Origin of the sequence: Longilinea arvoryzae, assembly GCF_001050235.1 — a bacterium.
In the GTDB taxonomy this organism is placed as follows: domain Bacteria; phylum Chloroflexota; class Anaerolineae; order Anaerolineales; family Anaerolineaceae; genus Longilinea; species Longilinea arvoryzae.
Map to the genome: position 1 here is coordinate 1,860,107 of NZ_DF967972.1, position 56,236 is coordinate 1,916,342.

Annotated in this window: 58 protein-coding genes (1 of these 58 only partly in view); 35 read left to right on the forward strand and 23 right to left on the reverse strand. The window is 57.8% G+C overall.

Translation table 11 applies throughout. The features are described 5' to 3' along the window. Position 1 precedes the first annotated feature (1 nt). Positions 2 to 220 (reverse strand): hypothetical protein, encoded by a 219-nt coding sequence (locus tag LARV_RS08245; RefSeq protein ID WP_075073188.1) that lies wholly within the window; start codon positions 218 to 220, stop codon positions 2 to 4. A 125-nt stretch (positions 221 to 345) separates the two neighbouring features. Between LARV_RS08245 and LARV_RS08250 the strand changes: the two genes are divergently transcribed. The 4 genes from LARV_RS08250 (at position 346) to xylB (ending at position 5,024) form a co-directional block, all read left to right on the forward strand. Then, complete coding sequence (locus LARV_RS08250; RefSeq protein ID WP_075073189.1) at positions 346 to 645, forward strand: hypothetical protein; 300 nt, start codon at positions 346 to 348, stop codon at positions 643 to 645. A gap of 127 nt (positions 646 to 772) precedes the next feature. Further along, entirely contained in the window at positions 773 to 2,917 is a 2,145-nt protein-coding gene (gene glgP / locus LARV_RS08255) for an alpha-glucan family phosphorylase (protein WP_236709943.1), read from the forward strand. Between the two features lie 22 nt (positions 2,918 to 2,939). Beyond that, a complete protein-coding gene (locus LARV_RS08260; RefSeq protein ID WP_075073191.1) occupies positions 2,940 to 3,467 on the forward strand; it encodes a DUF2179 domain-containing protein in 528 nt (175 codons plus the stop codon). Positions 3,468 to 3,545: 78 nt separating this feature from the next. Further along, entirely contained in the window at positions 3,546 to 5,024 is a 1,479-nt protein-coding gene (gene xylB, locus LARV_RS08265) for a xylulokinase (RefSeq protein WP_075073192.1), read from the forward strand. A 35-nt stretch (positions 5,025 to 5,059) separates the two neighbouring features. On the opposite strand, the gene LARV_RS08270 is transcribed toward xylB, so the two are convergent. Then, positions 5,060 to 6,421, reverse strand: coding sequence for an NfeD family protein (locus LARV_RS08270; RefSeq protein ID WP_083522426.1), 1,362 nt, complete (start codon positions 6,419 to 6,421; stop codon positions 5,060 to 5,062). Between the two features lie 141 nt (positions 6,422 to 6,562). Here LARV_RS08270 and dnaK point away from each other — a divergent pair, with 141 nt between their 5' ends. Further along, entirely contained in the window at positions 6,563 to 8,455 is a 1,893-nt protein-coding gene (gene dnaK / locus LARV_RS08275) for a molecular chaperone DnaK (protein WP_075073193.1), read from the forward strand. Positions 8,456 to 8,527: 72 nt separating this feature from the next. On the opposite strand, the gene pyrH is transcribed toward dnaK, so the two are convergent. The 3 genes from pyrH to rpsB form a co-directional block, all read right to left on the reverse strand. Further along, positions 8,528 to 9,244: a UMP kinase gene (gene pyrH / locus LARV_RS08280; RefSeq protein WP_075073194.1), complete on the reverse strand. Its 717-nt coding sequence runs from the start codon at positions 9,242 to 9,244 to the stop codon at positions 8,528 to 8,530. Positions 9,245 to 9,333: 89 nt separating this feature from the next. Next, positions 9,334 to 9,939, reverse strand: coding sequence for a translation elongation factor Ts (gene tsf, locus LARV_RS08285; protein WP_075073195.1), 606 nt, complete (start codon positions 9,937 to 9,939; stop codon positions 9,334 to 9,336). Between the two features lie 57 nt (positions 9,940 to 9,996). Then, positions 9,997 to 10,845 (reverse strand): 30S ribosomal protein S2, encoded by an 849-nt coding sequence (gene rpsB, locus LARV_RS08290; RefSeq protein ID WP_075073196.1) that lies wholly within the window; start codon positions 10,843 to 10,845, stop codon positions 9,997 to 9,999. A 312-nt stretch (positions 10,846 to 11,157) separates the two neighbouring features. Between rpsB and LARV_RS08295 the strand changes: the two genes are divergently transcribed. Continuing rightward, on the forward strand, positions 11,158 to 11,346 hold the full coding sequence (locus LARV_RS08295; RefSeq protein ID WP_075073197.1) for a DUF5320 domain-containing protein: 189 nt from the start codon (positions 11,158 to 11,160) through the stop codon (positions 11,344 to 11,346). Between the two features lie 100 nt (positions 11,347 to 11,446). Here LARV_RS08295 and LARV_RS08300 read toward each other — a convergent pair whose 3' ends face one another. Continuing rightward, a complete protein-coding gene (locus LARV_RS08300) occupies positions 11,447 to 11,884 on the reverse strand; it encodes a CBS domain-containing protein (protein WP_075073198.1) in 438 nt (145 codons plus the stop codon). A gap of 246 nt (positions 11,885 to 12,130) precedes the next feature. Between LARV_RS08300 and add the strand changes: the two genes are divergently transcribed. From add to LARV_RS08315, 3 genes are all read left to right on the forward strand, one after another. Next, on the forward strand, positions 12,131 to 13,189 hold the full coding sequence (gene add / locus LARV_RS08305) for an adenosine deaminase (RefSeq protein ID WP_075073199.1): 1,059 nt from the start codon (positions 12,131 to 12,133) through the stop codon (positions 13,187 to 13,189). A gap of 194 nt (positions 13,190 to 13,383) precedes the next feature. After that, positions 13,384 to 13,803, forward strand: coding sequence for a CBS domain-containing protein (locus tag LARV_RS08310; protein ID WP_075073200.1), 420 nt, complete (start codon positions 13,384 to 13,386; stop codon positions 13,801 to 13,803). 52 nt (positions 13,804 to 13,855) lie between these two features. Further along, a complete protein-coding gene (locus LARV_RS08315) occupies positions 13,856 to 14,410 on the forward strand; it encodes a LysM peptidoglycan-binding domain-containing protein (RefSeq protein ID WP_083522427.1) in 555 nt (184 codons plus the stop codon). Between the two features lie 211 nt (positions 14,411 to 14,621). On the opposite strand, the gene cysE is transcribed toward LARV_RS08315, so the two are convergent. The 4 genes from cysE to LARV_RS08335 form a co-directional block, all read right to left on the reverse strand. Then, complete coding sequence (gene cysE / locus LARV_RS20940; protein ID WP_075073202.1) at positions 14,622 to 15,404, reverse strand: serine O-acetyltransferase; 783 nt, start codon at positions 15,402 to 15,404, stop codon at positions 14,622 to 14,624. Between the two features lie 50 nt (positions 15,405 to 15,454). Continuing rightward, positions 15,455 to 16,387 carry a cysteine synthase A gene (gene cysK / locus LARV_RS08325; RefSeq protein WP_075073203.1) on the reverse strand — a complete coding sequence of 311 codons (933 nt, stop codon included), beginning with the start codon at positions 16,385 to 16,387 and terminating at the stop codon, positions 15,455 to 15,457. Positions 16,388 to 16,782: 395 nt separating this feature from the next. Further along, positions 16,783 to 16,986 carry a hypothetical protein gene (locus tag LARV_RS08330; protein WP_075073204.1) on the reverse strand — a complete coding sequence of 68 codons (204 nt, stop codon included), beginning with the start codon at positions 16,984 to 16,986 and terminating at the stop codon, positions 16,783 to 16,785. 86 nt (positions 16,987 to 17,072) lie between these two features. Then, entirely contained in the window at positions 17,073 to 17,984 is a 912-nt protein-coding gene (locus tag LARV_RS08335) for a sortase (RefSeq protein WP_075073205.1), read from the reverse strand. Between the two features lie 182 nt (positions 17,985 to 18,166). Here LARV_RS08335 and LARV_RS08340 point away from each other — a divergent pair, with 182 nt between their 5' ends. Then, complete coding sequence (locus LARV_RS08340) at positions 18,167 to 19,099, forward strand: cation diffusion facilitator family transporter (protein ID WP_075073206.1); 933 nt, start codon at positions 18,167 to 18,169, stop codon at positions 19,097 to 19,099. Positions 19,100 to 19,204: 105 nt separating this feature from the next. Beyond that, positions 19,205 to 20,107 (forward strand): zinc ribbon domain-containing protein, encoded by a 903-nt coding sequence (locus tag LARV_RS08345; protein WP_075073207.1) that lies wholly within the window; start codon positions 19,205 to 19,207, stop codon positions 20,105 to 20,107. Positions 20,108 to 20,173: 66 nt separating this feature from the next. Here the strand turns inward: LARV_RS08345 and LARV_RS08350 are convergent, their stop codons facing one another. The 3 genes from LARV_RS08350 to LARV_RS08360 form a co-directional block, all read right to left on the reverse strand. Continuing rightward, positions 20,174 to 21,334 carry a cytochrome b/b6 domain-containing protein gene (locus LARV_RS08350; RefSeq protein WP_075073208.1) on the reverse strand — a complete coding sequence of 387 codons (1,161 nt, stop codon included), beginning with the start codon at positions 21,332 to 21,334 and terminating at the stop codon, positions 20,174 to 20,176. Beyond that, positions 21,331 to 22,491: a cytochrome c3 family protein gene (locus tag LARV_RS08355; RefSeq protein ID WP_075073209.1), complete on the reverse strand. Its 1,161-nt coding sequence runs from the start codon at positions 22,489 to 22,491 to the stop codon at positions 21,331 to 21,333. Before LARV_RS08355 ends, LARV_RS08350 begins: the two co-directional genes overlap by 4 nt. Positions 22,492 to 22,725: 234 nt before the next feature. Then, positions 22,726 to 24,441: a NapC/NirT family cytochrome c gene (locus LARV_RS08360; RefSeq protein WP_075073210.1), complete on the reverse strand. Its 1,716-nt coding sequence runs from the start codon at positions 24,439 to 24,441 to the stop codon at positions 22,726 to 22,728. Between the two features lie 309 nt (positions 24,442 to 24,750). On the opposite strand from LARV_RS08360, the gene gnd reads away from it, so the two are divergent. From gnd to pgl, 3 genes are read left to right on the forward strand one after another with little or no spacing between them, the layout of a single operon-like run. Next, a complete protein-coding gene (gene gnd / locus LARV_RS08365) occupies positions 24,751 to 25,662 on the forward strand; it encodes a phosphogluconate dehydrogenase (NAD(+)-dependent, decarboxylating) (protein ID WP_075073211.1) in 912 nt (303 codons plus the stop codon). Between the two features lie 2 nt (positions 25,663 to 25,664). Beyond that, positions 25,665 to 27,131, forward strand: coding sequence for a glucose-6-phosphate dehydrogenase (gene zwf, locus LARV_RS08370; RefSeq protein WP_075073212.1), 1,467 nt, complete (start codon positions 25,665 to 25,667; stop codon positions 27,129 to 27,131). Continuing rightward, positions 27,124 to 27,891 carry a 6-phosphogluconolactonase gene (gene pgl / locus LARV_RS08375; RefSeq protein WP_075073213.1) on the forward strand — a complete coding sequence of 256 codons (768 nt, stop codon included), beginning with the start codon at positions 27,124 to 27,126 and terminating at the stop codon, positions 27,889 to 27,891. The genes zwf and pgl overlap by 8 nt, the downstream gene beginning before the upstream one ends. 218 nt (positions 27,892 to 28,109) lie before the next feature. On the opposite strand, the gene LARV_RS19875 is transcribed toward pgl, so the two are convergent. Further along, complete coding sequence (locus LARV_RS19875) at positions 28,110 to 30,287, reverse strand: cytochrome c3 family protein (protein WP_172797819.1); 2,178 nt, start codon at positions 30,285 to 30,287, stop codon at positions 28,110 to 28,112. Between the two features lie 292 nt (positions 30,288 to 30,579). Here LARV_RS19875 and lepB point away from each other — a divergent pair, with 292 nt between their 5' ends. The 4 genes from lepB (at position 30,580) to LARV_RS08405 (ending at position 33,314) form a co-directional block, all read left to right on the forward strand. Beyond that, positions 30,580 to 31,167, forward strand: coding sequence for a signal peptidase I (lepB, locus tag LARV_RS08390; protein WP_083522430.1), 588 nt, complete (start codon positions 30,580 to 30,582; stop codon positions 31,165 to 31,167). 8 nt (positions 31,168 to 31,175) lie between these two features. Beyond that, positions 31,176 to 31,931 (forward strand): deoxyribose-phosphate aldolase, encoded by a 756-nt coding sequence (gene deoC / locus LARV_RS08395; protein WP_083522431.1) that lies wholly within the window; start codon positions 31,176 to 31,178, stop codon positions 31,929 to 31,931. Next, complete coding sequence (locus LARV_RS08400; RefSeq protein ID WP_075073214.1) at positions 31,931 to 32,224, forward strand: YgiT-type zinc finger protein; 294 nt, start codon at positions 31,931 to 31,933, stop codon at positions 32,222 to 32,224. Before deoC ends, LARV_RS08400 begins: the two co-directional genes overlap by 1 nt. A gap of 163 nt (positions 32,225 to 32,387) precedes the next feature. After that, positions 32,388 to 33,314, forward strand: coding sequence for a YitT family protein (locus LARV_RS08405; RefSeq protein ID WP_083522432.1), 927 nt, complete (start codon positions 32,388 to 32,390; stop codon positions 33,312 to 33,314). 77 nt (positions 33,315 to 33,391) lie between these two features. On the opposite strand, the gene LARV_RS08410 is transcribed toward LARV_RS08405, so the two are convergent. The 6 genes from LARV_RS08410 to LARV_RS08435 form a co-directional block, all read right to left on the reverse strand. Continuing rightward, positions 33,392 to 33,760 carry a YrdB family protein gene (locus LARV_RS08410; RefSeq protein ID WP_075073215.1) on the reverse strand — a complete coding sequence of 123 codons (369 nt, stop codon included), beginning with the start codon at positions 33,758 to 33,760 and terminating at the stop codon, positions 33,392 to 33,394. A gap of 11 nt (positions 33,761 to 33,771) precedes the next feature. Beyond that, positions 33,772 to 34,374 (reverse strand): TetR/AcrR family transcriptional regulator, encoded by a 603-nt coding sequence (locus LARV_RS08415; RefSeq protein ID WP_075073216.1) that lies wholly within the window; start codon positions 34,372 to 34,374, stop codon positions 33,772 to 33,774. Position 34,375: 1 nt separating this feature from the next. Continuing rightward, positions 34,376 to 35,170: an alpha/beta fold hydrolase gene (locus LARV_RS08420; protein ID WP_075075167.1), complete on the reverse strand. Its 795-nt coding sequence runs from the start codon at positions 35,168 to 35,170 to the stop codon at positions 34,376 to 34,378. A gap of 126 nt (positions 35,171 to 35,296) precedes the next feature. After that, a complete protein-coding gene (locus LARV_RS08425; protein WP_075073217.1) occupies positions 35,297 to 35,968 on the reverse strand; it encodes a lysoplasmalogenase in 672 nt (223 codons plus the stop codon). A gap of 60 nt (positions 35,969 to 36,028) precedes the next feature. Next, a complete protein-coding gene (era, locus tag LARV_RS08430) occupies positions 36,029 to 36,943 on the reverse strand; it encodes a GTPase Era (protein ID WP_075073218.1) in 915 nt (304 codons plus the stop codon). Positions 36,944 to 36,959: 16 nt separating this feature from the next. After that, complete coding sequence (locus LARV_RS08435; RefSeq protein WP_075073219.1) at positions 36,960 to 37,505, reverse strand: methylated-DNA--[protein]-cysteine S-methyltransferase; 546 nt, start codon at positions 37,503 to 37,505, stop codon at positions 36,960 to 36,962. Positions 37,506 to 37,851: 346 nt separating this feature from the next. Between LARV_RS08435 and LARV_RS08440 the strand changes: the two genes are divergently transcribed. After that, complete coding sequence (locus LARV_RS08440) at positions 37,852 to 38,406, forward strand: phosphoribosyltransferase family protein (protein ID WP_075073220.1); 555 nt, start codon at positions 37,852 to 37,854, stop codon at positions 38,404 to 38,406. Between the two features lie 87 nt (positions 38,407 to 38,493). On the opposite strand, the gene LARV_RS08445 is transcribed toward LARV_RS08440, so the two are convergent. The 3 genes from LARV_RS08445 to LARV_RS08455 are packed head-to-tail and all read right to left on the reverse strand — an operon-like array spanning position 38,494 to position 40,410. Further along, the gene (locus LARV_RS08445; RefSeq protein WP_075073221.1) at positions 38,494 to 38,772 is read right to left on the reverse strand and encodes a GIY-YIG nuclease family protein; all 279 of its coding nucleotides are present in this window, start codon (positions 38,770 to 38,772) and stop codon (positions 38,494 to 38,496) included. A 13-nt stretch (positions 38,773 to 38,785) separates the two neighbouring features. Then, positions 38,786 to 39,760: a prephenate dehydrogenase gene (locus LARV_RS08450; RefSeq protein ID WP_075073222.1), complete on the reverse strand. Its 975-nt coding sequence runs from the start codon at positions 39,758 to 39,760 to the stop codon at positions 38,786 to 38,788. Continuing rightward, a complete protein-coding gene (locus tag LARV_RS08455) occupies positions 39,757 to 40,410 on the reverse strand; it encodes a site-2 protease family protein (protein ID WP_075073223.1) in 654 nt (217 codons plus the stop codon). Before LARV_RS08455 ends, LARV_RS08450 begins: the two co-directional genes overlap by 4 nt. Before the next feature lie 110 nt (positions 40,411 to 40,520). Between LARV_RS08455 and LARV_RS08460 the strand changes: the two genes are divergently transcribed. The 16 genes in view from LARV_RS08460 to LARV_RS08535 are tightly spaced (at most 55 nt apart) and all read left to right on the forward strand, a layout consistent with a single transcriptional unit that may run on beyond the window. Then, positions 40,521 to 40,733: a DUF951 domain-containing protein gene (locus LARV_RS08460; protein ID WP_075073224.1), complete on the forward strand. Its 213-nt coding sequence runs from the start codon at positions 40,521 to 40,523 to the stop codon at positions 40,731 to 40,733. After that, entirely contained in the window at positions 40,711 to 41,850 is a 1,140-nt protein-coding gene (locus LARV_RS08465) for an MGDG synthase family glycosyltransferase (RefSeq protein WP_075073225.1), read from the forward strand. The genes LARV_RS08460 and LARV_RS08465 overlap by 23 nt, the downstream gene beginning before the upstream one ends. Positions 41,851 to 41,880: 30 nt before the next feature. Next, a complete protein-coding gene (gene tsaE, locus LARV_RS08470; protein WP_075073226.1) occupies positions 41,881 to 42,375 on the forward strand; it encodes a tRNA (adenosine(37)-N6)-threonylcarbamoyltransferase complex ATPase subunit type 1 TsaE in 495 nt (164 codons plus the stop codon). A 1-nt stretch (position 42,376) separates the two neighbouring features. Beyond that, the gene (tsaB, locus tag LARV_RS08475) at positions 42,377 to 43,045 is read left to right on the forward strand and encodes a tRNA (adenosine(37)-N6)-threonylcarbamoyltransferase complex dimerization subunit type 1 TsaB (RefSeq protein WP_075073227.1); all 669 of its coding nucleotides are present in this window, start codon (positions 42,377 to 42,379) and stop codon (positions 43,043 to 43,045) included. Then, on the forward strand, positions 43,042 to 43,557 hold the full coding sequence (rimI, locus tag LARV_RS08480) for a ribosomal protein S18-alanine N-acetyltransferase (RefSeq protein WP_083522438.1): 516 nt from the start codon (positions 43,042 to 43,044) through the stop codon (positions 43,555 to 43,557). Before tsaB ends, rimI begins: the two co-directional genes overlap by 4 nt. A gap of 16 nt (positions 43,558 to 43,573) precedes the next feature. Next, on the forward strand, positions 43,574 to 44,329 hold the full coding sequence (locus LARV_RS08485) for a uracil-DNA glycosylase (protein WP_075073228.1): 756 nt from the start codon (positions 43,574 to 43,576) through the stop codon (positions 44,327 to 44,329). A 51-nt stretch (positions 44,330 to 44,380) separates the two neighbouring features. Beyond that, a complete protein-coding gene (locus LARV_RS08490) occupies positions 44,381 to 45,703 on the forward strand; it encodes a nucleotide sugar dehydrogenase (protein WP_075073229.1) in 1,323 nt (440 codons plus the stop codon). Further along, entirely contained in the window at positions 45,703 to 46,680 is a 978-nt protein-coding gene (locus tag LARV_RS08495; protein WP_075073230.1) for an NAD-dependent epimerase/dehydratase family protein, read from the forward strand. Before LARV_RS08490 ends, LARV_RS08495 begins: the two co-directional genes overlap by 1 nt. After that, positions 46,677 to 48,053 (forward strand): lipopolysaccharide biosynthesis protein, encoded by a 1,377-nt coding sequence (locus tag LARV_RS08500; protein WP_075073231.1) that lies wholly within the window; start codon positions 46,677 to 46,679, stop codon positions 48,051 to 48,053. The genes LARV_RS08495 and LARV_RS08500 overlap by 4 nt, the downstream gene beginning before the upstream one ends. After that, positions 48,050 to 49,177, forward strand: a complete 1,128-nt coding sequence (locus LARV_RS08505) for a glycosyltransferase family 4 protein (RefSeq protein WP_075073232.1) — start codon at positions 48,050 to 48,052, stop codon at positions 49,175 to 49,177. The genes LARV_RS08500 and LARV_RS08505 overlap by 4 nt, the downstream gene beginning before the upstream one ends. Positions 49,178 to 49,193: 16 nt before the next feature. After that, positions 49,194 to 50,540, forward strand: coding sequence for a hypothetical protein (locus LARV_RS08510; RefSeq protein ID WP_075073233.1), 1,347 nt, complete (start codon positions 49,194 to 49,196; stop codon positions 50,538 to 50,540). Then, the gene (locus LARV_RS08515; RefSeq protein ID WP_075073234.1) at positions 50,537 to 52,063 is read left to right on the forward strand and encodes a hypothetical protein; all 1,527 of its coding nucleotides are present in this window, start codon (positions 50,537 to 50,539) and stop codon (positions 52,061 to 52,063) included. Before LARV_RS08510 ends, LARV_RS08515 begins: the two co-directional genes overlap by 4 nt. Positions 52,064 to 52,118: 55 nt before the next feature. Next, the gene (locus tag LARV_RS08520; RefSeq protein ID WP_075073235.1) at positions 52,119 to 53,084 is read left to right on the forward strand and encodes a glycosyltransferase family 2 protein; all 966 of its coding nucleotides are present in this window, start codon (positions 52,119 to 52,121) and stop codon (positions 53,082 to 53,084) included. Positions 53,085 to 53,087: 3 nt separating this feature from the next. Continuing rightward, complete coding sequence (locus LARV_RS08525) at positions 53,088 to 54,074, forward strand: lysylphosphatidylglycerol synthase transmembrane domain-containing protein (protein ID WP_075073236.1); 987 nt, start codon at positions 53,088 to 53,090, stop codon at positions 54,072 to 54,074. Beyond that, positions 54,071 to 56,035, forward strand: coding sequence for a hypothetical protein (locus LARV_RS08530; protein WP_075073237.1), 1,965 nt, complete (start codon positions 54,071 to 54,073; stop codon positions 56,033 to 56,035). The genes LARV_RS08525 and LARV_RS08530 overlap by 4 nt, the downstream gene beginning before the upstream one ends. Positions 56,036 to 56,046: 11 nt before the next feature. Continuing rightward, positions 56,047 to 56,236, forward strand: the beginning of a protein-coding gene (locus tag LARV_RS08535) for a hypothetical protein (protein WP_075073238.1). The gene runs 1,835 nt beyond the window's last position; only the first 190 of its 2,025 coding nucleotides appear in the window; its start codon is at positions 56,047 to 56,049; its stop codon lies off the right edge, out of view.

The following is a 56,236-nucleotide window of genomic DNA, read 5'->3' on the forward strand; positions in this document are numbered from 1 at the left end:
ATTACGTGAAAGTCGGTAAGACCGGGGTAAGCGGCGCCGAGGTGGAGGAAAGTGAAAAATCGACCTTTTCAGGCGGGTTCAGGACCGAGCGCAGCCAGATCAGCGCGCTGTCGATATGCCAGGTGACGCGTTCGCGAACCGGGGGAAGACTCATGGCCAGGCCGGCCAGCAGCACCAGCGCCACCAGAACGGCCAGGATCTTTTTAATCGTCGAATTCATAGACGGATTATAACATTTTCTAAACGGTCACTTATTTGACGGAGTTGGTCGAATACAGGTATAATGGGCCTTCCCTTGCGGTTCCATCCGTTCGAGGGAGAGAAGATCCGGCTTGTGAGGAAAATGTGACGAAGAAAAACAACGGCCGTCCAATCGAATATGAAGGCGAAGATACCATCTGGGTGGCTGTGTTGCTGCACGGTGATTCGGAAGGCATCAACACGGGTGAACTGGTTTCCACATTTGCAGGCAGTGAAGATCAGGCGCGCACCCAGATGCAAAGATTCTTTCAGGATGATGAAGAAACCGGCGATTATACATTGCTGGCCACCATCAAGCCGCTCGAAGAAATCATTCAGTTTGCCGTGGTCGGCGATCAGAGTACCACCTGGTTGCCGGTCGAAAAGCGCAACCTGATTCATTAATGCTATGATATAATCCAAAATTAAGCACAATTTGTGTTCAAAACTTTAACATAAAGACCTGGTAGACTGTGTTTGCCTGGCTTTTATCTTCATTTTGTGAAAGTGTGAATCATCCATGGAACAATTCATGCGGGACCTACCCAATCAGTTTAGTTTGCCGCGCCGCATCAGCCGGTTGGGCCAGTTAGCCTATAACCTGTGGTGGGTGTGGAATCCTGAAGCCCAGATGCTCTTTACGAACATCAATAAATCGCTGTGGGATGCGGTGAACCATAATCCGGTGGCCTTCTTGCATAAGGTGGAGCGCCGGCTGTTGAACGCGGTCACCAACGATCGTTACTACCTGGAATTCTACGACCGGGTGATGAAGAATTTCGACAGCTACCTCAACGCGCAGGATACCTGGTACGCGACCACCTATCCGAACCTGAGCGACAAACAGGTGGCTTATTTTTCCTTCGAATTCGGTCTGCACGAGTCGCTTCCAGTGTACGCCGGCGGCCTGGGCATTTTGGCCGGCGACCACTTGAAGGAAGCCAGCGACCTGGGCATTCCGTTGGTGGCCATTGGTTTCATCTATAACAAGGGCTATTTCGTCCAACACATCACCGAAGACGGCTGGCAGGAAACCCGGGATTTGATCCTCGATTTCGATGAAATGCCGGTCGTGCCCGTGCTGGATAAAGAGGGCAAACCTTTGATGATCTCTGTGGAACTGCCCGGCCGCAGCGTATTCGCTCGTATCTGGGAAGTCCGCGTTGGCCGGGTGATGCTTTATCTGCTGGACACCAACCTGGACGAGAACAACAACGGCGACCGCCAGCTTACGGCGCGCCTGTACAGCAACGATCTCGATATCCGCATCTCGCAGGAAATCCTGCTGGGCATGGGCGGCGTGCGCGCTCTGCGTCTGCTGGGTTACCACCCGGATGTCTGGCACATGAACGAAGGCCATTCGGCGTTCCTGGCGTTGGAACGCGCGCTGGAATTGGTGCGCACGGGGAAAACATTCGATGAAGCGACCGCGATCATCGAGAAAACCAATGTTTTCACCACCCACACCCCCGTACCGGCCGGCAACGATCAATTCCCGATCTGGCTGGTGGATAAATACTTCGCCCAGGTGTGGCCCGAGCTCGGACTCACCCGCGATCAATTCGTCAATCTCGGCCATCAGGTTCAGCCCTGGGGCGAGACGTTCTGCATGCCGGTGCTGGCCTTGAAGCTTTCCGACTACCGCAACGCGGTATCCGAGTTGCACGGGCAGGTTTCGCGGCGCATGTGGAACTGGATCTGGCCCGAGAAACGTCCGGAGGAAGTGCCCATCACACACATCACCAACGGCGTTCATACCGGCACGTTCCTGGCCCGCCGGTTGCGTTTGCTTTTCGACCGCTATCTGGGTACGGATTGGATGAAGCGCATCGATGATCCGGAACTCTGGGCTCAGATTGCCAATATCCCGGACGGCGAGCTGTGGCAGGTGCGCCGCCACCTCAAGCGCAAACTGGTGGTGTTTGCCAACACGCGCACGCGCGCCTTATGGCAGAGCGGAAGCATCACCCCGGCGCAGGTGGTCGCGGGCGGCCTGTTCCTGGAGCCCTACTCGCTGACCATCGGTTTCGCGCGCCGGTTTGCCACTTACAAGCGCGCGAACCTGATCTTCCGGGATTACGACCGGCTGCTGCGGCTCATCACCAATTACGAACGCCCGGTTCAGATCGTCTTTGCGGGCAAAGCGCACCCGGCCGATGAACCCGGCAAACTGCTCATCCAGCAGGTCTACCGCGCCGTCAAGGATTCCAAGTCCGGCGGCCGCCTGGTGTTCCTGGAAGATTATGACATGAACGTCGCCCGCTACCTGGTGCAGGGCGTGGATGTGTGGTTGAACACACCCCGCCGCCCGAATGAAGCGTCCGGTACGTCCGGGATGAAAGCCGCCCTCAACGGTGTATTGAACTTCTCGGTGCTGGACGGCTGGTGGCGCGAAGGCTACAACGGCAAGAACGGCTGGGCCATCGGCGAGGATCTTCCCGCCCAGGACGCGCAGCAGCAGGATGACGCGGACGCGGAAAGCCTGTACAATACACTGGAGAATGAGATCATTCCCCTGTATTACGAAAATCGGACGGCCGATAATCTGCCCAGCGAATGGGTGGGCCGCATCAAAGAATCGATGCGCACCCTGGCGCCGATGTTCAGCACGCGCCGTATGGTCAAAGAATATATGACCGAAATGTACGAATCAGCCATGCAGGCCGATGACGATTAATCGGCCGTAGGAGGGAGCAAGCATGGAAGCAATTTTCAATCAGAGCCCGTTGGTCATCGCGCTGTTTATCTTTGTGCTGCGCATCTGCGATATGAGCCTGGATACCATCCGGGTATTGTTCGTGGTGCGCGGGCGGAAGCTGCTGGCCTGGATTTTGGGTTTCTTTCAATCGATCATTTTCATCGTGGCCATCAGCTCGGTGTTGGCCAATGTAAACAGCATTTACAACATTCTGGCTTACGCCGGCGGTTTTGCAACGGGAAATGTGATCGGCATGTTGATCGAAGAACGCATGGCGTTGGGTCACATCCACCTGACCATTTACAGTTCCACCCGCGGCACGGCGGTGGCCGATGCGCTGCGCAAGGACGGTTACGCGGTCACGGAAGTGTCCGGACGTGGTAAGGACGGTATGGTCACCATGTTGCATTGCAGCGTGCTGCGCAAGCAGATCGATGCCGTGGAAACCATAATCCTGGAAGAAGATCCCGCTGCTTTCATCACGACTTCGGACGTGCGCAAGGTGCGCCGCGGTTTCTGGCGGGCATAAATCACCAACCGGTAGGATCGACGGGGTTTTCTGCACTGGCGTAGAAAACCCCGTTTTGATTCGGCTATAATCTACCCCATGAACCGTTATCTACTTGGATTGGATTTGGGAACATCCGGTTTGAAGGCGGCAGTGCTGGATGGCAGCGGCCGCATGTTGGCATCGGCAGGCCGGGAATATGCGATCGACTCACCCCGGCCCGGTTGGGCGGAACAGGATCCGCAGGTCTGGTACACGGCAGCCTGCGCGGCCGTAAGCCAGGTTTTGGCTGAGAGTGGCGTTCGCGGAGACGAAGTGCAAGGGGTCGGGCTGGCCGGCCAGATGCACAGTCTGGTGTGTGTGGATGAGAACGGCGCCGCCGTGCGCCCGGCGATTCTATGGGCTGACCAGCGCAGTGCGCCTCAGGTGAAGCGCCTGAATGAACAAATCGGGCGTGAAAAGCTGGCGGCCAGCGCGGGCAATCCCGTGGCGGCCGGTTTTGCGATTTCGAGCTGGCTGTGGCTGCGGGAAAACGAACCTGAAACCGTGCGGCGAACGCGCTTTCTCCTGCAGCCCAAGGATATGCTGCGTTTTATGTTGACCGGCGTCATCGGCGGCGAGCCGAGCGACGCTTCGGCCACGCTGCTGTTCGACCCGCATACCTGGACCTGGAGCCCGGTGTTGTTGGAGGCGGCCGGTCTGAGCCCGGACCGCCTGCCCCCTTTGCACCCCTCGGCGGAAGTCTGCGCCGGGCTGACCTCAGCGGCAGCCAGGGACTTGAACCTGAAAGCCGGTACACCGGTGGTATACGGCGGCAGCGATCAGGCCGTGCAGGCGTTGGGGCAGGGAATCATCGATGTAGGTCAGGTCTCCGGCACCATTGGCACCGGCGGACAGTGGTTTGCGCCGCTGGCGCAGCCGGTGCATGACCCGCAACTGCGCCTGCACCTGTTCTGTCACGTGCTTCCGGCGCGCTGGCATCTGGAGGCCGCCATCCTAACGGCCGGGCTGGCGCTGCGCTGGCTGCGCGATCAGGTGTTGACCGGCGGCGGCTATACCGAACTGGCGGATGCGGCGGCGGGCGTCGCGGCTGCCACAGACGGCCTGTTCTTTTTACCGTATCTGGCCGGTGAACGGACGCCGCACATGGATCCGCTGGCAACCGCGGCTTTTACCGGATTGACCCTGCGCCACGGGCGCGCTCATCTGACCCGGGCTGTGATGGAAGGGGTGGTGTTCGCGATGCGCGAGGGGCTGGACCTGCTGGAGGGGTTGGGCGTTCACCCGGAGGCCGTTTTGGCCTGCGGCGGCTCGAACCGCCACCCGTTGTGGCTGAAATTGCAGGCGAATATCTACAACCGCCCCATCCAGCCGGCCGCCAGCCCGGAAGCGACCGCGCGCGGCGCGGCCCTGCTGGCCGGGGTGGGCATCGGGCAATTTGACAGTTTCTCGGCGGCGGTTCAGGCCGTGCCAGCGCCGCACCCGGCGGTCCTGCCCGACCCGGCCGAAGTGGAAAAATACGACCGCGCTTACCCGCGTTTCAAGCAGATTTATCCGGCTTTGAAAAAAGCGGAGTAGCTGCGGACCGCCTGTCCCCGAAAGGGGAGTGTGTTTTATCCGGCCCGGCGGACTTTCAGCCGTACGCCGTCGATTTCGACGACTTCGACGGCGGTGTTGCGCGGAAGCGGGGCCTGGGTCGGGTCGACCAGTTCGGCGCTCCACAGTTCGCCGGCTACCTGCACCGTACCGCCTGGATTGAGCGGCGAGCGCACCTGGCCGCGTTTACCGATCAGCGTGGTTTTACCGGTCTTTACCGGCAGGTGCATGGCGCGCACTGCAAAGGAAATGATGACCGAGAAGCTGGCCGCCATGAAGAGGCCGGTGCCGATCACCAGCGGGACAGACAGGCGCGGCAAACCCGGAACGCGCACCGAATTGAACAGGATCAGCGCGCCGGCGATGAACGAGCCCAGGCCTGCGGCGGTCAGCGCGCCGTGGGTTGGCGCCTTGATGTCCACGATGAAGAGCACGAAAGCCATGAGCATGAAAAGCAGGCCGAACCAGTTGACCGGCAGCACGCCCAGGCCATAAATGGCCAACAGGAGACAGACTGCGCCGATGAACCCGGCTACCCAACCGCCCGGGCTGGAAAGTTCGATGAGAATAGCCTGCACGCCGATGCTCAACAGCAGGAAGACCACGTTTGGATTGATGAGGAAGCTGAGCAATTGCTCGATCAGGGTGCTTGGCACGGTGTAGGTGGTGGCGCCGGCGGTATGCAGGGTGACGGTCTGGTCGAGGACCAGCACGCTTTTCCCGTCCGCAAGCTGCAGGAGGGTTTCCAGGTTGGGCGCGATCCAATCGATCAATCCGGCGTCCAGGGCTTCCTGCGCGGAGAAGGCGCGGGCGTCCTCGACAGCCGATTCGGCCATCTGGGTCGCGCTGTCGGGCCGCCGGCCGGTGGTCAGCGAGCGCACCGTGGCTTTCAGGGCTTCCTTTTCCTTGGTGGCCAGGGTTTCGCCCAGATCTTCGCCCTGCCCGCCCACCGGACTGGCCGCGCCGATCATCGTTTCGGGGGCCATGGCGGCCAGGTGCCCGGCCAGGGTGATCAGGGTGCCCGCGCTGGCAGCCATGGCGCCGCGCGGCGTAACGTACACAATGACCGGTATCTCACTGGAACGCAGCAGACCCACGATCTCGGTCATCTGGTCGATCTGGCCGCCCGGGGTGTTCAACTGCAACACGACGACATCCGCGCCCCGGTCGACCGCAATCTTTAATCCGCGTTCGATGTACCCGACCATGACCGGAGTCACGGCACCATCCGCGGTGAGGACGACTGCTGTGGGGGTCCCGGCGCCGGTTTGGGCATTCGCCAGCCCGACCGGCAACAACAGGCAGCTCAAGAGCAGTCCGATGGCGGCCATGCGGATCCAATGTTTGCGCAACGAAATCTCTCGCGTTTTGTTTTTCATAATCAGCAGCTCCCAATAAGATTATAGCGTAGTCGCCGGGCTGAATGCTGATGAACATCATATCCAATGTTAATATGATTCTTTCATGTGTAGGGTATTCTTCTAAATGTAAGAGGAATTTTAGTTTTGGAGGATTTTCCTATGGCAAAAGTTATCGGTATCGACCTTGGGACAACCAACAGCGTTGTCTCTGTAATGGAAGGCGGCGATCCGGTTGTGATTACGACCGCCGAGGGCTCGCGGCTGCTGCCTTCGGTTGTGGCATTCAATAAGAACGGCGAGCGTCTGGTGGGCCAGACTGCCAAACGGCAGGCGGTGGTGAACCCGGAGAACACAGTCTATTCGATCAAGCGGTTGATGGGCCGGCGCTACGAAGAAGTGGAAACCGAACGCAAGATGGTCCCGTATCCCGTGGTGCGCGGCGCCGCGGGGGATGCGCGGGTTAAAATTCCACAAACCAACCGCGAGTATACACCCCAGGAAATTTCAGCCATGATTTTGGCGAAATTGAAAGCCGATGCAGAGGCTTACCTGGGTGAGCCGGTCACTCAGGCGGTGATCACCGTCCCGGCTTACTTCAACGACAGCCAGCGTCAGGCCACCAAGGACGCCGGCAAGATCGCCGGACTGGAAGTGCTGCGGATCATCAACGAACCGACGGCATCGGCGCTGGCCTATGGCCTGGACAAGAAGAAGAACGAAAAGATTCTGGTGTTCGACCTGGGCGGCGGTACGTTCGATGTGTCCGTGCTGGAAGTTGGCGACGGCGTTTTCGAAGTCAAATCGACCAGCGGTGATACCCACCTGGGCGGCGATGATTGGGATCAGCGCATTGTCAACTGGGCGGCGGACGAATTCAAGAAGCAGGAAGGCGTCGATCTACGCAATGACCGCCAGGCGCTGCAACGGTTGCGTGAAGCGGCCGAAAAGGCCAAGATCGAACTGTCCTCGATGATGGAAACGGAAATCAACCTGCCGTATATCACCGCGGACGCCAACGGCCCGAAGCATTTGCAGTTGAAGTTGAACCGGTCGACCTTCGAACGGATGACCACCGACCTGCTGGAACGCTGCCGCGGCCCGTTCGAGGCCTCTTTGAAAGACGCCAATCTGACCGCCAGTGGCATCGATGAGGTGGTGCTGGTGGGCGGTTCGAGCCGTATGCCCATGGTCCAGGATCTGGTCCGCAAGCTGATCGGCAAGGAACCCAACAAGGGCGTGAACCCGGACGAAGTGGTGGCCATCGGCGCAGCCATTCAGGCCGGTGTGCTCTCCGGCGAAGTCAAAGACATTTTGCTGCTGGATGTGACGCCGCTTTCGCTGGGCGTGGAAACGCTGGGCGGCGTGATGACCCGCATCATCGAACGCAACACGACCGTGCCGATTCGCAAGAGTCAGATCTTCTCGACCGCCGAGGATAACCAGACGGCCGTGGACATCCATGTGCTGCAGGGTGAGCGCCCCATGGCGGCGGACAACAACAGCCTGGGCCGCTTCCGCCTGGATGGCATCCCAACCTCCCCGCGCGGACTGCCTCAAATCGAGGTGACCTTCGATATCGACGCCAACGGCATCCTCAATGTCTCGGCTGTGGATAAGGCCTCCGGCAAGGAACAAAGCGTCACCATCACTGCATCGACCAACCTCAATAAGGCGGACATCGAACGCATGGTGGAAGACGCCAAGCACAACGAAGCCGAGGACAACCACCGCAAGGAGCTGGTCGAAGCGCGTAACCAGGCCGACAACGCGGCCTATCAGGTCGAGAAGACCCTGCGCGAGACGGCCAGTGTACCGGCCGACCTGCGAGGCGAAGCTGAAAACGCCGTTCGCGATTTGCGCCAGGCGGCTGGCGGCGACGATTTGAACCGCATCCGCAGCCTGACGGCCAACATGCAGCAGCTTTACGAGCGCGTCATGCAGTCGGCGCAAACAGCGAAGTCCAATCCATCCGGCCCCGATCAGGGCGGCAACGGTCACGCCAACGGTAATCCGGATGGCGAAGTGGTGGAAGGTGAATTCCACCAGGCTTAACCCGACGGATCTTGATAAAATGACACCGGCGAGCCATTTGGCTCGCCGGTGTTTGTTGTTTTCGTAAAAAAATCAGGGATGAACCAGCGTCCCCACCGGTTCGCCGGTCAGCGCCTTGCGCAGAGCGGAATTATCCCACAGGTTGAGCACCATGATGGGCAGTTTGTTCTCCATGCACAACGAAATGGCGGTGCTGTCCATAACTTCCAACCGGCGGTTGAGGGTTTCGATGTAGGTCAGTTCGTCGAATTTCACCGCGTTGGGGTTCTTCTTCGGATCACAATCATAGACGCCGTCCACTTTGGTGGCTTTGATGAGCACGTCGGCGCCGATTTCCATGGCGCGCAAGGCGGCGGCCGTGTCGGTCGAGAAGTAGGGGTTGCCCGTTCCGCCGCCAAAAATTACGACGCGGCCTTTTTCGAGGTGGCGAATGGCGCGGCGGCGAATATAAGGTTCGGCGACTGAACGCATTTCGATGGCCGACTGCACGCGGGTCCAAACTCCCAGACCTTCGAGTGAGTCCATCAGCGCCAGCGCGTTCATGACTGTGGCCAGCATGCCCATGTAATCCGCGGTGGCGCGGTCCATGCCCAACTCCAGGCCAACGCGCCCACGCCAAAGGTTGCCAGCGCCGATGACGATGGCAACATCCACGCCCATTTCGCGCACTTCTTTTACCCGCAGGGCGATATCTCGGGCGCGGTGAGGGTCGATCCCATTGCCGCTGTCGCCGGAGAGGGCTTCGCCGCTGAGCTTGAGCAAAATGCGGTGAAATTTCAGGCTTTCCATCCAGTTACCTTCCTTCAGACTTGTGTGGATTGTTGTAGACAACGATGCAGAAAAAAGGCCAACCGGATGGTTGGCCTTTGAAAAACGATTTACTCAGCTTCTAATTCACCAAGCGCCCAACGGGCAAAACGGCGAATGACGATATTTTCACCGGTCTTCAGAACGGTGTCATTCAACAACTGCTGGACGGTGATATCCTCGTTGCGAATGTATTTCTGGCGCAGAAGGACCACTTCGTCTTTGAACTTGTTCAGGTTGCCTTCGACGATGCGCGGCAGGATATTTTCGGGCTTGCCTTCTTCGCGGGCCTTGGAGGTGGCGATGGCAGTCTCGTGATCGAGGACTTCCTGGGGAATGTCGGTTTCACGGATGTAGGTCGGTGAAGCGGCGGCAACCTGCAGGGCAATTTCATGGGCAAATTCACGGAAGGCATCCGAACGACCGACGAAATCGGTTTCGCAATTGACTTCCACCATCACGCCTACGCGGCCATTGCCGTGGTTGTACAGTTCGACGACGCCTTCGGAGGCTTTGCGTTCAGAGCGCTTGGCTGCAGTGGCCAGGCCTTTCTCGCGCAGGAAATCAACGGCCTTGTTCATGTCACCGTCGGCGGCCTCAAGGGCTTTGCGGCAATCCAGAATGCCAGCGCCGGTCGATTCGCGCAGTTGTTTAATCATATCGGTCGTAATTGCCATACCAGTTCCTTTTCCTTGTCCTGGGATCTTTTCCATCCGATCCATATAGACCGGTGATTATTCAGCCTGTTCTTCTTCCGTCGGAGTCTTGGTCAGCTTGGCCAGGGTGGATTCGCCCAACAGATCCTTGTCTTCCAGGACTGTTTCAGCTTCCATCTCCTGCGGGCGGGCGACAGGGCTGGTCTCGGCGGCTTGCGGTTGGGCCTCTTCTTCTTCCTTGCGAGAGGCCTTGCCTTCCAATACTGCATCGGCGATCTTACCCACCAGCAGTTTGATGGCGCGGATGGCGTCGTCGTTGGAGGGAATCACATAATCCACACCGCGCGGATCGCAGTTGGTATCGACCATGGCGATGACGGGGATTTGCTTGATATTGGCTTCGCGGACCGCGGTATCTTCGCGACTGACGTCGATGATGAATACCAGATCGGGCAGGCGCTTCATCTTGCGCACACCGCTCAGGCGCATCTCGAGGCGTTTGATCTCGCGGTCGATCAGCAGGGCTTCCTTCTTGGTCAGACGATTGATTTCGCCGGTTTCGTGCATCTTCTCAAGGCGTTCCAGTTCCTGGATGCGCTGGAAGATGGTCGTCCAGTTGGTGAGCATGCCGCCCAGCCAGCGTTCGGTCACGTAGGGCATGCCGCAGCGTTCGGCTTCTTCGCGGATGGTTTCCTGCGCCTGGCGCTTGGTGCCCACGAAAAGGACGACGCCGCCGCCGGCCGCGGTGTCGCGCACCAGGTTATAGGCGGTGCTCAGCGACTTGACCGTCTGCTGCAGGTCGATGATGTGAATGCCATTGCGCTCGGTGAAAATAAACGGGCGCATCAAAGGGTGCCATTTGTTGGTGCGATGGCCGAAGTGCACGCCGCTCTCGAGGAGAGCTTTCATAGAAATTACTGCTGCCATTGGTTCCTTAACTCCTTGCGTTATTCTTCCGCTCCCGTCATTCCAGCCCTTCACTGTCATCGACAGCACGCCAGGCGGGTCGGGAAGCGTGTGAAATGGGATGATACAGCTTCGCCTCAAGCAAAGCCGGTCAAGTATATCACAGGTCAGCCCGAATCGTCCAGAAATTACCGATTGTCTGGAGGCATTTATGTGTGAATGGCGCCATTCGTTGGATCGGCTGACCTTCGCCGGAAATTATGTATAATTTTGACCTGATTTGCATTATAATATCATTCTCAAACCTTATCGATATGGGAAAGGAATCGGCTTATGGACGCAAACAATTCAACCTGTGCATGCGGTGGAAGCTGCAGTTGCGGCGGGCACGCGGATGCAGAGCCCGAAGTTTTTCTGACGAGCGAAGAATACATCCAGCGTCTTGAGGCGTACTTGGAGGATCTGAAAGCCGAGATCAAGGCTGTCGAAGCTGAACTGGCCGGTCTGCGCCAGACCTCCTGATCGAATCGCGCAGCCACACCCGTAGGGAAGACAACGAACGGAGAGCCCGAAAGCTCTCCGTTTTCGTTGTTTCTTGACGGATCGCGGATGAGGGATGAATCTACGCCCGCTTTCCAAGAATGTAATTTTCCAGTCCCTGGATCTCGTGGCGCTGGTCGGCAATGACCTCCTTGACGACGTCGCCGATGGAGATGACACCCAGGATATTCACGCCATCGGTCACCGGAAGATGGCGGATATGCTTTTCCGTCATCAACTGCATGCATTCCTCGATGGTTTGCAGTGGGCTGACGCAAAAGACCGGGAAGGACATCAATTCTCCAACCGGCGTTTCGGGACCGCGGTTCATCAGCACCCCGCGGCGCGCGTAGTCGCGCTCGGAGAAGATTCCCAGCAGCGAACTGCCGTCCATTACGAGCACCGCCCCGATCTTTTTCTCGGCCATCCGTTCGAGGGCCTGGCGGATCGATGCGGTTGGAACCACCGACCAGACCTGATTGCCTTTTTCGCGCAGGATACTTTGAACCGTAGTGGTCATTTTCCCATCCTCCATAGAGCGGGTGCTCAGGTGAATCCATTCGGCGCACCCGTTCAGAAATCGCAGGGTCTTTTAGCCGATATTTATATTATACAAAAATTATCTAAATTGCAATAAAATGTTATCAAATTCTTTGACTTTGCATTTTCATAACAAACCGGGTTTTTACGCTCCCTGGCAGGGGTCTCATTCCGGGCCGGGTATATAATCAGTGAAAAATACAGTAAAAATCAACAGGGGACCTTCATGGGTTGGTACGAGCGACCATCAACCAGGGATTTTTATGATCAGCTGCCAAAGGTAGAACTTCACCGTCATTTGGAAGGGGCGCTGCGCGTCGACACCCTGGTGGAAATCGCCCGCAAACAGAACCTGGCGCTGCCGTCTACCGGCCGTGAATTGCAGGCCCTGGTGCAGGTTCAAACCGCCGAAGCATTGAATTCGACGGTCTTTCTATCCAAATTCCAGACTCTCCGTCAATTCTTTTGTTCGCCCGAAATCATCACCCGCGTGACGCGCGAAGCCATTGCCGATGCACGCGCAGACGGCGTGCGCTATCTGGAACTGCGCTTTACGCCTCTGGCGCTCAGCCGGATACGCGGTTTTTCGCTGGCGGAAGTGATGGATTGGGTGTGCGACAGCGCGGCTCAGGCCGGCCGGGAGTATGATTTGCCGACCAACCTGATCGTCAGCGTCAACCGGCATGAGAGCGTCGAAATCGCCGAACAGGTGATCGACCTGGCGCTGCAGCGGCGAGAGCGCGGAATTGTCGGGTTGGATCTGGCGGGGAACGAGGCCGATTTCGACGCGCTGCCATTTCTTGAAGTATTTACCGAAGCGCGGGCCAGCGGCCTGCACATCACCGTTCACGCCGGGGAATGGAACGGACCGGAAAATGTCCGCCAGGCTATCGAGATTTTTCACGCCGACCGCATCGGTCACGGCGTGCGGGTGGTCGAGGACCCGGATGTGGTGGCGTGCGCGCGCGAAAGCCAGACCGCTTTCGAAGTCTGCCTCACCAGCAATTACCAGACCGGGGTGGTACGCAGTCTGCAGGAACATCCATTCCTGCAAATGCTGGCCGAAGGTTTGAATGTCACCGTCAATACAGATGATCCGAGCATTTCGCAGATCGCATTAAGCGACGAATATCGGGCGGTCGTCGAAAAGTTTGGCCTGGACCGCTGGAAGCTGCAAGAATTGATCCTCTCCGGGGCGCGGGCGTCCTTCCTGGCATCTACCGAAAAACAGCGCCTGGTTCATCGCCTCGAGGCCGAGTTCGAAACGGTGATACATCCCGAATAGATGCATTTTGGATCATCGATTATGATGAATTTCCTTAATAGTGAGGATTCGTCATATCAAAGGCTGACAAATCATCAGCTTGTTTTTCGATTCCTTTCTGCTATACTCTTAACTACATTCTCCCTGTTCTCTGTTTGTATACTCTCTCCGTGGGGAATGGTCTGCTCACCGACCACATAAAAAGGAGACGGATTATGCAACTCAGTGTAAAGGATTGGATGAAGGATCTGGTGGTATACATCGATCCGGATGACACGGTATGCGATGCCCTGGAAAAAATGCGCCATCGGTACATCAGCAGCCTGATCGTCAATAAAACCGAAACCAATCCCAACTACGGCATTGTTACATCCATCGATATCGTTGACAAAATAGTCGCGCAGCAGCGGGATCCTTCCAAAACTAAAGTCCGTGAAATCATGAATTCACCGCTGATCACTGTGGAAACGAAAATGCTTCTCTCGGAATGCGCAGCGAAGATGAAAGAAGCGCGCATCCACCATTTGCCGGTGATCAATGAACACGGCGACATCGTGGGCTTGATTTCTTCGACCGATTTTCTGATTGTGGCTGAGGTGATGGGCAAAGGCTTCGGCGAGCGGACGTTGAGCTGACCCACCCAATTCTTGAGTCCCTGCGGCGCATCGCGGTATAATTCAAACCACGATGCGCCGATTTCTTATCTCAACCCTCTTGACTTTTCTCCTGCTCGGTTCGATGGCGTCTGCGCCGTCTGTGGTTATGGCGCAGATTGGCGGCACACCGACTGTTCAGGATATCGTTCCCGTAACGACGGCCACCCCTCAGCCGGATGGATCGATCATTCACGAGGTGCAGTACGGCCAGACACTGTGGATGATTGCCGAAGCCTATGGCGTGGAGCGGGATGCATTGATCACGCTGAACAATCTCACGGGGAACAACCCCGTGCTGTGGGTCGGACAAAAATTGGTGATCCGCCTCGCCCCAACGGCCACGATCACGCCCAGCCCGACCAGCACCTTGAAGCCACCTACCCGCACCCCAACTCTGGTCCCGACACCCATCACGCCAACCCCAACGCATACCATCGCGCCCACGCGCACGCCCACACCCCGCCCGCTGGTGCCGAATTTTCAGACGATGAACCCCGGCGCCCGGCGTGGAATTGGGATCAGCTTTCTGGCGATTTCGGCGGTGGGACTGCTGGCGGCCTTCTACTTCGGTTTTCGGAAGAAATAATCAATTCCTTGTAAATGACAAGCAGGGCTATCCGATTTTCGGACAGCCCTGCTTGTCATTCACACTGGAGAACAGGGGTCGACCGCCTGGTTCCGCCTGCCCTGAAAAGGGCCTGCCCTTAAAAAGGGAAGAAGAGTGGGCTGACCCCTGAATGGGAGCGGCACTGCCGTGTTTCAGGCAGCCCGTTTTGGGTTGGACCTGCGAGTGAAGATCAGATCATGAAATCTTCACCCTGCCACACGCCGTCTTTCGGAGCATGCACCAGTGCGGGTTCTGCGCGCTGGCCATCGCCGCCGCCAGTGGGATGGGCATGTTGTCCCCGGGTGCTGCCGACGTTTTTCCCGGTGGTATGCAGATCGACGGTATACACGTTCAGGAGTTTTTCGACGGTTTCCAGGCGGTTCATGACCGATGCCAGCGATTGCCCGATGGTATCGGGTAACCGGTCATGATGCAGGTCCACCATTTCTTCCTTGGATTTGCTGCGCATGACCACCTGGCCCGGCACGCCCACCACGACCGAATTGGCCGGGACCGGCTTGACGACCACGGCGTTCGCGCCGATGCGGCTGCCATCGCCGACCAGGATGTTGCCGAGGACCTTTGCGCCGGCTCCGATGACCACGTTATTGCCGATGGTCGGATGGCGTTTTCCTTTTTTAAGGCTGACGCCGCCCAACGTTACCCCGTGATACAGGGTGACATCGTTCCCGATTTCGGCCGTTTCTCCAACCACGACGCCCATGCCATGGTCGATGAAGAAGCCCGAGCCGATGGCTGCGCCGGGATGGATTTCGATGCCGGTGAAGAAACGCGCGATTTGAGATAGCCAACGGCCTGCCAGTTTGAGATGATGGCTCCACAACCAGTGCGCCACGCGATGGCTCCACAGGGCGTGCAGCCCGGGATAGGTCAGGACAACTTCCAGTGTAGTGCGCGCCGCTGGGTCGCGTTCAAATACGACACGCAGGTCATTGCGGAGTGTGCGGAACATTTTTCTCATTTAACACCTACCTTTACAGGCCTGCAGCCGGCCACGAACCCTTAATCTGCGAGATCGGCAAATAACGGTGTACTCAGATAACGTTCGCCAAATGAAGGGATGATCACGATAATCAGTTTCCCGGTGTTTTCGGGGCGGCGCGAGACCTGCAAAGCGGCCCAGGTGGCGGCGCCGGAACTGATGCCCACCAGCAGCCCTTCCCGGCGTGCCATGGCGCGGGCCGTGGCGAAGGCATCTTCACCTTTGACGCGAATGACTTCGTTGTAGATCTTGGTGTTCAACACTTCCGGAATGAAGCCGGCGCCGAGTCCCTGGATGGGGTGCGGGCCTTTAACGCCGCCGGACAATACCGGCGATGCATCCGGCTCGACAGCGATGGACTGGAAGGAGGGCTTACGGGCTTTGATCACTTCACTGATGCCGGTGAGCGTGCCGCCGGTGCCTACTCCGGCCACCAGGATATCCACTTTGCCGTCCGTATCGCGCCAGATTTCTTCGGCTGTGGTGCGGCGGTGAACTTCCGGGTTGGCCGGATTATTGAACTGCTGCGGGATGAAATAGCGCGAGTCATTGGCCGCCAGTTCTTCGGCTTTGCGAATGGCGCCCGGCATACCTTCCGACCCGGGAGTGAGGATCAGGTCGGCGCCGTAGGCGCGCAACAGCATGCGCCGTTCCTTGCTCATAGTTTCGGGCATCACCAGCGTGCACTTATAACCGCGCGCGGCGCTGACCATGGCCAGCGCAATGCCGGTATTTCCACTGGTGGGTTCCAGGATAATGGTATCGGGCTTGATCTTGCCGGCCTTCTCGGCGGCTTCGATCATCGAAACCCCGATGCGGTCTTTGACGCTGTGAGCCGGACTGTAGAATTCCAGTTTGGCGACGACGTCGGCTACGCTGCCTTCGGTCAGGCGGTTGATGCGAACGAGTGGGGTGTTGCCAACCAGTTCGGTGACGTTGTTTGCGATTTTCATTGAAAATCTCCTCGTAGAATACGAATAAGTGAGTTAAAACGATACGGCTAACTGGCAGAATTAAAAACGGCGGGCAAAAGCCTGCTTTTCCCCGGAGGGAGTAGCGGGACCGTTGTTCGCCGCTTGCCAGTTAGCCGTCAGAATGTGAAATCGATACTGGATCGCGGTGCTACAACAAGCCCCGCCCCAGACACAAGCAAATCAAATGCTTCGAAACGACAATCTTACTGAACATAGTCCGCATTATAGACCATTTTTTACAGATGTCAAGTGCTTCATGTGATTACGGTACAATCCGGCGACAGAGGCGAATGGGTGGGTGAACGGCAAAGAGACGCCAGATCGGCGTCTCTTTGTAACTTTGTTTTCGAAATATTCCGCGCCGCCGCGAAAACTTAGCGCAGGAAGAAGGAAAGGATGACCAGCAAACCGATGAATGATCCCGCCAGAATGCCGATGCGTTTCAGATCTTTGATGACCGGGGCATAATCGGGATGAAATTCAGTCGAGGCGGTGATGCGGCTGGCGCTGATTTTTTCGGCCACCGGGGCGGCGCTGCCGGCGCCGGAAGAGACCTGTCGCTTTTGTTTCTTGCTCATTCGTATCTCCTATTGACTTTCAAATTGTCGACCTAAAATTTCCTGCGCGACGGCGTCGCGGATTGGACGGTTTCGATCGGTGGTTTTTAGCGTTCATCGCGCAAATCGGCGCTGATGACAATGCGCTGTTTATCCACCATGTAAGGGTAACAGGAGATCAACGTGACGACCGCGTCCTGGGTGGAATCCATGACATCCACCTGATCCGGTTTGACGATTTGCGTCTCCCGCACCGTGTAAACGTACGAACGCTGGTTGGTGTAGATGATGATCTCATCACCCGCTTTCAGTTGGTCGAGGTCCCGGAAGATCTGTCCGTAGATATCGTTGTGCGCTGAAAGCACCAGGTTGCCCTTTTGCCCGGGGTTGATCGGGCTGATTAGATTCTGGCCGACGCCTTTCTTCAACTGCTCCGGGCCATCGCCCATCACGATCGGCGCATCGATCTGAATGGCCGGAATCTGGATGCGCTGAGCCTGTTCGGGGCTGGTGGTCGGCACGGGCAGGTTGGCCAGGCTTTGAACCATCGGGCGCAGATGCTCCGGAATTTCAGCTTCGTTGAACTGCGAGCCGCCCGGCGAATTGGGAGGGGTGTGACCCGAAGGCAGCACCACGGCCCGGATCAACGGAGTGGGCGTGAGCGTGGGCTGGATGAGGGCGGACGCGGCCTCGGCATTGATGAGCCGCAGACCATAGAACGTGTTCACCAGCACAATTACCAGCCCGATGACGGCGCCGACTTCCACCAGAAACAACAGCCGGTCCATCCAGACCCTCCGGCGCGAGCGCGGGGTCGAAGGAGTGGGCTCATCGGTTTCCAGCGTTTCAGCGCGCAAGCCATCCAGCGGCGCAACCTCCGGCTGGGGTTCCACCTGAATGACCCGACCGGTGCGCCGGTAGGCCTCCAGACGGTTCTGGCGTTCGGCGCGCCGTTTCTCCACCAGCAGGTGGCGCAACTCTTCGACTGTCAGATCATCTACGTTACGCTTCCGAGCCACTCCTGCTCCTGTTTCCGAAGCTTAAAATCTCGGAATCTAATCAGCGGAATTATACCCGATTTTCTCATCTTCGCGCGTCCGAGGCGGGAGGCAGCGCGTTAACAAGCAACTTTGATCGGAATTATTTTGGAAAAACATATAAAAATTCGCAAATTTTTATAATTTGTGGTAATAATTTACTTATGATGACACACCAGCAAAACAACGTCGAGAAGCGATTTATCCTTTCATTGATTTTCACTTTGCTGATTCTGGTTGGCGAAGTGGTTGGCGGTTTGATCACCCACAGCCTGGCGCTGCTCTCGGATGCCGCGCACGTGTTTATGGACGTGTTCGCCCTGGGATTGAGTTTTCTCGCGTTACGTCTCTCCTCGCGACCGGCCGACGACCGCCACACCTACGGATGGCACCGCCTGGAAGTGCTAGCGGCCCTCATCAACGGCCTGACGCTGCTGGTCATTTCCGTTACCATCGGTTGGGAAGCTTACCAGCGTTTCCTCAGCCCAGCCCCGGTCCGGGGTCCGCTGATGCTGGTGATTGCGGTTCTCGGCCTGGTCGTCAATCTGGTGGTGGCGCTGGTGCTGGGCAGCCACCGGCATGGTGAAAAATCTCATATCCACCGCGACCTGAATCTGCAGAGCGCCTTCCTACATGTCGTTGGCGATGCCGTTTCTTCGGTGGGTGTCATCGTCGCGGCCGTCTTAATTATGCTGACCGGCCTGGAGTGGGTGGACCCTCTGGCCAGCGTGTTGATCGCGATCCTGATCCTGGTCAGCTCCTTCCGCGTGCTCAAGAGTTCGCTACATATTCTCGTGGAGGGCACGCCGGATGGCCTGTCGCTGGCCGAGGTGGAGCGGGAGATGCTGCAAACCCCGGCAGTGGCGTCGATTCACGATTTGCATGTCTGGAATTTATGCTCTCAGGATGTGGCGTTGAGCGCTCACGTCGTTCTCGAGGCTGATCATGCCCAATCCCAAGAGCAGGTGATGCAGGATTTGCGGCAGCGACTCGACGAGCGTTTCGAAATCCTCCATACCACGCTCCAGTTCGAAGATACGGCCTGCATCGATAAGTTCGCCTGCAACGGCGGGGCCAGCCATCCCGTTGTCAATTAATCTGTTCATTGATCCTCCCGCCGGCTGGTTGAACTTCCTTCCCGCACAGGGAATGTGGTAAGATTCTTAATCGGATCGATAATCGTTCATTCTGGGAGGAAAACCATGCGGCGTTGGAGCATCGTTTTATTGGTGATATTGTTTCTCGCTCTACCGGGCGCGGCGCAGGGTCAGTCCGACGTGGGGTTCGACCAATTGAACGTGCTCCTGTGGCCGGAATACGATCGCCCGGATATGCTGGTCATTTATAAGATCACCCTTTCATCGGCCACCAAATTGCCCGCCCAAATCGATCTGCGTATTCCCCTGGCTGCCGGTTCTCCTTATAACGTGGCCATCGAAGAGGTTGACGGCCAGCTCTACTCCCTGAATTACACCACATCGCAGGACGGCGATTGGTTGATTGTCTCGTTCACGGCCCCGACTTCGAAGCTGCAAATCGAATATTACGATCCGGAATTGACCAAGACCGATAGCCGGCGGGATTATGAATTTCACTGGCCCGGGGACGTGGCCATCGATAATTTGACCGTCGAGATGCAGCAACCCCTGACCGCTGAAAACTTTCAGGTAGCTCCGAACATGGGATCCTGGGCAACGGGCACAGACGGCCTGCGATATTATACCGAGGATGTGGGCAGCGTCCCCGAGGGAACGCCGGTGACCCTGAAGCTGAGTTATACCAAGAGCGATGATCTGTTGAGTGTTCCCGATCAGGCGCCGCTTCAATCGAGCCAGCCCATCGGCCCTTCCACGTCTCTGTTACGCATGGAGGGGATGTTGCCTTATATCCTGGGCGGCCTCGGCGTTGCCCTGTTCATCGGGGGAGGGGCGTGGTTCTGGGTAATTTCACGCAAACGGGCCACTGAACCCGCCCGCCAGCGTCACAATGCCTCCAAATGGCTGCCCGATGAGGTTCAGGAGGTCTACTGCCACCAGTGTGGAAAACGGGCCAGCAAGGAAGACATTTTCTGCCGGGCGTGCGGAACGCGGCTGCGCCGTGAATAGATTGCGAAACCAATCAAAACGGGCTGCATTGTTCGATGCAGCCCGTTTTTTTTATCTCCGGATGGATTACTTTTCCAGCGCTCCGGCGTCGATCCAGGTTTTGATAATTTCCAATTCTCCCGAAGTGAATGTGGCCGGATGGTCGCCCTTCTCCTGTAATACGACCAGCGGACTGCCCGCGGCGTCTCCCGGCAGAATGACGGCGCCGTCCTTGCCGCCCTTCAGCGCGTCAGCATAACTGCTCAGGCTTAAACCGCCCATACTGCCATGACAGGAGGTGCACTTGGATTGGAAAAGCGCGCCAATACCGGCGTCCCAGGTCGGGGCCGCGGCGGGCAGCGTAGAGGCGATCGTGGGCTCGGCAGTCGGAAGCGGGGTGGGAGTCTGAGGGGAGAAGATTTCGCCGTTCGATTCGGATGGCGGAATGGTCTTGATGGCCGTTTCCTCGAAGGTGACGAAACGGAACAAGACCAGCATCAGCCCGAGTGAAACGACGGAAGCGATGGGCAGGTAGATTGTGGATCGCTTTCGAATGACTTCGGGCGGCGGCGTCGGACGCACTTCGCCCTGTTCGATTTTCACCAGTTCCCCGGCGTGCTCCTCTTCCATTTCGCTGCGGGTAAGCCGGCCCTTGATCATGGCCCAGTTCCAATGCTTGATATGAACGTTGTAGAAATGCCAGATCACGATGGCGGCCACCGCCAGCACAGCTTCCCAGCCGTGGGCCACTTTGGCCGCGGGGATGAAAACACCGGGCAGAATCTGGGTGGTGGCGATCGGGTTCCAGAGCATGAAGCCGGTCAGTCCCATCAGGACCAGCCCCCACAGCATGGCCCAGTATTCCATCTTTTCTCCGAAATTGTAACGCGGCATTCTGGGGGCTTCTTTTTTCAGGCCGATGTTGTGCAGGAAGAAATCGAGGGCGTCCATGACGTCCTTGATGCCGGGAATCATGCTCGGTTCCAATCGCAACACGATGAGCTTGTACCCGATCACGAAGGCGTGATAGATGGCTTCGAGAATGAAAAGGGTGGCGGCGACGCGGTGGATGATGCGCACGGTGGTGATGCCGCCCAACACGGCTATGATGGCTTCGGATATGCCGGCCTGGGCAAATTTCTGCGGAATACCGGTGAGCGCCAGGGTGGTAAAGGAAAGGATCAGGATGAGGTGCTCGATCCGTTGGGCAATTGAAAAGCGATTATAGGTTGGTTGCTGCTCGCTCATTTGGCCGATCCTCCTTCCTGGCCGGCTTCTCCATCGGATTCAGCCGGCGCCGATTTGGCTTTACGCCGTTTGACTTTGCGGTAAACATCGCTGCCCACCAGAACAAGCATGCCGCCCAGGACGAGGGGAATGAGGATTTTATAGAACCATCCCACGTAGAAAACCAGCGGCGCGTGGTCTTTGCTGGGAATGTAATGGGATAACCACGATGCCGGGAAATTCGGTGTGGCGTCCGGATGACATTTCTTGCAGGTGACCAGAAGGTTCTCTTTGATCTCGAGACCCTTGGTGGGATCATCGACGCGTTGGATGTTGTGCACCCCGTGACAGTCGAAGCACACGGGCATATTGGTTTGCTGGTCCGGATCCAGTTTTTCGAACAGAGTCACCGTGGTGCCGTGGAAATCGGCGATGTAGGTGTTCAACACCTGGGTCGAGATGCCGTATTTACCCATGATGCTTTCATCGGTATGGCATTTGGCGCAGATTTGGGGCGATGAAAGCCGGAACTGGCTGCCTGAGGAGGAAGGCCCGCTCAGGTTGTGCACGCCGTGGCAATCGATGCATGTGGGCACGTCTGGATTGTTGTTTACAAGAAGGCCTTCGCCGTGGACGCTCTGCGAATACTCCTGGTAGATCTGGTTATGACATTTGGCGCAGGTCTTGGCGCTGGCAGCCAGCTCCAGACCGTTAAGGCGCCCTTTTTCATCTTTCTGAATGACGGTTTGGGTGTGTGGGTTATGGCAGTCGACGCAGGTGGGGGCGTTTTGGGCGTTAGGGTTGTTCGGATCGTTGCGCGCCTTGGCATGCGCGTTGTCGGCTGTTTCAGCCGCCTGATCGGGGTGACACTGCAGGCAGGTGTTTTGATATTGAAGGGTGTATTCGCGAGCCGTCTGAGCGGAATTTTCGGGGTGCGGAAAGTCAGCAATATTGATGTGGCAGGTCTGGCAGGCCAGATTGACATGCACTGATCCGCCGAACATTTCCGGGCTGATGACCACGCTCAAGGCTTCACCGCTGGGAAATTCCAGGGTTTTCCCTTCCTCCTGGTGGCAAAGCAAACATTTGCTGTTGTCGGGCTGCTGGGTTTGCGGAGCGGCCTGAACGGTTCCGTTCGAGACTGCCAATACGGCAGCGCAAACCAGAACCAGTGTCATAAGAATCACAATGGGTACAAGAATAGGTATTCTTCTTTGTAAGCTCGTTCCCATAGGGAGAACTCCTACTCGATGGGGATGCGTACGGGAATTAGTATTCCTGTTTTGGGTTGAGATTAATTATACATTAGAAATCGGTAAATTTGGGTTAAATTCAATAAATTTATCGGATTATATTTCGATAGATCCGGTGAAATAGCTCCGACATTTCTGGCGGCTGGGGAGACAGCCGGGTTACTTTTCCGGCGCTCCGGCCTGAATCCATTCGATGAGCGTGGCCAATTCATCCGGGGTGAACTGGCCGAAATGGGGTTGGGCAGCCGATTGAATTTGCACCAGCCGGCTGTTTTCCGGGTCGCCAGGGATGATCACCGCGCCGTCCACCGAACCTTTCATCAAACCGGCATAGGAGGTCAAATTCAAACCGGCCTGACCGCCTTCGCCGTGACATGCCGTGCATTTCTTGAACAGGTCCTGGATCTGGTTGTCGTAGGTCAGCGGCAGGGGAGTGGCGCCCGCCGGCGTGGCTGTGGGTTCGGGGGTGGGGGTAATGAATCTTTTCAATTCCTCACTCAAGATCACGCGCAGATTGGGCGCATCGAATCCGGCATATTGCCAGACGCTGGCATGGCAGGCGCTGTTCGAACAAAACGAAGTGTTGCTCACACCGCCCGGATCCTGAATGGTGTGGCATTCCTGGCAGGAGTCATTGAAGCTCTCCCGGTGCAACGCAATCCAGTTGCTATTGCGGTGCGATTGGGGTTCGGGTCCGCGCGCAATTTCGATGTTGGTGGTGATGGCCGTGCCCTGCGAAACCACGGGTATGGAATGACATAGGTTGCATTCCAGGCGAACGGCCTGGTTTTGGGAGCTGAGGTGCTTGCCGTCGTGGCAGCGAAAACAGCCCGGCGAGGTGACGTGCTGGCTGTTGTCGGGGTGGGTTTGCCAATCGACTTTTTGGTCATGGAAGAAATTATCTTTGTAATAGGTCTGCAAGGCTTCGATCGCCTGGGTGATGAGTTGCCCGTTGTCTTCATAAAATTCAGCATACTGATCTTTGTAGACGGCTTCCAGGCCGGCGATGGCATCGAGCGCGCTCGCCTGGTCGGGATAATCGGCGCTGAGGATTTCGACCGCGCGCTTCTTGATCTCCGGGATCATGCGCGAGACCACTTTTTGTGACATCAATTTATCCACGCCTTCTTCAGGAGATAGTAGCGTGTGCGCTGTGCGGTTGTGGCAGGTGATGCAGTCCATGCGCTGGAGTTGGCTTTCATCCACGTTGCTGGCATCGAAACCCGATTCGGTATCGACGTATTCCGTAAACGAGCCGTCCGCGTTTTGAACGCGCACGTATGGGATTTGCTGGCGTTCTTCATCCAGCGCGATATAGTCGACCGGGTTTTCGATGTGCCAGTGGATGCCGTTGCCGAGCCCTTCGCGCCGGGTGCCGCCGCCGGTCTTCAGAATCAGGTAGGTATAGGAAAGCGTGTTGTTGTCATCCGCGGCAAACTCTTTCAGCTCTACCAGCGAATCACTGGAGAACTGTTCCGGGAGGTGGCAGGTTTCGCAAACATCCCGGGCCGGGCGCATATTGCGGGCGATGATGGGGTATCGATAGGTATTGAAGAGCATCGCCGTTCCCGTTTGCCAGGAGTATTCGATTTTACGCGCGATTGCGGTTTGAATGGGCGCCCGACCGAGGTGGCATTCATCACACGTGACGCGCGCGTGAACGCTGTTCTGGTGGGTGGTGTACTCCGGCGGCATGGTGTGGCAGGTGAGCCCGCAGAAGGTCGTCTGGTTGGTGACCTCCCAGACGTTGGTGGCAGCCACCCCGCAGACCAGGATGATAAAGAGGGTCAACACGATGGGCAGAATCCGGCGCACAGGCGAACTGTCGGCAGGTGAGACAAACAAACCGCCAAGCCAGCGGAAGAAGCGTCGCATGGTTACCTCGCATTGAAGAAGGAATGCCATTCCGGGATGGTGTCGCGGAAATATCGATTAAATTGCTTTATAAGGGGTAAATTGTAAGATTAATTATACATGAGAATCCGGGATTCGCACATTAATCGATTTACAGGATCGGATTACGGCTTCGGATCCAGAGCTATCCGGCATGGAATGGCGGGGTGTCGGATTCTTTGCGGGGACGCAAAAGTTGGCCTTGAAATGAAACAATAATGACCTAAAATAAGGTAAATCGATGAACTGCGGACCGCAGGCGAAGCGCGGTCGGGATTTCTGGAGGAAAACATGGATATCGGCATCATTGGACTGGGCAAAATGGGCCGCAATATGGCGCGGCGTTTGATCCAGGGCAGCCACCGGGTGGTGGGCCTGGACAGCTCGGATGAAGTCACCCGGCAGGCAGCCGCGGAATTCGGGCTGGATCCGGTTTTTTCATTTACCGACCTGGCCGCCGCGCTGCCGGCTCCCCGCGCGGTGTGGACCATGGTCCCGGCCGGTGAACCGACGGAAATGGTCATCCGGGAATTGTCTGCGGTTCTCCAGCCAGGCGATTTGATCGTCGACGGCGGAAACACGTATTACAAAGACGATATTCGCCGGGCTGAAATGCTGCAAACCAGCGGCATTCACCATGTCGATGTGGGCACATCCGGCGGAGTGTGGGGACTCACCGAGGGCTACAGCCTGATGGCCGGCGGCGACGCCGAGGATGTGGAGAAGGTGCGCCCCATTTTGGAAAGCCTCGCTCCCGCGCCGGATCAGGGTTGGGGGCGCGTCGGTCCGCACGGCGCGGGTCATTTTGTCAAGATGGTGCATAACGGCATCGAATACGGGCTGATGCAGGCCTACGCGGAAGGCTTCGAAATTCTGCATGCAAAAAAGGATTTCGATCTGGACGTGGAAAAAATCGCCCGTATCTGGCAGACAGGCAGCGTGGTCCGCTCCTGGTTGCTCGACCTGATCGCGCGCGCTCTCGAATCGGATCCCGATCTGGAATCCATCCGGGGTTGGGTGGCAGATAGCGGCGAAGGTCGCTGGACCGTGTTCGAATCCATCGACCTGGACGTGCCGGCCCCGGTGATCACGCTTTCGCTGCAGCAGCGTTTTTCGAGCCGCCAGGAGGAGAGTTACGCTGCCAAACTGCTGGCCGCGATGCGCAATCAATTTGGGGGGCATGCCGTAAAAACAAAGGAGTGATCATGGAGACGAACTGCTTTCCGGTTACCCTGGTGATCTTTGGCGCATCTGGCGATCTTACCTGGCGCAAGCTCATCCCGGCGCTGTATAACAACTTCAAAAAAGGACGCCTGTCGGAATGCACGCACATCGTGGCTTACGCTCGCCGGCCGTATACCGATGACTCCATCCGCGCGCATTTGCAGGAGGGGGTGACCACGTTCAGCGCTGCGACCTTCGATGCGGCCGCCTGGGAGGAATTTGCCAGGATGATCCATTATGTCCAGGGCGACCTGGACGTCGCTGACGACTATACACGCCTGAGCGGAATCTTGGACACGCTGGAAGGCGCGCCGGCAAACCGGTTGTATTATCTCGCCACCGCGCCCGAACATTATCCTCGGGTGGTCGAATTCCTGGGAAAGGCGGGGCTGGCAAAGCCGGAAGGTGGCTGGCGGCGCATCGTCGTCGAGAAACCATTTGGCACTGATCTGAAATCCGCTCAGGAACTCAACCATGCCGTGCACGCCGTTTTCGATGAGAGCCAGGTCTATCGGATCGATCATTACCTGGGCAAGGAAACCGCCCAGAATATCCTTTTCTTCCGTTTCGCCAATGCCATTTTCGAGCCCATCTGGAATCGCCGTTACGTGGATAACGTCCAAATCACGGTCGCTGAAACGGTGGATGTGAGCCGCCGGGCCGGGTATTACGACCAGACCGGCGTGCTGCGGGATATGTTTCAGAACCACCTTTTCCAATTGCTGGCCCTGGTCGCCATGGAAGCTCCGTATTCTTTCAACGCGGATGCCGTGCGCAACGAAAAAGCCAAATTGTTCAACAGCATTCATCCCATCCAAATCCAGGATACCCTGCGCGCCCAATATGACGGCTATTCCAATCTGGCCGAGGTGGCCTCGAATTCGCGCACGCCCACCTATGCGGCGATCAAATTATCCATCGCCAACTGGCGCTGGAACGGCGTTCCTTTCTACCTGCGTTCCGGAAAGTCCCTGGCGGAAAAAACATCTGAAATCAGCATTCAATTTCAGCGCCCACCCTTTCTGATGTTCGAAAATTTCGGTTTTCCGGATATCAAGCCGAATGTCCTCTCGATTTGCATCCAGCCGGACGAGGGCATGCACCTGCGTTTCGAAGCCAAAATTCCGGATGCTCCGCAGAAAGTACGTTCCGTTGAAATGGATTTTTCATACCGCGAATCTTTTCAGGTCGATCTCCCGGATTCATACGAACGATTGCTGTTGGACGCGCTGTCTGGCGACGCCTCGCTTTTTACCCGCAGCGACGAAATCGAAGCCTGCTGGCGGCTGGTCGATCCGGTGATCGCCGCCTGGGACGCGGAGGATCCCTACCATCCGCTCGCGTATCCGAAGGGCAGTTGGGGGCCGGCCGAAGCAGATAATCTGCTGGCCCGCGACGGCCGCGAATGGCATCTGGGTTGCCAGGCCTGCAGGGAAGGCGATGCCTGAAATTGTCGAAACGCCGGATGCAGAGTCGCTGGCGGAATTTGCGGCGCGCGCGTTTCTGCACGCAGCACAGGCAGCAATGCAAAACCACGGGCGGTTTTCAGTGGTGCTGTCAGGAGGATCGACGCCGCAGAAAATGTATATTCGATTGTCCCAACCCCCGTATCTCGAGCAGGTGGATTGGAACCGGGTGTTTTTTTTCTGGGGCGACGAACGCTGCGTTCCGCCGGACCACGCCGAGAGCAATTTCGGCGCGGCGCGGAAGGCGCTGCTGGATGTCGCGCCCATCCCCAGGGCCAATATTCACCGCATCCCTGGCGAACTGGCGCCGGAACTGAGCGCCGGCCTCTACGAGCAGGATCTGCGCGATTTTTTTGGCGGACAGGATCCGCCGCATCTGGATTTGATCTTACTGGGCCTGGGCGAGGATGGGCATACCGCCTCGCTCTTCCCGGGTTCACCGGCGCTGCACGAGGTCGAACATTGGACGGCGGCTGTGATGCATGCCGATGGGCCGCCGCCGCTTGTGCCACGGGTGACTCTGACGCTGCCGGTGCTCAACGCGGCCCATGAGATCATCTTCCTCGTTTCAGGTGAAAACAAAGCATCCATTCTGGCCAGGGTTGTAAGCCTGCCGTCGCCCCCGGGCGATATTTATCCGGCTCAGTTGGTCCGGCCGGTTTCGGGCAGGGTCACCTGGCTGGCGGATCGAGCGGCTTTAGCCGTCTGGAAAAAGACGCCCGCAGAAGGGAACCTGGAATAGCCGTTTGGATCTCTCGAACCGAATAAAAAGAATACACCACCGGGTTTCGATTCCGGTGGTGTATCTACTTTCGAGACATGCCTGGCCTGGTCTATTGGCGGAGTTCTAAACTCCCGCATCCGCCGTTCTCATACTGGCGGCTTTCCATCCCGCAAACGCATTCGGAAACGATTTTCTTCCAGGGGAGGAAAGACCATCGAACCGGTTCGCTAGAAGCGTTACGGTCGGACGAGGCCGGCAGCATCGATGGACGGTACCTTGGCTTTCAGATCGTTGATGGTGTCGACCATGACCTGGATGACGTATTTGCCGTTGTGCACGAAGGCGCCGGGATCCTTGACGGAGTATTGATAATTATAGGCGGCTTCGAGCAAGCGCGGCGTCCAGGTGCCTTTATAGGCATTATCGCTGTTGATTTCATCGGTATCCAACTGGCCGTTGCCGTTCGTGTCAATGAACCAGTAGGGATATGCCGATGGGCTGTAGACGATGGGCGCTTTGGCGACATCCTTGGCGTACGCCTGGATGGCAGCCAACAGCTTCTCGCGCAGCGTGTCGATTTCACCCGCCAGGCCTTCGGTGGCATTGCCGTCCCCGTCGAAATCGCCCTTGGTATTCATGCGAATATCTTCCGGTTTCTGGCCGTTGTGGCAGCCAGCGCAGGCATCCACCTTGGCGGTGAGGGCATGTGTATCGTGGCAATCCACGCAGGTGTTGTAATTCTCGACGTGCTTAAATTGACCAGCGTATTCCTTGCCTTCGTACTGGTACATACCCTGGGCGTCCGCGCCAAAGAGCGTGGCGCCCGCGGCGAAGTAATGAACGTTGCGGAAGGACAACTTCTCGTCGATTGTGTCTCGATCCGCACCGGCAACCACTTTGTTCACCGAGACGGTCGATTCACGGCCCTGATGGCAATTGAGACACAAATTCGCATCCGGCTTGCCTTCGAAGCCGAGCATCGCGCCGTTGGGGAACTTCACCGAGTCCTGTTGATACCGGGCGAAGGTGGTCAGGTCGCTGTGGCAGGTTTCGCACATCAGGCCGTCGGAAATTGGGTTGCTGATGTTGACGCCCTCTTTGATAAATTGGGGCAAACCCGTGGCCGAGTGGCACTTGGCGCAGGTTCCCGGTACAGCGCCGTCGGCATCCCAATCACGGAAGGCCATTTCCGATCCGGCGAAGTGCCCCGGATCGATGCGGTGAGCCTTGCTCAGATCGACTGGGGAGGACAGCTTCTCATTCAGACTCTCGATCGAATCGTAGAGCAATTCGATGATGTACTTCCCGCCGTGGGCGTAGGAGCCGGGATCCTTGACGGATAGCTGATAGTTGAAGGCGGCTTTGGCCATGCGCGGCGTCCAACTGGCAAACTTGTTGGCTGCCACTGCCTCGGTGTCGTCCGTCTTTCCGTCGGCATTGGTATCGATGAAGAAGTATGGATAAGCCGTGGGGCTGTAAACTACGGCGGTGCCGGCCACATCCTTGGCGTAAGCCTGGATGGCGGTGTAGAGCAGGGTCCGCAGGCCATCCACTTCATAATAGATGCCTTCCTTGACGTCACCATCACCGTCGTAGTCAACCTGAGAGGAGGCCATGCGCACGTTGCGCAGGTCTTCCGCCTTGGTCACACCTTCATGGCAGGTGGTGCAGGTTTCGACGTTCAGCTCCAGCGAGTGCGGGTTATGGCATTCGTTGCAGGTATTGACACCCTCGACATGCTGCCATAGGGCATCATAAGACTTGCCTTCGTACTCGTACCCACCTTTGACGATGGTGCCATAGCGGGCAACGGAGGCAGCGAAATAATGCAGGTTGGTAAATCCCAGTTCGGCTACTGGCGTATCGTCATCGGTGGCGCCGGCCTTTTCAATTGCGGCATCCACGGATGAACCCGAGGCCGTGCCCTGGTGGCAGGTCATACACACCGCTTCGCGGCCGAGGCCGGTGACTTCGGCGCCCGAGGGGAACTTGACCGTGGTCAGGGTGGCCGTGCCGGCATTATGGCAGGTATCGCAACTGATCACCGAGCCGATTGCGGCGGCTTTATCAACCGTAAATACTTCACTGCCGTCGGCGCCTACATAGTCCTGGAAGCCGCCCTGGCTGTGGCACTTGGCGCAGGAGGTCGGGATTTCCTTGGGATCTGCATCGTTCCAGTGATTGAAGGCTTCGGCCTTGGTATCCGCGTGGGCAGAGGCGGACCACAGGTCGAAGAAAGGAACTGCGGCCTTATCCACACCGCCTTCAGGGCAGGCAGTGGGTTCGGGGCAGGCGGGGGTGGTTGGGGCTGCCTGGGTCGGCGCCGGAGTCGCTCCGGCGCATGCCGCCAGCAGAAGTGCTACAACCGCAAACACTCCCACCATCAACACTGTTTTCAGGTTGATTTTCCTCATTTGCATTCTCCTTGATACTGTGTTGTTTGGTAATTTACAAAGATTGGTTTTCGGAAAATGGGATGGATTTTTTTAAGCACCTCCTCTTATATTCCTTGTCAGGTCCAGAATGTCAAATAAGATTATACAGAATTAAGAATATGAAAACAAGATTAAAATTGTATATCTTATGAAATTAGGAATATTACATTTTGTAATTCCAGACCTCGATTTAGGGAGGTTCTCTTGCCTTGACTCTCAAGCGGTCTTATAATGACCTCGATAGTCAAGGAAGTGATTTTGGAGGTAGGTTTTGATTTCTGAATCGGGTCCCGAACTTCCCCAGCCGCAAGAGAATCAACCGCGCAACTCGCTGCGCAGTTTTCTGGTTGAGTTGCTGCAAACCGTTGTACTGGCGCTGGTCCTGTATTTTTTGATCGACAGCGTGCTTGCGCGGGTAAGGGTCGAAAACGTCAGCATGGAACCAACGCTGCAGCCCGGGGAGTTTATCCTGGTGAATAAGCTGGCTTACCGGTTGGGCAACGTTTCAAATGGCGACGTGGTGATTTTTCATTACCCCTTGAATCCGAGCGAGGATTACATCAAGCGCGTGATCGGCATCCCCGGTGATGTGGTCACCGTTCAGAACCACCAGGTGACAGTCAATGGGACCGTGCTGGATGAACCTTACATCATGGCGCCGCCGAATTACAACAACACCTGGACGGTTCCCGCAGGTCAGATTTTTGTTCTGGGCGACAATCGAAATTCATCTTCCGATTCGCATAACTGGGGTTTTGTGCCCCTGGAAAATCTTGTTGGAAAGGCGCTGGTTGTCTACTGGCCGTTGGATCAGATGAAGATTTTAACTCATCCAAATGTGGTCAACGCAGCCAATTAGAAGGTATCATGTCAATTAAAGAGATTCTGGAACGTACGAATGCTTACGATGGTAAATTGCCGGCATTTCCGGCAGCTTTCAAACCGTTGGATGGCCCGGTTACGCAGTATATCGATCATACTCTGCTGAAAACGGAAGCCACCCCCTCGCAGATCGATCAGATTTGCCGGGAAGCGGCCCAATTCCATTTCGCCTCCGTCTGCGTCAACAGCCTGTATGTTCCCCGGGTGCACAGGGCGCTGGAAGGATCCGGCGTCAAGACCTGTTCGGTGGTGGGATTCCCCCTGGGAGCCATGCCGACTGCCGTAAAGGTCGCCGAGACCGAGAATGCCGTCGGCTCAGGAGCCGATGAGATCGATATGGTCATGGCGGTGGGGTTGTTGAAGGGCGGCGAGGTGCAGGCGGTCCTGGATGACGTTCGCGGGGTGGCGGATGCCTGTCACGGAAGCGGCGCCATTTTAAAGGTGATTTTGGAGATGGGCTTGTTGACTCAACGCGAGAAGATCCTGGCCTGTCTGGTGTGCCAGGAGGCCGGCGCGGATTTCGTGAAGACATCGACCGGCTTTTTCGCCGGCGGCGCCACCGTCCCCGACGTGGAGCTTATGCGCCGGGTAGTTGGACCTGTTATGGGTGTCAAGGCTGCAGGCGGCGTTCGCTCGCTGGACGATGCGCGCGCCTTTTTGAAGGCCGGCGCGACGCGCCTGGGTTCCAGTTCTGGCGTGAAAATTGCACAAGGACTGGAAGTGGAGAAGAACGAATACTAATGCAAGAACCTATTGCTGGCCCGGGCGTACCCTGCACAGAATGTCAGGTCGGTCACATGCACCGGCGTTACCTGACTTTCTTCACCTACCTGGATGAAGAACTCGTCACCGTGCCGAATTTCCCGGCCTGGGTGTGCGATGTGTGCGGCCGCCGCGAATATGATACCCGGGCGTTAAACCAGCTCGTGCTGATCCTCAGCCCGAACGCTGGCAAACCGCCCCGTCGCCGGCGCAGACCCACCAAACGCATTCTGCACCGTGACAAAGTTGACCGGACAGGAAAGGTAGAATAACCAATCATCCCAGGATGAATAACCTGCCGTGTGTAGCATGCCACGGCAGGTTTTTTTTTGAATGTGTTGGATCGAAATCACAAGGATCGATTGTAGACCGGTAAATCTGAACGGGCTGTTTGAATTGGTATAATTGCCGGTTGGATGACGAGTGGAGGTGGATATGCATTTCAAGGGGTCGGAAAACCAATCTTTTGGGGATCTCATTCGCTCGATACCGGGGGAAATTCACTTTTCCTGGCGAATTGTGCGGGATTACGGCTTGATCATTACCGGAGCGCTGATTCAGGCGCTGGCCATGCGGCTGTTTCTCGTCCCGGGCCAGATGGTCAGCGGCGGCATCAGCGGCGCAGCCCAAATCATCAATTTCTTCACCAAATGGCCGATCGGTTTGATGGTTTTCATCGGGAATGCGCCTTTATTCATCCTCGGCTGGCGTTTCCTGGGCGGGGCCCGCTTCGCCCTGCGAACAGCGATCTCGGTGGCGGCCTTTTCCTTCCTGACCGATTTTCTGGTGCTGTTCATCCCGGCTGAGGGGGTTACCAACGACCTGGTGCTGAACTGCATCTATGGCGGCATTCTGCTGGGCGTCGGACTGGGCCTGGTCTACCGCGGACAGGGTACCAGCGGCGGCAGCGATATTCTGGGTCGGATCCTGAATTCGAAACTTGGCATTTCCATTTCGCAGGCTTACCTCATCACGGATACCGTGGTGGTGCTGGCCGGCGGTTTCGCTTTCGACTGGCGACACGCCCTGTACGGTCTGGGGGTCATCTACGTCAGCGGCCTGGCCGCCGAGGCTGTATCCGAAGGCTCGAGCATCTTCCGTACGGCCATGATCATTTCCAGCCGGCCGCAGGAGGTCTCTCAAAAGATCATGGTTACGCTCGAACGCGGCGTAACGGTGCTTTCCGGAACGGGCGCCTATACCGGCGCCGACCGGCCGACGCTTTATTGCGTGATCACCAAGTCGGAGGTCAACCAGCTCAAGGAAATCGTGAAAGAAGCCGACCCGCAGGCCTTCATGGTCATTGGGCACGCCCACGAGGCTTTAGGCGAGGGGTTTCGGCCGCTTTCCGGCGAACGTTGATTTTCATCCTATTATTTCACGAATAAACCGGCGCCTGAGATTAGACGCCGGTCTTATTTATCCAGATGGAACCCGGCCTATGGGTTGAACAACCAGAGGATGCGTTTGATCATCAGCAGATAGTCGATCAGGATTGCAACCGCGAAGGCGAAGGCCAGCCCGTTTTGATGCATGCGGAACACGGCCCAGACGGAGAGTCCCAGGATGCCCAGTTCCAGAATCAGGCGCAGCCAGCCGGGCACAGCCACCGTGGCCGGACCCGGGTCATTGGGCACCCGAAAGACGCCCCAGAGGACGGCTGCCGCCAGGGGCACGCCGATTCCGAGCGCCGCCCTGCCCAGGCCGTTTTCGCCAGTCTGAAATCCCCAAACCCCCAACGCGCCGAAGGCGCACAGTTCCAGGGCGAAATGCAAAACGTCGCCCAACGAGATAGCGTACATTTTCATCGTCCTTACCATTAAAAGGATAAGCCGCCTGCTTGCGCCGTCGAGGAATCCGGCAGTCCGCGAATGTAAATCTCGAGCAGGCGGCGAAAACTCTCATCGCAATCCAGCGGCATGCCAAACCCGCCGGCAACCTCGAGCGAGGCGAATCCGTGGATCAGGCTGCGCAGGCCGCGCACGGCGTGGATGGCGTCGTCGCCGCGCAAGCCGAAAGACTCCACCACAACCAGTACAATGCGTACCGAGCGCTCCTCCACTGCCTCCAATTCGGGATCCTTTTGGGTCCGGTTGCCTGAGGCGCGCAGGGTGTACTGGTAAAGCGCGGGTGCAGATTTGATGTACTCGCGATAAGCCTGGGCGATGGCCAGGATTGCCTGGCTGCCGGAGCGGCCGATGGCCGCCTGTTCCATGCGATTCGCCAGGTTACGCGCGCTCAACAGGGACAGCTCGCGCTGCAAGCCGGCCAGACCGTCGATATGGTTGTATAACGAGGGTGTCTGGATGCCCAGCTTCTCGGCCAGGCGGGTCAGGCTCAGGCCATCCGCGCCGCCCTTTTCCAGGATTGCGGCAGCGGTGCGGATGACCGTGTCTTTGTCGATGCGTTTCTTGGGCGACATGTCAGCGCCGATCCAGTCCGCTGAGGAAGGACAGGATGTAGGGTGACGTGATCTCGGGCATTTCCACGTGGGGGTAATGCCCGGCTCCGGGAACCATCTGGTACTGCGCGTCGAGGGCCTGCGCGACCCAACCGGCTTCCTTCTCGGGCTGTTTGAAATCGGGGTCGCGGCTGCCCATGATCACCAGGGCCGGGACATGCGCCTTCCCCAGGTTCGCCGCAGCGAAGGTTTGAGGCGCGATCATCAGCTGCTGCAGCGCTTCCATCCGTCCGGGCTGCTGGAGGTTGAGCCGGATCGCAGCGAGGTGGTTTTCCAGGTCGGCCGGTTTTCGGCCCGGGTAGAGTGAGGTGTAGTACCTGCCCCACGCTGCCGGCCCCCAGGGTCGGGCGAACAACACCCCCAGCAAGAGTTGCCAGGCTCGGTTGGGTTCGCCGCGCACGGCCGGATCGAGCAGGACCAGGCCTCTGACCCATTGCGGTCCTTCGACCGCCGCCAGAACCGCGGAGCCGGCGGCCATCGAATTGGCGATGATGACGGCCGGTCCGGCGTCCAGGCGCTGCAGGAGGGCGAGCAGATCGGCGCCGATGCTGGCGATCGAGTAGTCCTTCCAATGGGTGCTGCTTTCACCGTGCCCGCGCAAATCCAGCGCAACCACGCGATAACCGGAAGCCACCAGAAGCGGGGTCAGGAAGCGAAATTGCGAACGCAAGTCACCCATGCCCGGGATGCACACGATCAGCGGGCCGCTGCCGGTGTCCTCATAGGCGAGGGTTCCATCTGTAACACTCAACGTCATCGTTTTCAAGGTACTCTCCAAAAGCTAAGTATATTAGTATTATTACTAATAACATTAGTTTTGTCAAGTATCTCTTATTTGATTTTAACCAAACCCTCCCGCGGGCGAACTGCGCGGCATAATTTTTCAGCCTTGCGCCAGCAACGCGCCGGCGATGATGAGCACCTGGCCGAGGTGATAGGTGATCATCAGGGCGACAGGGGCCCAGGGGCGCTGGCGCACGAACCGATCGGACGCAAGGATCGAATCGGAGGCCAGGAAACTGGCCGCGCCAAGGGAGGAAACCAGGGCGGCCCGAATGGGCCAAGCCGGGCGGAAGAAACACTCCAGGGCGGAAAGCACCATGAAGGAAATCGCGGTCATATAGGTCAAAACCGGGATCTTCAGCCGGCTGTACGAGTCGCCGCGTTTTAACCCGCGCAGGATGTGGCGCCCGATCAGGACGGCGGCCAGGAGCACGCCCCCGAGTGCGAGCAGGATCAAGCCATTCCAGCGGATTGGGTAGACGTTGAAACCGGCGATATAACACACATGACCCAGCAGAAAGGAAACCAGGCCGGCCAGAAAGGTGCGCTCAGGCCGCAGCAGGAAGATATCCCCCAGCAACGAAAACACCAACCCGACGCCAAACCAGATCAGTGCGCCGTGCCAGCCGCCCTGGGTCGAGAACCAGAGAATGATCACAATCAATACGCCGGGTTTGGTGATCTGGCGCACGGTCCTGAACTTTAAACCGGTCGCGATCCAATCGACGGCCATCAGAAGAAAGATAAGCCAAAACAATATTGAAGCAAGCATGAAGAATCCCTCAGGAGTGATCTCTCGCGGATCTGTCATACTTTCTGGCAGAGTCGGTGTTTATTCTTCTTCTTTTTCAATAACAAAGCCAAACAAACGCAGGGCATTGGGATCGTCACGCCAGTTTTTATTGACCTTGACGCGCAGTTCGAGATAGACGTGCCGTCCGGACATGGCTTCGATTTCCTGGCGGGCCGCGGTGCCGATTTGTTTGAGCATGCTGGCGCCCTGGCCGATGACGATGCCCTTGTGTGATTCGCGCTCGACGAAAAGGGTGGCACCGATATAGACCTGCTCTTCACTGCGTTCTTTAAATTCATCGATACGCACGGCGATGCCGTGCGGCACTTCATCGCGCAGCAGACGCAGCGCCGATTCGCGAATCAGGTCCGCGGCAATGTCGCGTTCATACAGATCGGTGATCTGGTCCGGATCGTAGTAAGGTTGGCCTTCGGGTAAGGCCGACAGAATGCGCGCCAGCAGGGCGTCGCAGCCCGCGCCGTTGGCGGCAGACAACGGGAACACCTCGGCGGTCGGGCGCAGAGATTGAAATTCGGCACTGCGGGCGGATAGATTCTCCGCTGCCAGCGAGTCGATCTTGTTGACTGCGAGCAGCACGGGCGGCAGTTTATTGCCGATCTTTTCGAGCCGTTCGGCAATCAGGCGATCTTCCTCCTGCGGGGGTTGGCTGGCGTCCACCAACCAGACGATGATGTCCGCGTCTTCAAGGGTCGCGGCCGCCGTTTCGTTCATATATTCTCCCAGCTTGTGGACCGGTTTGTGCAGTCCGGGAGTATCCATGAAGATGATCTGGCAATCGTCCCGGCTCAAGATGCCGAGTTGGCGGCGGCGGGTGGTTTGCGGCCGGGGCGAGACGGCAGCGACCTTTTGGCCAAGCAGGCCGTTCATCAACGTCGATTTGCCCACATTGGGGCGTCCAACCAGGGTAACAAATCCCGCACGAAAATGACTCATTGCTTTTCCTGTCGATCTAGAATAACTGGCTCTGAAAAGTGCTGCCTTCCAATTTTAATAACCAGGCCTTGGTTTCGATGCCGTACAGACCGCTGTAACCGTGCAGGCGGCGGTCGGCGCCGACCACGCGGTGGCAGGGAAGCACGATCGGGATCGGGTTGCTGGCCATGGCCTGTCCGACTGCCCGCGCCCCGTTGACCAGGCCCAACCGATGGGCCAGTTCGCCATAGGTGAGCACCTGGCCACAGGGGATGGCGGCGGCAGCCTGCAGCGCGCGGGCTGAAAATTCGGGCATGGCGCGCCAGTCGATGGTCAGATCGAATTCGCGGCGCCTGCCCCCGAGATAGTCATCCAACTGCTCCAGCGCCTCGGCCAGATGATGCGGCGCGATTTGCGCGGCGGGCGCCAGCCACGGACGCAGCTCGCCGATCGCCGCCGGCAGGGCCGCGAAATCGAGGCGCACCAGGCCAACCTCCGAGACCACGACGGTCAACGGGCCAAGCGGCGAGGAAGGGAGTTGATCCGCCCAGAGCGGAGCGAGCGTGCTGAAGTCCATTCTCATGGCAGTCATCCAATCGTCAGGCTCAATTCGCCGAACCCCTTGAACTGAGTATCATTCTACACGATAATTCTGAATGTAAGAGGACTTGGCCTAAAGAAGAAAAAACAGCCCTGAAAGCGGTTTGTAAGGCAAGCGTAGGGTAAGCGTAGGGTAGGCGTCAAGTAATTGGACCCACTTCCTGCTATTATAAGCTGCAAGGGCGACTTCTCTTCTTCTCCTCCTTAAGAGAGTGCCGGGGTCGGCGTCCCCGGCACTCGATAATTTAACCGGCGAATTGGGCCGGTTTTTTGTTGCCATTTTGTGATATAGTTGCGGGTTGGGAATACGGAATCTACGGAGGGAAGATATGGCTGAGAAGCGTGACGTTTATCCGATCGATATTGCGGGCGTACACCGTGAATTGCGCCTGTTCCAGATCAAACCCGGTCTGCGGATTGCGATTTTGAATATTCTGGGCGACACCGAACTGGTGGAAGCCTGTGCAAAGGCCCTGGCCGAAAAATTACAACCCATCGATTACGAAGTCATCGTGACCGCTGAATCGAAGAGTATTCCGCTGGCTTACGCGTTATCGGCCACGACTCGTAAACCGTTCATTGTGCTGCGCAAGAGCTATAAACCGTACATGGGCGACGCCATTCAGGCCGAGACGCTTTCCATCACCACCGGCAAACCCCAGACGCTGTACCTGGATGAAAAAGACCGCGATTTGATCAAGGGCAAGCGTGTGGTCATCGTGGACGACGTCATCAGCACGGGTTCGACCTTGCAGGGTATGCGCCTGTTGCTCGACCACGCCGGCGCGACGGTTGCCGTGGAAGCCGCCATCCTCACCGAGGGCGAGCGCGCCAAGTGGCGGGATATCATCTCCTTGGGTCATCTGCCGGTCTTCAGCGACTGACGATCCGATCTTCCGATAAACAATAACAGGACGCTGGGCCCCGTTTGGCGGGGCAGCGTCCTGTTTTTCTTTTCAGATTCGCCTGACCTATTCGCCTTCGCCCGGCCCGGCTTCCGGAAGCGGCGAGCGTTCGACAAGGGCCTTTTTCTGAGCGTGGCTGAGCGATTTCAGGGCGCGTTCGCGTTTCAAGGCGCTGGAGACATCCGGCTGTTCCTCGATGTAGACCAGACGCACCGGGCGGTGGAGGCGCGTGTAGCGGGCGCCCTTTCCGCGATTGTGCTGGCGGGCGCGTCGGACGGGGTCGGTAGCCCAACCGGTATAAAAACTGCCATCAGCGCATTCGACGATGTAGCAAAAGAACGCCACGGTTCCAGCCTGTCTATTTCTTCTCGCGGGGTTTGAAACCAAACAGGCGCTTCAGGGTGTCACCCATGGACGGTTTTTCTTCTTTGTCCGACTCGAAATCGCCGGTCTGGCGGTGCTTCAGCCAATCCTTGCGATCCTTGACGACCTTTTGTATGACCCGGTTCAAATGATCCGCGTCCTGATCGGCTACGTACTTGCGAATGTCATTCAGGCTGCCGATCAGGTCGTCCAGCAGGCGCAGGGTGTTTTCGCGGTTGACCAGCGCGGTGTGGCCGAGCTGCGTGTTCTCATCCAGCAGCAGGGCCGCGGAAGTGGACTGCGCGAAGGAACGCCCGGCGATGCGCTGTCCCTCCCGCCAGGAGGGTTGATCGGTGATCGTCGCCAGCAGCCCGATGGACGCCAGCTTTGGCAGCAGATCGTAGGCCGCCAGAATGCCGTCCGCCTCGGCAGTCTCGGCAAAGTAAAGGCTTGCTCCGGTCATGTGCGCAATATCCGCGGTCAGCTTGACCGCGTCGGAATGCGCCGAGGGCGGACTGGTGATGATCATGAGGCTGTTCTTGAAGAGATCGGCATGCGCGGCGTCGACGCCGACCTGGGTTTCCTCCAGATAGGCCGGGTTGAGGGTCGGGGTCATCGAAACCAGATAGCGGCCTTCCGGCAGCAGCTCTTCGGCCCACTCGGACACGGCGGTTTGCAGCGGCGAAGTATCGATGATCACGGCATTCGGTTTGATCAGCGGAGCGATGACCTCCAGCATATCCCGGACTTCATCCGTGGGCAGGGCCAGGATGATTATGTTGGCATTCTCCACCGCGACCGGGACTTTGTATTCGATGCGATCAATGGCGCCCATTTTTTGGGCGCGCCCCGAGGTCAACGGTTCGCGGTCGATGCCGGTGCGTTGGAAGTAATCCTTATGCTCGCCCAGTACCAGACCCAGGGATGCGCCGATTTGACCCAATCCAATAATGGTTACATTGACAGTCAAGCCAGGCCTCCTAATAACACGCGCAGAATGTTGTTCATCGGCGTTCCCATGATCCATCCCATGACGTTTACCCCCAGCATGGGACCGAGGAAGACGATCGCCATCAATATCATCGCGCCATAGGGGTGGATACGTTCCAGGATGCGATCCAGGGGCGGCGGGAAAAAATAAATGGCAATCTTCTCGCCGTCTAGCGGTGAAACGGGGATGAAGTTGAAAAGCATCAGGATCAGGTTGATGCTCATGAATTCGAACAGGAAAGAATACAACGACGGGATGATGTTGCCGCCGATGGAAAACGGCACCCAGCCGAAGCGCAGTGGAAGCGACGCCAGGATGGCCATCAGCAGGTTGGAAAACGGGCCGGCCAGCGATACCCACATCACCCCGGCCGGAGATCGGCGCTGTACGGCATAGGTATTGATCTGAACCGGTTTGGCCCAGCCAAAACCGACCAGGAGCAGCATGATCGAGCCCACCAGATCCAGGTGGGCAATGGGATTGAGCGTCAGACGTCCCTGTGAGCGCGGCGTATCGTCACCCAGGCGATCGGCGACGAATGCGTGCGAAAATTCGTGTACCGTGAAGGCGATGATTAATGTAACGACACGGGTAATGATCAGTGCAGGGGTAATGCCAGATCCGAACATACGACCTCTGATCGGTATTGGATCGTTTTACCAATTTAAATTATATTACGCTAGCCATATAATGAAGGGCAACCCGAAGGAGATTATAACATGGGTGGTATAATCCTGGCGTGCTGCCCGAACTGGCTTTAAATGATGTCGTTCGGCTGCGCAAAGCGCATCCATGTGGTAGTTTCGACTGGAAGGTAGTCCGTCTGGGGGCTGATATTGGCCTGGAATGCTGCCAGTGCAAACGCCGGGTGCTGCTTTCGCGGCGCGAATTGGCGCGCCGTCTGAAAAAAATCTTGCCAAAGGAAACGGATGACTCAACCACCGGCTCATAAACCGCATATCCTGTTTCTGTTCTCTGATACGGGCGGCGGCCACCGCAGCGCTGCTGAAGCCATCATCGAAGCCCTCAATCTTGAATTCCCCGGGCAGGTAACCACCGAAATGGTGGATATCTTCCGTCAGTATGCGCCCCGGCCGCTGAATTATGTGCCGGATATTTATCCAACGTTGACGCGCGCGCCGCGCATGTGGCAGATGGGATACCGCATCATCGACGGCCGGCGGCGCGTCCGCAACATGTATTATGTACTCTGGCCGTATGTAGGCCATTCCCTGCAGCGCCTGCTGCGCGAGCACCCGTGTGACCTGGTCGTCTCGGTTCACCAATTGCCCAACATCCCCATTGTTTGGGCCATGGGACAGCAGCGCAGGCCGTTCGTCACGGTGGTCACGGATATGGTTTCGACGCACGCAGCCTGGTTCAACCCGCGGGCCGATCTGGTGATCGTGCCCACCGAACTAGCCAAACAGCGCGCCATCCAGATGCGCGTACGACCCGATAAAGTGCAGGTGGTTGGCATGCCGGTGGCCGAACGGTTCACAGCGCCTGGCGGGGATCGCGTTCAGTTGCGCCAAAAGCTCGGCTGGCCGCAGGATAAACCGGTCGTATTGATGGTCGGCGGAGGAGACGGCATGGGGCCGTTGGGAAAAGCAGTCAAAGCAATCGATGCCGCCGGGCTGCCGGCTCACCTGGCGGTGGTATGTGGGCGCAATAAAAGCCTGCAAAATCACCTGGAAGCTCATCCCTGGCAGGTGGGGCACACCCTGTACGGTTTCGTGCGCAATATGCCGGATTTGATGCGCGCGGCCGATGTGATTGTCACCAAAGCCGGCCCGGGAACCATCAGCGAGGCGTTCATCGCCGGTTTGCCCATCCTTCTGTACAGCCGTCTACCGGGGCAGGAAGAGGGCAACGTCAGTTATGTGGTGGATGAAGGCGCGGGTGTGTGGGCCCCGGAGCCGGAAAAGATCGTCGAAACGTTAAGCGATTGGCTTTACCATCCACAGACCAGAGGACGCGTGGCGGCAGCGTCGTTGCGCCTGGCGCGCCCGAAGGCCACCCGCCAGATTGCCTGCCTGCTGGCAGAGCAGCTCGGGATACCGAAATAGCGCTTTGGGTTTGGGAGTATAATTTTTTCCATGCCAATCCTGGATTCTTCCACAGTCGAATTTTTCAGCCACAGCCCCGATCAAACCCGGCGGGTCGGAATGCGCCTGGGGGCATTGCTGCAACCCGGAGATCTGGTTTGCCTGTGCGGTGACCTGGGCGCTGGAAAAACGACCCTGGTGCAGGGCATGGCGCAGGGTTGGGGTTCGCTGGACCAGGTATCCAGTCCGACCTTTGTTTTGTGCAACATGTACCGCAGACCGGATAGCCATGCGCTCTACCACCTCGATGCTTACCGGCTGCAGTCCGCGCTGGAAGCGGAAGATCTGGATCTGGATCAAATGTTGGAAACTGGCGCGCTGGTCGTCGAGTGGCCGGACCGCATCCGCAGCGCTCTGCCGCAAACCTGCCTGTGGGTGGATTTGCGCTGGATGGCTGAGGAACAACGCGGAATGGTGTTCATTCCACACGGCGCGCATTATGAAACGCTGGTGACCGAATTCCGCCGGCGGGTGTACGGAGGATAAGATGTTGCTGGCGGTCGATACTTCAACCCAGTGGGTTGGGCTGGCGCTCTATGATGGCGTCCAGGTGTTGGGCGAGGTGGTCTGGCAATCGCAGAGCCACCACACCATCGAACTGGCGCCGGCCATATCCGATTTATTGGATCGTTGCGGGGTTCGCCCCGAGGAATTGAAAGCATCCGCTGTGGCTCTGGGCCCCGGTTCGTTCACCGCGCTGCGCATCGGACTGGCCGTCGTCAAAGGGCTGGCGCTGGCGGTGCATATTCCGGTGGTGGGCGTGCCTACGTTGGATGTCCTGGCTGCGGCTCAGGCCGTGCGCGAGTTGCCCATGGTCTGCGTGCTGCAGGCTGGCCGCGGGCGGCTGGCCGCCGGTTGGTATCATGCTTCGCGCGGGCAGTGGATTGCGAAAGGCGATGCAGCCGTGACCAACGCAGAAGAGCTGATGGGACAAATCGAAAAGCCCACCCTGGTTTGTGGGGAACTCACGGCGGCCGATCGCGTGGTGTTCGCCCGCCAGAAGAAGACCGCCCTGCTGATTTCACCGGCACATTCCCTGCGCCGGCCGGGCTTTTTGGCTGAACTGGGGTGGAAGCGCTGGCAGGCCGGCAAGGTGGATGATCCCGTGTCCCTGGCGCCCATCTATCTGCACGTGGCGGAGGAAATTCCGGCGTGACCGACTCAAACCTGATCCTTCGACGGATGAAGGTTGTAGACATCCCCCAGGTGTATGCCCTGGATGTGACATCCTTCAGCCTGCCCTGGCCCGAGCGTTCTTACCGGTATGAAGTCGAGGAAAACGAGCATTCCCGTCCCTGGGTCATGGAAGATACCAGCGCGACGCCCGCGCGCATCGTTGGGATGATCGTGGTGTGGTTGATCCTGGACGAAGCCCATGTGGCCACCCTGGCCGTGCATCCCGACTACCGCCGGCGCGGCATCGGGCAGCGCCTGCTGGCCAACGCTCTGCTGGAGGCGCAAAAAGAGGGCGCTAAGCTTTCCTACCTGGAAGTTCGCAAGACCAATTCCGGCGCGCAGGCGCTCTACGAGCGTTTCGGTTTTCTGGTGGACGGCGTTCGCCCACGGTATTATGTCGATAATGGCGAAGATGCCATTTTGATGAGTCTCAGGCCACTCGATCCGCAGGCGCTGACCGCCCTGCTGAACGCCGGTGAGACGATCCCGTAAGTCGGAGGTCGGGCGTATGGATTCTGCTGAGGTACTGAAAGAAATCGCCGAGCAGGTCACGGTTTGCGAGAAGTGCAACCTGCATTTCTCGCGGAAGAAAGCGGTTCCCGGAGAAGGACCCTCCAGCGTCGAATTGATGTTCATCGGCGAAGGCCCGGGTTTCTACGAAAATGAACTGGGCCGGCCGTTCGTCGGGCAGGCCGGCAAGTTCCTGGACGAACTGCTGGCGCGCGCGGGCGTGTCGCGTGAAAAGGTGTTCATCACCAACGTGGTCAAATGCCGTCCGCCAGGCAACCACGATCCGGAGCCCGAAGAACTGAGCGCCTGCCGCGGGTATCTCGAACGCCAGATCGAAGCTCTCAATCCCAGAGTCATCGTCACGTTGGGGCGATTCTCGATGGCGCACTTCCTGCCTTATGCCAAAATCAGCAGCGCGCACGGCAAGGCGACCTGGGTAAACGGCCGGCTGGTGGTGGCCATGTATCATCCGGCGGCAGCTTTGCACCAGCCTTCTTTGCAGGAGACGGTGCTGGAAGATTTTTCGCACCTGCCCGAATTCATTAAACTGGCCCAAAAGACGCAGGCGGGACACGTCATCTCCGCGTCCGCGGCAGTGGATCCTGCGGAATCGACCACGCAACCGGCGCCCGCGCAGCCGCATACCGAACAGCACTCGCTACTCGATATCCTCCCGGATCAGGCTGTGGAACCTCCGGCGCCGCCTGCTGACGATCCGGACGATTCCGGGCCCGTGCAGTTGTCATTATTTTAGTCATTCACCCGCAGCCAACCCTGCGATTTACGTAGAAGGAGTATTCATCCTATGTCCTCCGATATTCGGGAAAAATTGATTACTAAATTACAGAACCGGAGCGCCAAAGTCGCCGTTCTGGGAATGGGTTATGTCGGTTTGCCGCTGGCGACTGTTTTTGCCGAGACCGGCTATGAGGTTATCGGAATCGATCCCATCGCCGCAAAAATGGATAAGCTCAACCACGGCGAGAGCTATATACTGGACGTTCCCAGCGAACAGGTCGCCCGCCTGGTCAAAGCCGGCAAATTGAAGGGGACAACGGATTATTCGGTTCTGGCCCAGGTGGACGCGGTCTCGATCTGCGTGCCCACCCCGCTGCGCAAGACCGGCGATCCGGATCTATCCTTCATCATCTCGGCGACCGCGGAAGTGGCCCCGTATGTTCATCCCGGCATGGTTGTGGTCCTGGAAAGCAGCACTTACCCCGGCACGACGCGCGAACTGGTTCTGCCCAAGCTCAGCGAAGCCAGCGGTCTGAAAATCGGCGAGGATATCTTCGTGGCCTTTTCACCGGAACGCGTCGATCCCGGCCGCACGGATTGGACCACCAAGAACACGCCCAAAGTGGTCGGCGGCATTACGCCGGCCTGTTCCGAGGTGGCAGCAGCCTGGTACAGCCAGGCGCTGGAGAAGGTCGTGCCGGTTTCTTCGACGGAAGTCGCCGAAATGACCAAGCTGCTCGAAAATACCTTCCGCATGATCAACATCGGCCTGGTCAACGAACTGGCCATCATGTGCGATCGGCTGGGCGTGGATGTCTGGGAAGTCATCGACGCGGCCGCAACCAAACCCTTCGGCTTTATGAAGTTCACCCCCGGGCCCGGCCTGGGCGGGCACTGCATACCCATCGATCCGCTGTATCTCTCCTGGAAGCTGAAATCCGTCAATTACAACGCGCGCTTCATCGACCTGGCTTCGGAGATCAACACCAACATGCCGCGTTTTGCCATGGGTAAGGTGCAGGACGCGCTCAACAACGTCGAAAAGTCGCTCAAGGGCAGCCGGGTGCTGGTGTTGGGCGTGGCCTATAAACCGGACATCGACGATCTGCGCGAATCTCCGGCGCTGGATGTAATCGGGCTGCTCGAACAGAAGGGCGCCCGGGTCGAATATCACGATCCGTATATTCCGGTCATCCGCCAGGACGGCGGCGACCGCCATTCGGTTGCCGATTTGATGACGGCCGTGCGCGCCGCGGATTGCGTCGTTATTGTCACCAACCACAAATGCTACAACTATCCTGAGATTTTGGACGCGGCCCGGTTGGTGGTGGACACGCGCAACGCGTTGGGTGCAATGGGCAAACACAGCCCGAAAGTGGTCAGGTTATAATGGCAACTTATCTCGTCACCGGAGCGGCTGGCTTCATCGGAGCCCGCGTCAGTGAAATGCTGCTGGCGGGTGGGCACAGCGTGGTGGCCATCGACAACCTCAACGATGCGTATGATGTTCGCCTGAAAACCTGGCGCCTGAATCGTTTGAAACCCATCCAGGGATTCCATTTTTACGAAAATGACCTGGGCGACCGGGCCGCGCTCGACCGCCTGGCTGCGGAAAATCCGGGCATTGCCGGCATCATCAATCTGGCGGCGCGCGCCGGCGTGCGCGCCAGCCTGGAAAATCCGTGGGTGTTTTTGGAATCCAATACCACCGGCACGCTCAATTTGCTGGAACTGGCGCGGCGGAATGGCATCGCCAAATTCATTCTGGCGTCCACCTCATCCATCTATGGCGCCAATCCACCTTATCCGACGCCCGAAGACGCCGACAGCAGCCAGCCACTGCAGGCCTATGCTGCCACCAAGAAGGGCGCCGAGGTGATGTGCCATGCCTACCATCATTTGTACGGCATCGATGTGACCATCTTCCGCTATTTCACCGTATACGGCCCGGCCGGGCGGCCGGATCTGGCCATGTTCCGTTTTGTGCAGCGCGTGGCCGAAGGCCGCACCCTGCACGTCAACGGCGACGGCACGCAATCGCGCGGTTTCACTTATATCGACGATATCGCCCGCGGGACGATCCTGGGCCTGAAACCGTTGGGTTATGAGGTGATGAACCTGGGCGGACATGAATCGATCTCGATCAACGATCTCATCAGCATGATCGAGGAGATGCTCGGGCGCAAGGCGCAGATCGAACACCATCCCTTCCATCCGGCCGATATGATGAACAACCTGGCCGACGTTCGCAAGGCTCAGAAAATGCTGGGCTGGCAGCCGCAGGTTGGTTTGCGCGAAGGGGTACGTCACTTAATCGACTGGTACATGGCCGAACGCAACTGGGCCAGCCAGGTAATTACCGAATGAGTCGTCTGGCCGCAGTCGCTCAATCCTGGCTGGAAGATCGTTTGCTGCGCCGGGTGGTGCGCAATTCGACCTACCTGTTCGCCAGCAATGTGATTGCGGCCGTTTTGAGCATCGTTACCGCCAATCTCCTGGGGGTAGGGGTCTTCGGCCTGCTCGGCATCATCACCGGATTCGTTTCCAACGTTAACCGGCTGCTTTCGTTTCGCATGGGCGACGTGGTTGTGAAATACATGGGTGAAGCCCTGGCGCGCGGCGAAAAAGATCGCGCCGGCGCGGTGGTCTGGATGGCCGGACTGATCGAAGCCGGAACATCCCTGGTGGCCTTTGCGGCTTTGCTGCTGCTGGCGCCCCTGGGCGCAACCTTTTTTGCCAAGGATGCGACCCTCACCCGACTGTTCGTAATTTTTGGTCTGTCCATTCTGGCCAATATCACCACCGAGACGGCTACCGGCGTACTGCAGGTAACCAATCATTTTCGCAGCCAGGCGCTAATCAATCTGGCCCAATCCGTGGTGGTGGCAGTGCTGGTTTTGGTTATTGCCGCCCGCGGCGCCAGCCTGGAACTGGTTCTGTTGGCTTACCTGGCCGGAAAAGTGGTCATGGGTCTGGGCCCGATTTTCGTGTCGCTGTACTGGCTGCCGCGTGCGTTGGGCGCAGGATGGTGGCGGGTGGATCGTAAACTCCTCCCACCCTGGCGTGAACTGGCGAAGTTTGCGATCAGTACAAATTTCTCGGGCACCATCAACGTCTTTGCCCGGGATAGCGAAGTGCAGTGGGTGGGCTTCTTCTTTGATAACAACGTTGCCGGTTATTATAAAACCGCCCTGGCGATCATCAATCTGGTGGTCATGCCGATCAACCCATTCATCGGAACGACCTACCCGGAGATTACCCGCACCATCGCCAGCCGCCAGTGGATTCGCCTGCGCAGTCTGCTGCGCCGGGTGACGCTCATCGCCGCGGCTTGGACCGGCGCTGTGGCCGTCGGACTGATGTTGTTCGGCCGGCAGGTGCTGTTCAGTGATTGGACGCTCTTTGGACACACCTTCCATATTTATTCGAGCAGCTTCTTGCCCGCTTTCGATGTCTTGCTGGTCATTTTGATCGGATACAGCGCGGCCAATATCCTTTTCTGGAATCGTCCGCTCTTACTGGCACAGGGTCTGGCGGATTATGCACTCAAGGTCAGTTTTTGGACCATGTTGGGAAAGGTCGCCCTGGCATTGATGCTGTTACCCCGGGCGGGATATATAATGGAGGCAATCCTGCTCTCCGGATATTTTGTAGTTTCGGTCGGCGTCATGGTCTGGTTTGGAATGAAGACTGCGCGGCAAACCGAAGCGCTAGATCCTCGTGTGGAGACCGAAATATGAGAATCGCAGCCATCGCTACGTCCCGAGTGCCATCCACCACTGCCAACAGCATCCAGGTAGTCAAAGCCTGCCATGGGTTGGTCCAGCTCGGATATGAAGTTTGCCTGTATGTTCCCGGCGAAAGGACGACTCCATGGCCAAAACTGGCCAGCCATTACGGCCTCGAGACGCCCTTCAGCATCACCTGGCTGCGGACGCAAAAGATTTGGCGGCGCTATGATTTTGCCCTGAAGGCGGTCGAAAATGCGCGAGCCTGGAATGCCTGGATGGTCTACACCTGGACTCCCCAGGCCGCCCTCATGGCGCAGATGCGAGGTTTCCCGGTCATTCTGGAAATGCACGACCGCCCCACCGGAAAGATGGGCCCCTGGTTGTTCCGGCGCTGGCTCAAGACCCCGGGCCGCAAACGCCTGATGGTGATTACCCAGGCGCTGCGCGATCTTCTCGAACGCGATTACGCCTCCTCCATGAACGGCCTTAATATTCAGGTGGCGCCGAACGCAGTCGATTTGGAACACTACAGCCACCTCCCGGAACCGGCGGCTGCCCGCCAACAGCTGGGACTGCCGGAAGGCCCGACCGCGGTTTACAGCGGACATTTCTACGCCGGGCGCGGTATCGATCTGCTGCTGGGGCTGGCCAAAGCATTCCCCCAGGTTCACTTTCTGTGGGTGGGCGGCCGGCCGGAGGACGTGCAGGAATGGAAGGCGCGTCTATCGGAGTTGGGCGTCGGCAATGTGACCCTGACCGGTTTCATCGAACAGCGCCGTCTTCCGCTCTATCAGGCCGCGGGCGATATCCTGCTCATGCCGTACGAAAGACAGATCGCCGGCAGCAGCGGCGGAAATTCGGCTGAGATTTGCTCGCCGATGAAAATGTTCGATTATCTGGCCACCGGACGCCCCATTCTGAGCAGCGATCTTCCCGTTTTGCATGAGGTACTGAACGAGCGAAACGCCATTTTCTGCCAGGCTGAGGATCTGGACTCCTGGGAGAAGGCGCTGCAAGGATTGTTGAACGATCCCCTGCGGCGGCAAGCCCTGGGCGACCAGGCCCGAAATTATGCACGCATGCACACCTGGCGCAATCGGGCAGAACAGGCTATCGCCGATTTATTGGACTGAAGGATGATGGATCCTCGTGCAAGGTCATCGTAAAAAACACCTGCTTCCCCGATGCACCGAAGGACTGCGCTGGTTGTTAGCGGTCGCTGCGGTTGCAGTCGTCGAACGGTTTCTGATGTTCGCTTTTTATCCGCCGGTGGCCTATGACGATACGCCCAGCTACCGGCACCTGGCTGCGACGATTTTGAACCACTGGCAGGGCTATGACGGTACCCGCACGCCGGGATATCCGATCTTTCTGGCCTGGGTTGGCCCGGACCGCTGGGTGTACCTGCTCCAATTGGGAATGGGGCTGGCGATCACGCTGGTTTTCTTCTGGGTGGGCTGGCAGGCCAGCGGAAAGGCTCGTTTTGGTGCGGCGGCCGCCCTGGCGCACACACTCAACCTGGGACAGTTGTTCTTCGAAGCCAACCTGCTTACCGAAACGCTGACGACCTTCCTGCTGGCGCTGTCCGTGTTGGCGGTATTCGAAGGCTTGCGCCGGCGGGGATGGATCCGTCTGGCCTGGGCGCTGGCCGGCGGTTTGTTCGGCGGATTGGCCGGGCTGGTCCGTCCCCTGTTCTTTTTCGTTCCCTTCTGGATGGCCTTATTCTTTCCGCTGGCCTTCTGGCGGGAGGGCTGGCGAGTTCGCCTGGGCAACCTCTTCGCACCCCTGCTGCCGGGATTGATCATCGCCGGTCTGTGGGTGGGCTATATCGATACCAATTTCCATATTTTGAGCGTTACGGTGATGAACGGCTATCATCTGGTTCAGCATACCGGGTATTTCTTCGAGTACGTACCGGATGAAGACGCCGCCTTGCGGGATACGTACCTGCGCTACCGGGCGGAACGAATTGCCCGGTATGGCACCCAGGGCAACACGATCTGGGATGCAATCCCCGAGCTCGAAAAAGTGACCGGTTTGAGCTTTTACAACCTTTCCCAGAAAATGGCCAGCATCAGCATCGAATTGATCCGCGAGCATCCCGGCCTGTACTTGCGAACGGTGGTGAGCGGCTGGTTCCTGTACTGGCGCGCTCCGGTCTACTGGGACGCCGGCGCAATTGCTCCTCCGGGTCTGCGGGTGTTGCTTCAGGGCCTGGTCACCGCCGAACGCCTGGCCTTGGTGGCATTCAACCTGACCTTCATCCTGGGTTCATTGGTTACGCTATTGTGGAAGCGATTTCGCCAGATCTTCCATCCGAACCCGGTCATCTATTATTTGACCGGCCTGATCTGGCTTTCTTCCATTGCCCAGACATTGCCCGATCACGGGGATAACCCGCGCTTCCTCATCCCACTGCAATCGTGGGTCGTATTCTGCGTACTCTGGTTCGGATTCGGTTTGCGAGATTATCTGCGGCAGCAACGTAAATCATGAGAGACAAACTGGCACTCATCTTTTCAGCGATCTTTGGCCTATTAATCGGCGGCATTTTGGCGTTCGCTGCGCCGGCCGGATCTTTCTTCATGTCCTGGCTGGCTTATGGACTTCTTTCGGCGCTCACCTGCGCCGTTCTGGCCCTTGCCTGGCGCGACCTGGGTGGCGGCCGCAGCCTGGCCTGGATGATCCTGCTGGCCTTCGGACTGCGGATCGCGGCCGGCGCGGCGCTTCAGGCAGCCCTGCCGCAGTATGGCAACGCCAGCGAGCCCGAACGGAACGGCTACCTGTTCTACGATGCTTATGCGCGCGACCAGGCAGCCTGGGATCTGGCGCGTTCCGACCAGCCGCTGGCGGCCGCGTTCAGCGGCGATTATACGGATCAGGACCAATACGGCGGTCTGCTGGCGATTTCCGCCGCGGTCTACCGATTGCTCAGTCCGGATGCCCGGCGCCCGCTATTGACGGTGCTGCTGGGCGCCTTTGGTTATACCCTGGGGCTGCCTTTTCTGGCAACGGCCATCCGCAAGCGCTGGTGGAATTTTGCCGCCCTGGTGGCCGGTTGGATTTACGCGCTTTATCCGCAGTCGATCCTGCTCGGGGCATCCCAGATGCGCGAACCGTTCCTGATGGGCGCCATCGCGCTGGCTACCTGGGCTGTGGTGGTGTTCACAGAAAAAAAATGGGTTTCCATCGGTGCACTGGCCGGTTGCCTGGCCTGGATGGGATTGGTCAATTCTCGCATCGCCATTGCGGCCGGGGGCGTGCTCCTGGTGTGGCTGGCGCTGGAGCAGTTGAAAAATTTACCCGTGCGGCTACGACGCTGGAGTTGGTTGATTCTCTTGCTGGCCGGGGCGGTAGTTGCGGTTGGGTCGTGGGAGTGGTTAAGCGGTTCGGGCACCTGGGACATCCAATTGCTTCAGGTGGGCAGCGGCATGGTCGACAAGCGTTTGGGAGAGCTTCCGATGGCGCTGCGCCTGCCATTTGTGATTGCTTATGGGGTTGCCCAGCCCGTGCTTCCTGCGGCTGTTGCGGATGTTACCGTACCCTTGCGCCAGGCGATTTCCATCCTGTGGGCGGTAGGCTGGTACGCGCTGGCGCCGCTGCTGGTTTTTGGCCTATTCATCGTTTGGAGGGCACAACCCGAGACCGATCAGCGCGTGCTCGTCTGGCTGGCCCTGTCCGCTATGCTCTGGACTTTCATATCCGCGGCGCGCGGTGGGGGGGACCAGTGGGATAACCCGCGCTACCGCACGCTTTTTCTGCCCTGGATGGCATTGCTGGCAGGTTGGGCCTGGCAGTGGGCGCGCGAACGTCACAATCCATGGCTGTGGCGAACGTATGCGGTTGCCCTGATTTTTATGGCCGCATTCATGTTGTGGTATCTTGGCCGATATGCCCATTGGTTTGGCGGTCTTTACTTCTGGTATGTGGTCGCCGGGGTTGTTCTGCTCAGCGCAGCCATCCTGGTCGGCGGCTGGTGGCGCGACCGTTCCTTGACGCGGCATCGAGAAAAGTTATAATACTAAATTCAGCCTCGTTGAAAGATTAGCTGAATATTTTCGTGGGAGCGACGGTGTGGATCTTTCAGTAATTTCTCCCGTATACAATGAAGAAGAGAGCGTCGTCCTGCTTCACCAGGCAGTGACGGACGCTTTGTCTCCGCTTGATCTGGAATGGGAACTGGTTCTGGTGAACGACGGAAGCACGGATGGCAGCCAGAAACAATTGGACCTTCTGGCCGAGAAGGACCCGACTCACGTGCGTGTAGTCGAATTTCGCCGCAACTTTGGGCAAACCACAGCCATTTCGGCCGGCATCGATTATTCTCAGGGCAAGATTATCGTTTTGATCGACGCGGATCTGCAAAATGATCCCGCGGATATCCCGATGATGCTGGCAAAACTCGATGAGGGTTACGATGTGGTGAGCGGCTGGCGCGTGAACCGCCAGGATACCTTCATCACCCGCACGCTGCCGTCGCACATCGCCAACGGTCTGATCTCCCGGGTCACCGGAGTTCACCTGCATGATTACGGCTGCACGCTCAAGGCTTACCGCCGCGAAGTGATCACCGGCTTCCGGCTGTACGGCGAAATGCACCGCTTCATACCGGTTTATGCCAAGGAGGTGGGGGCTGATATTGTGGAAGTGCCCGTTCACCACCACCCGCGCCGTTTCGGAAAGGCCAAATACGGCCTGGAACGGACCTTGAAAGTTGTCCTGGATTTGTTCACCGTAAAATTCTTCAACAGCTTTTCAAGCAAACCCATTTACCTGTTTGGCGGGCTGGGTCTGGCGCTGATTTTGGCAGCCTTCATCGTATTGCTATTCTTGATTGGTCTGCGCATTTTCGCCGGCGAGCACATGATCCGCTCTCCGCTCTTGATCTTGTGTGTGATGCTGGTCATCATGGGGTTCCAATCCATTCTGCAGGGTTTGATCGCTGAACTGTTGATGCGCACCTATCATGAATCGCAACACAAGCTGACCTATACGGTCCGCAAGACCATCAACATCGAAGAAAAAGAAAAAGCCGATTAACCTATGAACGGTTCAATTCAATCCTCTCCAACGCCGGAACAGCCGCGCCAGCGTGTGTCGTGGCTGCGCTGGGCGGGAACTCTGGTTGCGTTGAGCCTGCTGGTTTATTTGTTGGTTCAACAGGGTTGGGATGAATTCATCCACGCCATCCAATCGATTCCGCCGTGGGCTTTCCTGGCCGCCTTTGCCTGCCTGTTTGGCTCGCGCCTGACGACCATTGGCCGCTGGTTGGCGTTGCTGCGATCGGCCGATGTTTCCATCAGCCTGTGGGATGCCTTCAAATTGGTCTTTGCCGGTTTGTTCGCTTCGAATTTTCTGCCGACGACCATCGGTGGCGATGTGGTGCGCCTGGCCGGAGCCGTGCAGTTGCGGCTGGACGCGGGCATCGTCACGGCATCGCTGATCGTCGACCGGTTGGTTGGCATGGCTGGTATGGCGACCCTGTTACCGCTCGAACTGCCGCACGTCCTTCGGGACGGTATGCCGGCGTTGAAAAGCGCAGTCGGTCAGGGCCCGCTTGCCGCAGTGGTTCTGCCCGGTTTTCTCCAGAAGATTTGGAAGAAGCTCCTTGAATTCATCCAGACGATCTGGAAAAGCATGGTGCACTGGGTGCGCCGTCCGATGGGCCTGCTTCAGGCGCTGGCCTGGACTTACGGCCACATGACCTGTGTATTCGGGGCGGTCTGGTTTTTCCTGGCCGGCATGGGTGAACCACTTTCCTTCTGGAAGATCGGCGGATTGTGGGTGTTGGCCTATTTCATTACCCTGCTGCCGGTTTCAATCAACGGCCTGGGCGTACAGGAACTATCCATCGCCGTGCTCTACACCACCTTTGGCGGTGTTTCGCGTGAGGCCGGCCTGGCGCTGGCCGTGTTGATGCGAATGCTGTATATGATTGCCAGCCTGCCAGGCGCCTTTTTTCTGCCTGGCTTGCTGCAACGGCGCAATCAACCTTCCGTTCCGGGCACCAACGGTAATCCAATGCCATGAAAACAATCCCTTCTGACTCGGTGCGGCGACTGAATGTTTTGCGAGCGATTATTGCCGTGGTGATGCTGGCCTGTTTGTTGGGTTTCCAGGCCCAGGCCAGCCAGGCCGGCGGTTTGAAGCTCTGGCGACATACGGCTCCCAAGATCGATACGCTGCCCATGTTTGGTCTGGGCGTTTTGGGTTCGCTCCTGTTGGCATTGAGTTATACGCGATTGCGGTCCGCCCTTCTACGAATCTCCGGAACAGCTTTCCACTTTCTGACTTCACTCCGTAAATTCAACTGGCTCGTTTTTCTCGGGCTGGGCATTCTCTTCCCATGCCTGTACCTCACCCGTACCTGGGAGACGATCTGGCCTTTCGCACCCCGGATCTGGACCTTTGGAATTCTGGTTGCCATTGGCTCGGTCGCCCTGCACGCCGTTTGGAGAGGCCGCGCCTGGACTTATTCGATTGCTGCCACGGTCTTGATCTACGCGGTGATCTACCGGGTGGCGCTATTTGTCCCGCAGGTATCGGATTATCTGTTTTCGATGGGCTGGTCTGAAGCCAGCCGCTATTACAACGCCTCTCTTTTCTTCGCAAATCAGATTTATGGGAAGGCCTATCCGTTGCCGACCCTGCATCCGACCCGTTATTTGCTGCAATCGATTCCCTTCCTCATTCCGTCTCTGCCATTGTGGTTTCACCGTTTGTGGCAAGTGTTGCTGTGGTTGGGAATGAACGGCCTGGCTGCCTGGTTGCTGGCGCGGCGATTTTGCCCGCAGGATCGGGTGCTGCGCTGGTTGACGGCGGGTTGGGCGTTCCTATTCTTCTTTCAGGGCCCGGTTTATTATCATTTGATCGTGTGCATTTTACTGGTGGTGTGGGGCTTCGATGCCCGGCGTTTCTGGCGTTCGCTGGCCGTCGTGGCCGTCGCCTCGGTGTGGGCGGGAATCAGCCGGATCAACTGGCTGCCTGTTCCGGGTTTGCTGGCTACGCTGCTCTACCTGATCGAAATTCCCAGGCAAGACAAGCCGCTATTGCGTTATCTTCTTCCCCCCGCGGTCTGGACGCTGGTGGGCGTCGCAATTGCATTCGCGACCCAGCAGTTCTATATCAGCATCTCCGGCAACCCGGCCGATCAATTTTCTTCGAGTTTATCATCGGATTTGCTTTGGTACCGGTTGTGGCCGAACATCACCTATCCCCCCGGCATTCTACAGGCAATTCTGTATGTTTCGTTGCCTTTACTGCTCCTTTTTTCGGCTTTTCTGATCCGAAATACTCGTTCGGTGCATCCGATCCGTTGGTTGGGGATCGCGGCCATCCTGGGCGTATTTCTGGCGGGCGGTATTGTGGTCAGCATCAAAATCGGCGGCGGCAGCAACCTGCACAACCTGGATGCTTTCCTGGCGCTGATGGCCGTTGTGGGCGCCGCGATCGGATTGGGACGTTTTCAAACCGACCGTCCAGAAAATGCCAAAACTCTGCGCATCCATCCAATCCTGATTGGCTTGATTTTGTTGGTCCCGGCCTGGACGGCAATCCTCGAAGGTTCGCCCGCGGATCCGCTGGCTTCCCACGCCGATCAGCAGCGGGCATTGGCGGAGATCTCGCAGTATGTCGAAACAGCCCGCGAGGAAAACCGGGCGGTCCTGTTCATCAATCAGCGCCAGTTGGAGACGTTTGGATCGGTACCCCGAGTGGAATTGGTGCCGGACTACGAAAAAGTATTCTTGATGGAAATGGTGATGTCGAATAACCGTTCCTATCTGGATGCTTTTTATACGAAATTGAAAAACCATGAATTTGGCCTGATCGTAACCGAACCCCTGTATGTTAATTTGCAGGACCGCACGCACGCTTTTTCGGAAGAAAATAATGTCTGGATGGAACGGGTGGTGGCGCCCATCCTGGAGAACTACCAACCCGCAGCGACGATCGACGGATTTGGCATTCAACTGCTCGTTCCCAAAAATTAAGCAGGAGAAATATGTCTTATTGGCTGCGGCTGGTTGACCCGGTGGGTCTGATCTTGACAGCGGTAACGGCTCTGGCCTGGATGGTGGGCGGCTGGTTATTGGTACGCAGCCTATTTCGTTTATTGCCGGGAGCGCGACTGATTAGCGGTTTTACCAGCGGCTGGGTCATCGACCTGGTGCTGGTGAACCTGATCACCCGTT

Bases quoted from the DNA above. Each gene is read 5' to 3' on its own strand.
- LARV_RS08245 (WP_075073188.1), bottom strand. From the start codon at position 220: ATGAATTCGACGATTAAAAAGATCCTGGCCGTTCTGGTGGCGCTGGTG.
- glgP (WP_236709943.1), top strand. From the start codon at position 773: ATGCGGGACCTACCCAATCAGTTTAGTTTGCCGCGCCGCATCAGCCGG.
- LARV_RS08260 (WP_075073191.1), top strand. From the start codon at position 2,940: ATGGAAGCAATTTTCAATCAGAGCCCGTTGGTCATCGCGCTGTTTATC.
- xylB (WP_075073192.1), top strand. From the start codon at position 3,546: ATGAACCGTTATCTACTTGGATTGGATTTGGGAACATCCGGTTTGAAG.
- LARV_RS08270 (WP_083522426.1), bottom strand. From the start codon at position 6,421: ATGAAAAACAAAACGCGAGAGATTTCGTTGCGCAAACATTGGATCCGC.
- dnaK (WP_075073193.1), top strand. From the start codon at position 6,563: ATGGCAAAAGTTATCGGTATCGACCTTGGGACAACCAACAGCGTTGTC.
- pyrH (WP_075073194.1), bottom strand. From the start codon at position 9,244: ATGGAAAGCCTGAAATTTCACCGCATTTTGCTCAAGCTCAGCGGCGAA.
- tsf (WP_075073195.1), bottom strand. From the start codon at position 9,939: ATGGCAATTACGACCGATATGATTAAACAACTGCGCGAATCGACCGGC.
- rpsB (WP_075073196.1), bottom strand. From the start codon at position 10,845: ATGGCAGCAGTAATTTCTATGAAAGCTCTCCTCGAGAGCGGCGTGCAC.
- LARV_RS08295 (WP_075073197.1), top strand. From the start codon at position 11,158: ATGGACGCAAACAATTCAACCTGTGCATGCGGTGGAAGCTGCAGTTGC.
- LARV_RS08300 (WP_075073198.1), bottom strand. From the start codon at position 11,884: ATGACCACTACGGTTCAAAGTATCCTGCGCGAAAAAGGCAATCAGGTC.
- add (WP_075073199.1), top strand. From the start codon at position 12,131: ATGGGTTGGTACGAGCGACCATCAACCAGGGATTTTTATGATCAGCTG.
- LARV_RS08310 (WP_075073200.1), top strand. From the start codon at position 13,384: ATGCAACTCAGTGTAAAGGATTGGATGAAGGATCTGGTGGTATACATC.
- LARV_RS08315 (WP_083522427.1), top strand. From the start codon at position 13,856: ATGCGCCGATTTCTTATCTCAACCCTCTTGACTTTTCTCCTGCTCGGT.
- cysE (WP_075073202.1), bottom strand. From the start codon at position 15,404: ATGTTCCGCACACTCCGCAATGACCTGCGTGTCGTATTTGAACGCGAC.
- cysK (WP_075073203.1), bottom strand. From the start codon at position 16,387: ATGAAAATCGCAAACAACGTCACCGAACTGGTTGGCAACACCCCACTC.
- LARV_RS08330 (WP_075073204.1), bottom strand. From the start codon at position 16,986: ATGAGCAAGAAACAAAAGCGACAGGTCTCTTCCGGCGCCGGCAGCGCC.
- LARV_RS08340 (WP_075073206.1), top strand. From the start codon at position 18,167: ATGATGACACACCAGCAAAACAACGTCGAGAAGCGATTTATCCTTTCA.
- LARV_RS08345 (WP_075073207.1), top strand. From the start codon at position 19,205: ATGCGGCGTTGGAGCATCGTTTTATTGGTGATATTGTTTCTCGCTCTA.
- LARV_RS08350 (WP_075073208.1), bottom strand. From the start codon at position 21,334: ATGAGCGAGCAGCAACCAACCTATAATCGCTTTTCAATTGCCCAACGG.
- LARV_RS08355 (WP_075073209.1), bottom strand. From the start codon at position 22,491: ATGACACTGGTTCTGGTTTGCGCTGCCGTATTGGCAGTCTCGAACGGA.
- LARV_RS08360 (WP_075073210.1), bottom strand. From the start codon at position 24,441: ATGCGACGCTTCTTCCGCTGGCTTGGCGGTTTGTTTGTCTCACCTGCC.
- gnd (WP_075073211.1), top strand. From the start codon at position 24,751: ATGGATATCGGCATCATTGGACTGGGCAAAATGGGCCGCAATATGGCG.
- zwf (WP_075073212.1), top strand. From the start codon at position 25,665: ATGGAGACGAACTGCTTTCCGGTTACCCTGGTGATCTTTGGCGCATCT.
- pgl (WP_075073213.1), top strand. From the start codon at position 27,124: ATGCCTGAAATTGTCGAAACGCCGGATGCAGAGTCGCTGGCGGAATTT.
- LARV_RS19875 (WP_172797819.1), bottom strand. From the start codon at position 30,287: ATGAGGAAAATCAACCTGAAAACAGTGTTGATGGTGGGAGTGTTTGCG.
- deoC (WP_083522431.1), top strand. From the start codon at position 31,176: ATGTCAATTAAAGAGATTCTGGAACGTACGAATGCTTACGATGGTAAA.
- LARV_RS08400 (WP_075073214.1), top strand. From the start codon at position 31,931: ATGCAAGAACCTATTGCTGGCCCGGGCGTACCCTGCACAGAATGTCAG.
- LARV_RS08405 (WP_083522432.1), top strand. From the start codon at position 32,388: ATGCATTTCAAGGGGTCGGAAAACCAATCTTTTGGGGATCTCATTCGC.
- LARV_RS08410 (WP_075073215.1), bottom strand. From the start codon at position 33,760: ATGAAAATGTACGCTATCTCGTTGGGCGACGTTTTGCATTTCGCCCTG.
- LARV_RS08415 (WP_075073216.1), bottom strand. From the start codon at position 34,374: ATGTCGCCCAAGAAACGCATCGACAAAGACACGGTCATCCGCACCGCT.
- LARV_RS08420 (WP_075075167.1), bottom strand. From the start codon at position 35,170: ATGACGTTGAGTGTTACAGATGGAACCCTCGCCTATGAGGACACCGGC.
- LARV_RS08425 (WP_075073217.1), bottom strand. From the start codon at position 35,968: ATGCTTGCTTCAATATTGTTTTGGCTTATCTTTCTTCTGATGGCCGTC.
- era (WP_075073218.1), bottom strand. From the start codon at position 36,943: ATGAGTCATTTTCGTGCGGGATTTGTTACCCTGGTTGGACGCCCCAAT.
- LARV_RS08435 (WP_075073219.1), bottom strand. From the start codon at position 37,505: ATGAGAATGGACTTCAGCACGCTCGCTCCGCTCTGGGCGGATCAACTC.
- LARV_RS08440 (WP_075073220.1), top strand. From the start codon at position 37,852: ATGGCTGAGAAGCGTGACGTTTATCCGATCGATATTGCGGGCGTACAC.
- LARV_RS08455 (WP_075073223.1), bottom strand. From the start codon at position 40,410: ATGTTCGGATCTGGCATTACCCCTGCACTGATCATTACCCGTGTCGTT.
- LARV_RS08465 (WP_075073225.1), top strand. From the start codon at position 40,711: ATGACTCAACCACCGGCTCATAAACCGCATATCCTGTTTCTGTTCTCT.
- tsaE (WP_075073226.1), top strand. From the start codon at position 41,881: ATGCCAATCCTGGATTCTTCCACAGTCGAATTTTTCAGCCACAGCCCC.
- tsaB (WP_075073227.1), top strand. From the start codon at position 42,377: ATGTTGCTGGCGGTCGATACTTCAACCCAGTGGGTTGGGCTGGCGCTC.
- LARV_RS08485 (WP_075073228.1), top strand. From the start codon at position 43,574: ATGGATTCTGCTGAGGTACTGAAAGAAATCGCCGAGCAGGTCACGGTT.
- LARV_RS08490 (WP_075073229.1), top strand. From the start codon at position 44,381: ATGTCCTCCGATATTCGGGAAAAATTGATTACTAAATTACAGAACCGG.
- LARV_RS08495 (WP_075073230.1), top strand. From the start codon at position 45,703: ATGGCAACTTATCTCGTCACCGGAGCGGCTGGCTTCATCGGAGCCCGC.
- LARV_RS08500 (WP_075073231.1), top strand. From the start codon at position 46,677: ATGAGTCGTCTGGCCGCAGTCGCTCAATCCTGGCTGGAAGATCGTTTG.
- LARV_RS08505 (WP_075073232.1), top strand. From the start codon at position 48,050: ATGAGAATCGCAGCCATCGCTACGTCCCGAGTGCCATCCACCACTGCC.
- LARV_RS08515 (WP_075073234.1), top strand. From the start codon at position 50,537: ATGAGAGACAAACTGGCACTCATCTTTTCAGCGATCTTTGGCCTATTA.
- LARV_RS08525 (WP_075073236.1), top strand. From the start codon at position 53,088: ATGAACGGTTCAATTCAATCCTCTCCAACGCCGGAACAGCCGCGCCAG.
- LARV_RS08530 (WP_075073237.1), top strand. From the start codon at position 54,071: ATGAAAACAATCCCTTCTGACTCGGTGCGGCGACTGAATGTTTTGCGA.